Here is a 57,408-nt window from a genome sequence, read left to right as displayed (position 1 = left end):
AGTGCTGTTCGGCCAGGATGCGCTCGAGCGGCACGCGGTCGCCGGGCTTCATCGCCGGCAGCTTGCGGCCTTCATCGTCGTCCTCGGCGCTCTTGTTGTCCTTGCCTTCCTCGTACACGGCGAGGAAGCCGGGCACGACCACGGTGGTGCCGCTGGCGCGGAACACGTGCTCGCTGCCGGCCGAGAGGTCCACGCTGACGGTGTTGAGCGTGGCCGGGATCATCTGGCAGGCGACGGCGCGCTTCCAGATCAGCTCGTACAGCTTGCGCTCGTCATCGGTGAGGAAGCGCGCCACCTGGGCAGGCGTGCGCAGCGCCGAGGTCGGGCGCACGGCTTCGTGGGCTTCCTGGGCGTTCTTGGATTTGGTCTGGTAGGTGTTCGGCTGGTCCGGCAGCGAGCCGATGCCGTAATCGCGCGCGATCACGTCGCGGATCTCGGCCAGCGCGTCCTGCGAGAGGTTCACCGAGTCGGTACGCATGTACGAGATCAGGCCGACGGTGCCTTCTTCCTCACCGATCGCCATGCCTTCGTACAGCTTCTGCGCGACCTGCATGGTCTTGCGCGTGGTGAAGCCGAGCTTGCGCGAGGCTTCCTGCTGCAGCGTGGAGGTGGTGAACGGCGGGGCCGGGCGGCGCTTGCGCTCCTTGCTGACCACGTCGGTGACATGCAGGGCGCCCTGGGCGGCCTGCTGGATGCGCATGCGCGCGGCCTCGGCGGTGTCGCCGTCGGTCACGGTGAACTGTTCGAACTTTTGACCGTCCAGCTTGATCAGGCGCGCATTGAAGTGCTGCGAGGGATGCGCGCACAGCGCATCGATGCTCCAGTACTCGCGGGCGATGAAGGCTTCGATCTCTTCTTCGCGCTCGACGATCATGCGCAGCGCCGGGCTCTGCACGCGGCCGGCGGACAGGCCGCGCTGCACCTTGCGCCACAGCACCGGGGACAGGTTGAAACCGACCAGGTAGTCCAGCGCGCGGCGCGCCTGCTGGGCATCGACCAGGTCGCCGGCGATCTCGCGCGGGTGGCCCATCGCTTCCTTGATGGCGCGCGGGGTGATCTCGGTGAAGACCACGCGCTGCATCGGCTTGTCCTTGACCAGCCCGCGTTCCTTCAGGATTTCCGCGATGTGCCAGCTGATCGCTTCACCCTCGCGATCCGGATCGGTCGCCAGGAAGATGTCGTCGGCGGTTTTGGCCGCCTTGACGATGGCATCGACATGCTTCTCGTTCTTCTCGATGAGGTCGTAGCGCATCGCGAAGTTGTTGTCGGGATCGACCGCGCCTTCCTTGGGCACCAGGTCACGCACATGCCCATACGAGGCCAGGACAGTGAAGTCCTTGCCGAGGTATTTGTTGATCGTCTTGGCCTTGGCGGGCGATTCGACGATGAGCAGGTGCTTGGGCATGGCGTCAGGATTCTATGGGCAGGGCCCCGGGGAGGGCCGCTAGGGTGGAGCAAATGGCCGCATTAGTGAAGCGGCGCGGGCGATATACATAAACCGAACGCCCGGGGGTGGGCCGGGCGTTCAGCTTTCTGCCTATTAGTGGAATCACGCCGGGACCGCTCATGTCAAGCGGCCCGATGTGAGGATGGCTCAGATCAGGACATCGAGGCGATCACGCCGATCATGGCGATCATCACGCCGAACAGGGCCACCACGGCCAGTGCGGCGATGACCAGGATCACGATGGTGACCGTGCCCAGGCCGCGCTGCTGCAGCTCGGGATGCTCGGTGAAGGCCCACTTGTCCACCACCAGGGTGTCGCACATCATGTCGTGCAGCGCCTGCTTGCGCTCGGTGAAGGCGGCCATGATGAAACCGATCATCAGGATCAGGCTGCTGACGATGGTCGCCAGGTAGCGGCAGAAAGCCCGCAGGAAGCTGATCCGCTCGCCATTGCCGCGCACCACCTTGATGCCGACCGCCATCTTGCCCAGCGTGGCCCCGCCGCGCGAGGCGTGGAAGCCGGCGTAGTAACCGATGCTGATGACCAGGCTGAGCAGCATCACCACCAGCGTCAGCGCGACCTGCACGCCTTCGTTGCCCGAGCTGGCGCCCATCACGTTGATGATCATGCTCAGCGGCAGGGTGACCACGGTGAGCAGGATGTAATCGATGAAGTAGGCGGCGTAGCGCTTCCAGAAACCGGCGTAGACCACGTCCTGGCCGTCGACCACGGCCGAACCGGCATAACCGGTGGCCGCGGCAGGCGCGGTATACGGCGAGTAGGTGCCGCCACCGGTGCCCGGCAGCGGCGCGGTGCCGTTGTCGATCGCGGTGTAATCCCCGCGCAGATCGATGCCGTTGCCGAGGTTGCTGGCGGCCGAGGCCAGGTTCTGCAGCTGCAGCTCATCGACGGCCTCGGACAGCGGCGCCCACTGCGCGAACCCCTCGCGCCACACCAGCGTAGCCAGGGTGATGTCACCCCGCTGGAAGCGCTGGCGCATGTCCTCTGCGCCCAGCGGTCCCTGACGTTCCTGGCCATCGGCGAAATACCACTCAGTCATTGCTTCAATCCCCTGTTGGGTGCATCCATGGACATGCGTCCGTTATCAGCCGCGGCATTCCAGCGGCAGGTACTTGTCATCGGGTTCGCCGCTGCATTCCCAGTGCCCGGTGCCGTTGTAGTCCAGCCACAGCAGCTTGCCGTCCAGCGGGGTGCTGCCCGGGACGGTCAGCTCGGCTTCCACGCCGCAGTGGCCGTTGTCGAAGCGACCGATGCGCACCGCACCGATGGCACCGTCGGCATAGCTTTCGGCCGGCTGGAAGCCTTCGTCATCGTTGACCGGGCAGCGCCCGTACTCGTCGTGGAATCCAGCCACCGCAAGCTTGATCGGAGCCAGCGTCACCAGCGCCTCGCTGGTCTTGGAACGCGCGACGTACTCCTGATAGACCGGCAGGGCGATCGCCGCGAGTACCGCGCCGATGATCACGACCAGCACCCCGATTACGCCCGCGATGATGCCCACGATCGCGCAGCCGCTCAGTCCCTTGCGGGGCGGCGGAACGGCGACGGGAGGGTCGGGAGTGGCGGGAACGGCCGGTGTGGCGGGAAGCGCCGGCGGCACGGCGGGGCCGGGCTCCGGGGTTTCCACGGTGTCAGCGACAGGGGGGATGTCCAGGCCGATCTCGGCCGCCACCGTTTCCAGCGGCTGCCACTGGGCCATGCCGTCGCGCCAGACCAGCGTATCCAGCGCGATGCGGCTGGAGCGGTAAAGCGCGATCAGTTCGTCAGCAGGCAGCGGACCGCGCTGCTGACTGTTTCCTTCTGCAAAGAACCACTGGTCCACGGGCCCGCTCCTGAATGCGCAAGGCGCTCAGTGTACGGTCAGTGAAGCGGTTCCGGCTCGTCCACGAACATCTGGGTTTCCATCCAGGCGTACGCGGCCTCGGCCCCGGGCTGGTTGAACAGCACCATCAGCACGACCCACTTGAGGTCGTCCAGGTCCAGTTCGTCCTGGTCCAGCGCCATCGCCCGGTCCAGCACCAGCTCGCGCTGGCTGGCGTCGAGGATGCCGTGCTGCTCCAGGAACATCAGGAAGCCGCGGCCTTCCACGTCGAGCTTGTCCAGCTCGGGGCCATGGAAAATCCGCACCGGGCCATTGACGCGGCCCAGCACGACGGCCGGCCGCTGCTCGGCGAGCGCGTCCAGCCAATCGAAGGCTTTGTTGATCTCGGTGGGGCTGAAGCCAGCCTGGATCAGGCCGTTCTGGAGGGAGTCGCGGTCGCGGATGAGGTCCGCGTCTTCGCTGAAATAGTGTTCGAACAGGTACAGCAGGACATCCAGAATGCTCTCTTTCATTGCCCCTCGGCCTGCGTCAACGACGCTGTGGAGGTGAAGAAACTAGGGTTTTCGACAGTAGCGACCATGGGCGGCCATTACCTTTCCATCCAGTTCCATGACCAGCAGCATGGCCGACAGCTGGGCCGCCGTCAATCCGCTGCGCTGGATCAATGAATCCATACCCGTTGGGTCGTGATCCAGGGCTTTCCACAAGCACTGGTAGTCCGGGTCGGTGTAGGAAGGGGCGCGCTCGGGCGCCGGTCGTGCCTGTTCAGTGGGGGCGTCCAACCGGGTTCGCAAGGCCCCGGCGAGGGTCTGGGCCAGGGCAGCCAGGCCGGCAGTCACCTCGGCCGGTTCCTCGACCAGGGCCGCGCCCTGCCGGATCAGCCGGTGGCAGCCGCGGGCCCGCGGGTTGCGGATCGAGCCGGGCAGGGCGAACACCTCGCGGCCCGCTTCGGCGGCGCAGCGGGCGGTGATCAGCGCGCCCGAGCGCTGGGCGGCCTCGATCACCACGGTGCCGAGGCTGAGCCCGGCGATGATCCGGTTGCGCGCGGGAAAATGCGCCTGGGTCGCCGGCATGCCCGGTGCGTATTCGCTGACCACGGCCCCGATAGCGGCGATCCGTTCATGCAGGGCGGCATGCCGGGGCGGATAGGTCTGGTCCAGGCCGGTGGCGACGACGGCCACGGTCATGCCACCGGTCACCTGCAGCGCGCCGTCATGGGCCTGGGCGTCGACCCCGGTCGCCAGCCCGCTGATGACCGACCAGCCGTCCGCGGCCAGCGCGGTGGCGAAGTCATGCGCGTGCTCGCGACCGCCGGGGGAGGGCGAACGGCTGCCGACCACCGCCACGGCCGGATGCCAGAGCCGCGCCGGGTCGCCGTCGACGAACAGTGCCACCGGCGGCTCCTCGATCTGGGCCAGCAGGGCCGGGTAGTCCGGATCGGTCAGTGCGAGCAGGTGATGGCGGTCATCGACCAGCCAGGCCAGGGCATGCGCCAGATAGCGCTCGTCCGGCAGGGCCAGCCGGGCGCGTTGCGCGGGCGTGCAGCCGGCGGCCCGCCAGGCGGTCGGGCCGGCCCGCAGCGCCGCTGCGGCATCCGGAAACCGGCGCAGCAGGCGCAGGCGGGGCGGCAGCGCACCGCCGGCCAGGACCAGGGTGAGCAGGGCAGTGGACGAGGCCAGGCAGGGAATACGCATCCCTGCAGCGTGCGGCGCAGACGACGACGGCGCCCTAGGGCGCCGTCGAATGGAAGCGTAGGACTCTGCCGCGCTTACTGCTTATCGGGATGCAGTGCCGAATAGCCGACCTTGACCGGCTTGATCCCTTCCATCACCAGCGCGTAGCTGACGTTCTCGAAGGTGCGGAACACCATCGCGTGGGCGGCGTACTCGTCCGGCAGGGTGACCCGGCCGGCGCCGCTGGTCAGCGAATCGTCCATGCGCGACGAGTTCGGGTAGTCCATGCGGTGGGCCACATGGCGGCCCTGGCGCCACAGCGAGAACACCGTGCCGTTGTCGACCCCGTTGGCGCTGCCGGCGGAGATCGCGATCACGTCGCGTGGGCCGCCTGCCGTGAAGGTGTCGGCCACCGCCAGCACGCGGACATCCAGATCGGCGGTCTGCGGGGCGGGCACGTGCGGCACGAACTGCAGGTCGTAGGGGCGGGCCTCGACCGGGACCAGGCGGTCGCCGGCGCGGACTTCACGGCCGTCGACCTGGCCCTGCAGCACCAGCGAGGTCACCTCGACGTTGCCGCTCTGCACACGGCTCACCGTACCGACATTGATCTGGGCCAGTTCGTAGCCCAGCGTCTGGTGGCGCTTGCTCGGCACGATGAAGACCTTCCAGACGTTGCCGCTGCCGGGCGTGGTATCGCCGCGGGCGTTCAGGTCTTCGGTCGGCTTGGGCAGGGCGTACTGCACGGTCGGCCGGACCACGGCGTAGCGCTGGCCGACCTGGGCATTCTCCAGGCCCCGCACGTAGGCGGTCTGGCCGGTGGTGGCGCGCAGGCGGTTGTCTTCCAGATTGACCACGTAGGGCAGCGACTTGACCTCGTCGACCACGCTCAGCTGCTTCAGGAAGGGCTCGACCTGCTCCAGCGGGACGCCGTTGATCGGGGCCTCCTGGCGCGGGCCGGGCTGGGCCACGACGCGGTCCAGATAGGCCAGGCTCAGCACGTCACCCGGGTAGATCAGGTGCGGATTCTTGACCTGCGGGTTGGCCTGCCAGATCTCCGGCCACAGCCAGGGCTTCTGCAGGAAACGCGCCGAGATGTCCCACAGCGTGTCCCCTTTGCGCACGACATAGGTATCCGGGTGCCCGCCATTCATTTCCACGGCGGTAGCATAGGTAGCGACGGTCAGCATCGCTACGGCGACGACCGTACGAGTTCGTTCAAACATAGATGTGGTGCCTGATTCCCCAACAGGTTCGCGCACTATAGTCCAGAAACCGGGGCGCGGGGCAAGCGTTGGCGATAGAATCGCCGTGTACGCCGCTTCGACCGGCGCCCCCTACCGGTATTTGCCATGGCTCTCCTGCCCATTCTCGAATTTCCCGATCCGCGCCTGCGTACCAAGGCCGCGTTGATGGATGCCGCCGACGTGACCACGCCGGCGTTCCAGACCCTGATCGACGACATGTTCCACACCATGTACGACGCCCCGGGCATCGGCCTGGCCGCCAGCCAGGTCGACGTGCACAAGCGTTTCATGGTGATCGACGTCAGTGAGGAGAAGGACACCCCGATGGTGTTCATCAACCCGGAGATCGTCGCCAACGAAGGCGGCCAGGTCTACCAGGAAGGCTGCCTGTCGGTCCCGGGCATCTTTGCCGACGTCACCCGCGCCAACCAGATCACCGTGCGCTACCTGGACCGCCACGGCGTGGCCCAGGAGCTGACCACCGATGGCGTGCTCGCCGTGTGCGTGCAGCACGAGATGGACCACCTGGACGGCAAGCTGTTCATTGATTACCTCTCGCCGCTCAAGCGCGAAATGGTGCGCAAGAAGCTGGCCAAGCAGCGCAAGCACGTTGCCTGAGGTGTCTGCAGAGACCGCCGCGCGGGTTGACCGCGCGACGGTGCCTGTCGCGCGGCGCCGGACATCGGCGCCGTTTTACGTTCTGTTAGTGGGGTCGCCATGAAGATTGTCTTTGCCGGTACGCCGGCGTTCGCCGTGTCCTCGCTGCGTGCCGCAGCCCGCCACCATGAAGTGGTCGCGGTGTATACGCAGCCTGATCGTCCTGCGGGCCGTGGCCGAGGCCTGGCGCCGTCGCCGGTCAAGCTGGAGGCGATCGCACGCGGCATCCCGGTGTTCCAGCCGGACAGCCTGAAGACCCCCGAAGCCCAGCAGCAGCTGCGCGATCTGGCACCGGACCTGATGGTGGTGGTGGCCTATGGCCTGATCCTGCCCAAGGCCGTACTGACCATCCCGACCCACGGCTGCTGGAACGTACATGCCTCGTTGCTGCCGCGCTGGCGCGGTGCCGCGCCGATCCAGCGTGCGATCCAGGCCGGCGACGCCGAGACCGGCGTGTGCCTGATGCAGATGGAAGCGGGGCTGGATACCGGCCCGGTACTGCTGAAGCAGCACATCGCGATCGGCCCCAACGATACCGGCGGCCAGCTGCACGACCGCCTGGCCGCGCTGGGCGAGCAGGTGTTGTCCGATGGCCTGGGCCTGCTGCGTGCCGGCATCAAGCCGATCGCGCAGCCGCAGCCCGAGGCCGGCGTCACCTACGCACACAAGCTGGACAAGGCCGAAGCCCGCCTGGACTGGGCGCAGGACGCCCACGCGCTGGCGCGGACCGTGCGTGCCTTCAATCCCTGGCCGATCGCCGAGGCGATGCTGGCCGGCGAGCGCGTGCGCATCCACGGCGCGATCGCGCTGGATGACAACCAGGGCAAGGCCCCGGGCACGCTGCTGGGCGCGTCGCGCGACGGCATCGACATCGCCTGCGGCCAGGGCGCGCTGCGCCTGCGCGTGCTGCAGCGCGAGGGCGGCAAGGCGATCACGGCCGCCGACTACCTCAATGCCCGTCGCGACCTCGGCGTGGGTGCCTGAGATGACCAACGTGCGCTCCGGCAAGCCTGCAGGCCCCTACACCGCCCATACCGCCCCCGGCGTGCCCACCCGCGTGCTGGCCGCGCGCGTGCTGGCCCAGGTGATCGGCCGTGGCCGCTCGCTCAAGGCCGAACTGGCCACCGCCCTGCCGACCCTGGATGACAGCCGCGACCGCGCGCTGCTCGAGGCGCTGTGCTTTGCGGTGCTGCGTCGTCGCGCCGCCTATGACGCCGCGCTGGCGCAGTGGATGCCGCGGCCGCTGGGCGTGCGTGAGGACGAACTGCGCGCGCTGCTGCTGGTCGGCTTCGCGCAGCTGGATGCGCTGGAGCTGCCGGCGCACGCCGCGCTGTCGGCCACGGTCGACGCCGCGCGTGCGATGGGCCGTGATCGCCAGGCCGGCATGGTCAATGCCCTGCTGCGCCGCGCCCAGCGCGAAGGCATTCCGCCGCTGCCCGCGCGCGATGCCTTCCCACTGTGGATGGCCGAGAAGATCGAGCAGGATTGGCCGGAGGAGGCCGATGCCGTGTTCAGCGCCAGCCTGCAGGCCGCGCCGCTGTGGCTGCGGGTCAACCGCCAGCACAGCAGCCGCGAGGCGATGCTGCAACAGCTGGAGGCGGCAGGTATCGCGGCCGAGCCCTCGAGCGTGGGGGCTGATGCGATCCGTCTGCCGGTGCCCGTCGCCGTGTCCGCGCTGCCCGGCTTCGCCGATGGCGCGCTGTCGGTGCAGGATCTGTCCGCCCAGCAGGTCGCCGATGCGCTGGCGCCGCGCCCGGGCTCGCGGGTGCTGGATGCCTGCGCCGCACCGGGCGGCAAGGCCGCACATCTGCTGGAGCGCGATCCGACCCTGCAGCTGCTGGCGTTGGATATCGATGCGCGCCGGCTCAAGCGCATCAGCGAAACGTTCGTGCGTACCGGCGTCGGCCAGAACGCGAAGGTGCTCGCGGGTGACGCGACGGATCCGGCCAGCTGGTGGGACGGGCAGTTGTTCGACACCATCCTGCTCGATGCGCCCTGTTCGGCCACCGGCATCATCCGCCGGCAGCCGGATGTGCTGGCGCATCGCCGTGCGACCGACATCGAGGCGCTGATGGCCTTGCAGGCCCGCCTGCTGGATGCCTGCTGGACGATGCTTACCCCGGGCGGAACCCTGCTGTATGCGACATGCTCGATCCTGCGCGATGAAAACCAGTTCCAGGTCGAAGCCTTCCTGCAGCGCACCCGGGACGCGGGCTTCCTGCCGCTGGGAGAGGCGTATGGCCACGATTCGTGGGCCGGGCGCCAGCGCCTGCCCGGTGAGGACGGTGCTGACGGCTTCTTCTATGCGCGTCTGCTAAAGAAGGGTTGAACCGAACCCGGCTAGAATCCCGCCCCATGCTTAAAACCCGCGCATCCCGAGAGTTCTGGCTGCTTGCCCTGATGGCCCTGCTCGTTCTGGGGGCCGGCCTGGGCATGCGTGACCCGTGGCCGTCCGACGAGCCCCGCTTCGCGCTGGTGGCCAAGCAGATGGTGGAGAGCGGCGACTGGCTGTTCCCGCATCGCGGCACCGAGCTGTACTCGGACAAGCCGCCGATGCTGATGTGGTCGCAGGCCGCGCTGTACTCGTTGATCGGCGACTGGCGCGTGGCCTTCCTGCTGCCGTCGCTGCTGGCCGCACTGGGCACGCTGGCCTGCGTCCACGACCTGGGCCGGCGCCTGTGGACGCGGCGGGTCGGGCTGTATGCCGCCTGGGCGCTGCTGTTCGCGCTGCACTTTACGTTCCAGTCCAAGAAAGCGCAGATCGATCCACTGGTGGTGTTCTTCATCACCCTGGCCAACTACGGGCTGCTGCGTCACCTGCTGCTTGGGCCGGCCTGGCGCTGGTGGTGGCTGGGCTGGTTCGCCGCCGGGCTGGGCGTGATCACCAAGGGCGTCGGCGTGATCGCGCTGCTGATGATCCTGCCCGCGGCGGTGGCCTCCGTGCTGGGCTGGCCGCGGGTCAAACTGCATATCCGCGACTGGCGCTTCTGGGTCGGGCCGCTGGCCTTCGTGCTGGCGATCGCGCTGTGGCTGGTGCCGATGGTGGTGACCGCGCTGGGCAGCGGTTCGGCCGAGTACCGCGCCTATCTGGACGACATCCTGTTCCGGCAGACCGCCAAGCGCTACGCGCAGTCCTGGGATCACCACCAGCCGTGGTGGTATTTCCTGGGCACGATGCCGTCGATGTGGATTCCGGCCTTCCTGGCGATTCCCTGGGCCATCCCCGCCTGGCGCCGACGCCTGCAGCGCCGCGATGCGCGCTACCTGCTGCCGCTGGTGTGGTGGCTGCTGATCGTGCTGTTCTTCTCGATCCCCAACGGCAAGCGCGACGTCTACATCCTGCCGGCGCTGCCCATGTTCTGCCTGGCGCTGGCACCGCTGCTGCCCGGGCTGCTGCGCAAGCGCGCTTTCCAGTGGCTGCTCGGGGGCTTCGTGGCCCTGCTGGCCGCGGGCCTGCTCGGCATCGGCATCTCGATGCTGCTCGGTCAGCCGGGTTTCGAGCGCAAGCTGATCCTCGACCGCGGCATCGACACTGCGGTGACCTCCGGCCTGGGCTGGGTGGCGGTGGCGCTGGGCTGCTGGGCCGTGCTCACCCTGTGCATCGCCGGCGTCCGCCGCTTCCATCTGGCGGTGGTGGCGACCCTCACCATGGCCTGGGTGGCATTCGGCCTGATCGGCTATCCGCTGTTCAACGACTCCAGCTCGGCACGTGGCCTGATGCAGCAGGTCGGCCAGCGCATCGGCCCGGAGGCGGAACTGGGCCTGGTCGCGTGGAAGGAGCAGAACCTGCTGATGGCCGACCGCGATGCCGCGACGTTCGGGTTCAATCGGCGCTGGGACCGGCAGCTGGTCGATGGTGTCGCCTGGCAGGCGGCCCAGCCGCAGCAGCGCTGGCTGCTGGTGCAGGAAGACGCGCTGCTGGCCTGCGTGGACCGCACCAGCGCCGAACTGGCCGGGGTCGCCAACCGTCGCCGTTGGTGGTTGGTGAGGCCGGGCGATATCCATGGGCCCTGCGTGGCCAGCGCCGAAGAGCAGGCACGCGAACGCGCACTGCACCGGATCGACGGCGATGAGTGAATTCTGCAATGCTGGCCGCCTCCCCGGGCACCTGCCGCAGGTCCGTGGGCGCCGGTCGCGTCCAATGCAATCACGGGCGTGCGTGCCTGGGTGTGGCAATCGAGGTTGGCAATGACGTTCTCCCCTGCATCCGAGCCGGCCCTGCCTGCCTCCCTGCCGCCACTGCAGGGGCGTGCCGGCGTGGCCCATTGGATCGCCACCGTGGGCCTGTTCTGCATGCCCGCCCTGGTGCTGACCCTGCCGCAGAACCTGCTGCCGTACGGCATCCTGTTGCTGCTGAGTACGCTGCTGGCGCCGGACTACTTGTGGCGCGCGCGTGGCCTGGCCGGGCGGCCGGTGAAGGTGCTGGCCTGGCTGGTGGTGGCCGCGATCGCTTTCGCGCTGCTCTCGATCTATCTGTTCGAGCAGGGACTGCGCGATATCGACAACCGCTCGCGGTTCGTGGTGATTCCGTGGATCGCGCTGTGGGTCTGCGCGCTGCGGCCGGACATCCGCTGGTTGTGGGCGGGCGCCCTGGCCGGCCTGCTTGGCACGATGGTGCTGTCGATCCTGCAAGTGGCCGGCGGCGCCCCGCGTGCCGACCTGAGCACCAACGCCATCGTGCTGGCCGACATCGTGCTGGTGCTGATGGTGCTGCTGGTGTTCTGCCGGCCGCACCAGCGCTGGACCTGGGTGATCGTGGGCATGGTCGCCGGCTGTGTGACCATCGTGCTCAGCGGCAGCCGCGGGGTCTGGCTGGCGCTGCTGGCGCTGCTGGTGGTGATGGCGATGAGCCTGCGCTGGCGCACCGGTCGTGCGCGGCTGGGCGTACTGCTGGCGCTGGTGGCGATCGCGGGCACCCTGACCCTGACCATTCCAAGCCTGCGCGAACAGGTCCGGCTGACCGAGCTCAAGCACGACGTCGTGCGGATGGAGCGCGGTGACAGCGATTCCTCCGCCGGCGCGCGGGTGGAGCGCCTGCAGGTGGCCTATGAGACCTTCCTCGACCATCCGCTGACCGGGGTGGGCATCGGCCACTTCGACAGCGCCATGCAGCGCCTGCCGGTGTGCCGGGACGATCCGGGCGAGCAGCGCTGCCACCTGGGGCACGCGCACAACGATCTGGCCGAATGGGCCGCGACCCAGGGCGTCCCCGGCCTGCTGCTGCTGCTGGCCATCTATGGCGTGCCGCTGTGGGTGTTCACCGGCCTGCACCGGCGCAGCGGCGAGCAGACCTTCCGTGGCCCGGCCGCGGCCGGGATCATGGTGGTGGTGACCTACGTGCTGTGCGGGATCACCCAGTCGATGTTCGCGCACCAGATCACCGCCAGCTTCTACGTCACCATCGTCGGGCTGCTGGCCGGCCTGTCGATCGTCCAGGGCCACACGCGCCGCCTGGCGCTGGCCCGGGCTCAGGCCCCGGGCTGATCCCGCGGCGGGTCGGTGACCGGCTGCCCGTTCTGCAGCATCCACAGCATGATGGTCTTCTGGCGCACGTAGTTGGCGCGCACGTAGGCGTAGACCAGCCCGTGCCAGCCATCGCGGAAGCCGCCACGCAGCAGCAGCCCGCGCCAGAACCGCCACGCCGGGGCCAGGATCAGCTTGGGCAGGGTGGCGCGCTTGCCGCGCGCGAACTCGTGCTCGGCCATCATCCGCGCATAGCGCTGGGTCTTGAGCAACTGCTGCTCCAGCGAGCGGTAGGGGTAGTGGATCAGGTCGCCGCGCAGGGTGCCCACTGCGCCATCGACACTGGCCGCCTCATGGATCTCGCGCTTGCCACGCCAGCCGCCGTGGCGGCGGTCGAACAGGCGCAGGACCCGGTCCGGGTAGGCATTGCCATGCTTCAGGAATTTGCCGAAGTACTCGGAAAGCCGTGCGAACCGGTAGCCGTGGTGGCCGGCGAAGCCGTTGGCCCGGGCGTGCAGGATCGCCTCGCGCAGGGCGTCGCTGATGCGCTCGTCGGCATCCAGGCACAGCACCCAGTCATGCGAGGCCTGCGCGACGCAGAACGCCTTCTGGCTGCGGAAGCCATCGAACGACCGCTGCAGCACCCGCGCCCCGGCGGCCGTCGCAATGGAGACCGTGGCATCGGTGGACTGCGAGTCCACGACGACGATCTCGTCGCAGAAGGCCAGCGAGGCTAGGCAGTCGCCGATGCGGTCGGCTTCATTGAACGCGATAATGCAGGCCGAAATGCGAGGCCGTTCAGTGGGAGCGGTCGAGGAGGACATGATGGCCGAGTACCTGCTGTTTGCGACGGAGCGTTATGCGCTGCCCATTCTCGCCCCTCTGGCGCAGGCGTTGCACGCATCCGGTCAATCGGTGTCGGCCTGGTTCGCCGATGGCGCCGCCGGCGCGTCGCTGCCCGGCGTGCCCGATGTCGGGCTGAAAGAGGCGCTGGCCCTGCGCCCGCGCGCGGTGTTCAGCGCGGCCAACTGGGTGCCGCCGTTCATCGCCGGGGCCAAGGTGCAGGTGTTCCATGGCTTCAACGTGCAGAAGCGCGACAGCGCCCGTGGCCACTTCCGGGTGCGCGGCCTGTTCGATCTGTACTGCACCCAGGGCCCGGCCACGACCACGCCGTTCCGCGAGCTGGCCGCGCGCGAGGGTCACTTCGCCGTGGCCGAAACCGGCTGGCCCAAGCTGGATCCGCTGTTCCGCGACGACGGCGGCCTGAGCGCAGGAATGCGCGTGCCTGCACAGGGGCGCCCGGTGATCCTGTTCGGCTCGACCTTCACCGAGCGGCTGAGCGCGGCGCCGCATCTGTATGACGCGATTGCCGCCGACATCGCCCGCGGCGACCACTACTGGCTGCTGACCCTGCACCCCAAGTGCGCGCCCGAGCTGTTCGAGCGCTACCGCGCGCTGGCCGGCGCGCATGCGCGCTTCATCGAGCCGGAGCAGGTGATGGCCGCGCAGCGTGCGGCCGATGTGCTGGTCTCGGACACCTCCTCGATCGTGTCCGAGTTCATCGTGCAGCACAAACCGGTGGTGACCTTCCGCAACCGGGTTCCGCAGCCGCACATGCTCGATTTCGACGATGCCACGCAGCTGCCGGTGATGCTGGCCCAGGCGTTGAATCCCGCCCCGGCATTGATGGCCGAGATCCGTCGCTATGCCGACACCATCCATCCGTTCCGCGATGGGTATTCCTCCGAGCGGGTGATCGCGGCGACCGAGGATTTCCTGTCCGGCGAACTCGGCACGCTCAAGCGCAAGCCCTTCGGCGCGTGGACGCGCGGCCTGCAGATCCGCAGGGATCTCGGCTATTGGGGACCGGCAAGGCGGTAAGGCAGCGGTTGCGATGCCTGCCGGGATGGCGAGGAGCCGGGCAGCGGCCGGCACTACCGGGCAGATCGACGTGGATGCACGTCACCCGGTAGATCCACGCCATGCGTGGATGCTCTCCTACCAGCGCAGGCGGCGCTTCGCCAACGCGCGGCCCAACTGCTCATACACCGCACGCGCCTCCGCTTCCGGCAGGAACTGCAGCACCAGCGGCGTGCCCAGCCCCGCGCCGGCGGTATCCAGCCACACGCTGGCGGTGCCCAGCCGGCGGTCCAGGGGCGATCGGGTCAATCGCAGCGCCTGCAGCTTGTCCAGCTCGGCAAAACGCCACCAGCGCTGCCACCAGCCGCCACGGATGGCCACATAGCGCTCATCCAGGTAATAGCCGATACGCGCCATCTGCCGGTGCGCGCGGAACGCCGACCACGGCAGCCAGGCGAGCACGACAGCGCCCCACGGGCCGAGTTCCCCTACCGCAGCGGCGGCCAGCAGCGGCACGATCAGCAGCGCCGGCAGGCACAGCCGCCACCACTGGCGCTGCTGCACCGGCTGCCACTGTGTGGGCGGCCAGGAAAGGGCGGGCAGCAGATGCTGGATCAGCGCGTCGCAGGCGGGCACGGTGGCCAGCGGCGCCAGTTCGCGCAGGTCGCGGCGTTCGTTCTCGCCGGGGTTGCCGGCGGCGATGTCGATGCGCAGCTGGCGGCGGCCGACCCAGCGCTGCAATGTGCTTTCGCGCAGGGTCCAAGCCTGGATGCGACGCCGTGCCACGCTGGTACGCATGCGCGTGAGCAGGCCGGTGGCCACGGTCAGCCGGCGCTCGCGTTCGCTCAGGGTGAAGCCGTGGTAGCGCAGCAGCGCCAGCACCACCGACAACACCCGCAGCAGCAGCCAGAACACCACCACCATCAGCAGCGCGGCCAGCGCCCAGCCCAGCGTGCTCACATGCAGGTCGCTGGCGTAGCCGAACAGCTGGCGGCCACCGGCTTCGATCGCGTCGGACATGCGTGCGCGCGGAAAGATCTGCAGCACCGCGCCGAGCGCGGCCAGCACCACCACCCAGCCGCGGTTGGAGAGCAGGCCGATGCGCACTACGTCGCCGGTACCCAGCGCCAGCAGCACGTCCTCGGCCGGTTCGGCCGGGGCGGCGGTTTCCGCGCTGCCAGCGGTGTCGGCGGCCTGCACGGTGCCGCGCTGGCGCACCAGCTGTTCCAGTGCCAAGGCCTGCTCCAGCTTGAGCACGCGCATTTCGGCCTCGGGGCGGTGGCCGCCGGCCGATTCGAGCTTGAGCTCGGCCACGCCGAACAAACGGTGCAGCGGGTTCTGGTGGACCACCACGTTGTGGATGCGCGCGAACGGAATCTCGCGCCGGTTGCGCGAGAGCACGCCACTGCGCACGGTGATCGCAGCCGTGCCGATCTGGTAGTGGTAGGTGAGGTACTGCAGGATCGACACCGCCACCAGCACCGCGATCACGATCACCGCGCCGACGTAGGACCACATCTCATCGCGGTCACCGCGCTGTCCGAACACCACCAGCGCGATCAGCGGCACCAGGAACTGGCGCAGCTGCATCAGCAGCACGAACAGCCATGACCAGGCATGCAGCCGCTGTTGCGGGGCGTCGTCGGCCGGCGCCACGGTACTCATAGCGCGTCGTCATCCTGGTCCAGCTGGTAGGCCAGGGTGTCGCGCAGGCGCTCGGCGTCGTCGCTGTCCAGCCCGCCGATGGTCACCGCACTGAAACGGCTGCCGGCGGTATGCACCACCAGCGTGCTGAGCCGCGCGTTGCGCTCGATCGGGCCGCGGCGCAGGTCCAGGTGCTGTACACGCGAGAGCGGCACGCGCGTTTCGTGCTGCCACAGCAGGTCACGGCGCAGGCCCAGGCCATGCGCGTCCAGCCGCCAGCGGGTGCGGCGCTGGCGGCGGAAGCCGATCATCGCGCCGGCCAGCGTGCCCACCACCACCAGTGCAGCCACGCCCCACCAGCGCGCCGGCAGCTCGAACAGCACCCACAGCGCGCCAGGCACGATGCCGAACAGCAGCGCACCGCTGATCGCCCCGCTGACCGCGGCCAGCCAGGCCGAGCGCAGTGGCAATGGCTGCCAGTCCGGCGCCGCGGGAGCAGCGGGCAGGGGCGGCGGCACGGGAGTGTCGAGGAGATCGGACAAGGCAGGGCGCTCGGCAGGAAACAGGCCGGACGCATGCGTGCAGGTGCAACCGTCCGTGGCGCAGACGGTAGCAGGTTGCCGTGGGCTATTGCGCGGCCTGGATCAGCGCGTCGACATCGAGCAGATGGCCGGCGCGTTCGGCCTTGGTGCGCAGGTACTGCTCGTTCTCGGCGGTGATGTCGCCGGTGACCGGCACGCAGTCCACCACGTCGATGCCGGCGTTGCGCAGGCGCTGGGCCTTGGTCGGATTGTTGCTGAGCAGCTGCACGCGGGTCACGCCCAGGCCCTGCAGCATCGCCACGGCGCTGCCGTAGCGGCGCTCATCCGCGCCGAAGCCGAGCTGGGCATCGGCGTCGATCGTGTCCAGGCCATCGTGCTGATACCCGTAGGCGCGCATCTTCGCGGCGATGCCGGTGCCGCGGCCTTCCTGGTCCAGGTACAGCAGCACGCCGCCACCGAGCTCCTTGAGCTTGCGCAGGCCACGCCGCAGCTGGTCGCCGCAGTCGCACTTGAGCGAACCGAACAGATCACCGGTCAGGCAGGAGGAATGCACGCGTACCGGCACCACCGCGGACAGGTCCGGGCTGCCGACGATGATCGCGACCTGGTCGCGCTGGGCCACGCCGCCGCGGAACACCGCGAATTCGGTCATGCCGACCTCGCGCAGCGGCACCGGCGAGCGGGCCACCAGCTCATAGGCGTGCGCGGCCTGTTCGGCGCCCTGGCTCAGGTCGCACAGCGAGACCTGCGCGCAGGCGTCGAAGCGGCGGTCATCGGAGTTCAACAGCACGCCGACCATCGCCGGCAGCAGCAGGCCGAGGCGGGCGATCTCCACCGCGCCATCGTCCAGCGCTTCACCACCGGTCCAGCCCGGCGGCATCGCACCCGGATCGCGCAGGTAGCTGAGCGAGGGCAGGGCATCGAAGTCGATCCCGGCCAGCGGCACGCGGGCGCCACGTTCGGCGCTGACCCCGAGCACGCGGGCACGGGTCGCGGTGAGGAACAGGTAGTGGCGGTCTTCCGCGGCCGTAGCGAAGGCGGTGTAGCTGGTGCGGGTGCTGCTGTCCAGCGCGATGAAGGCCAGGCGCTGGCCGTGGCCATCGTCGATCACCACCGGGCGACCGGCACGCAGCTCGGCCACCGCGCGCTCGCAGCGGATCGCGGCCGGATCGCCGAACGGGGAAGAAACAGCAGAGGACATGGCAGGGGCCGTGGGGGACATCGTGGTTTCCACAGTGGGGACGGATCGCGCCGATTCAATCGCGCCAGGGGCGCGACGCTGCGTCGCAGTCAGTGCGGATGGTCCTCGGTGGCATAGGGATCGGCCTCGCCGCTCTCCGGTGGGCGCAGCGTATAGCGCTTGTAGGTCCACTGATACTGCGCCGGATCGCGCCGGGCGATGCGCTCGATCCCGGCATTGAGGGCGCTGGCGGCGGTGCGCGGGTCCGGATCGGCCACGGCCGGCAGGGTCGGTTCGATGTGGAGGGCGAACTCCATGCCCGGCCCGACCCGCTCGCACCAGCCGTACAGCACGGTCGCGCCGGTGCGCTCGGCCAGACGGTTGACCAGGGTCATGGTCAGCGCCTCCACGCCGAAGAACGGCGCGAACACCCCGTCGCCGGCCTTGGGCTGCTGGTCGGGCAGGATGCCGGTGGCGCCGCCGTCCTTGAGCACCTTTAACAACTGGCGCACCGCCGGGCCCTCTGCGCGCACCTGCTGCACGTTGTCGCCGCCGCGGACCAGCTGCAGGAAGGCATCGCCCACGGCCTCATCCGGGGCCTTGTAGACGATCGCGATCGGCCCGCGCGAGGCCAGCCACTGGTTGAGCAGTTCCCAGTTGCCGTAATGCGGGGCGGCCACGATCACGCCCTTGCCGGCGGCCAGGGCCGCGTCGTACAGCGCCTCGCCGTGGCGCTGGGTCAGCCGGGCGAGGTTGCGTTCGCGGGGCTGGGTCCACAGGCGCAGGGTCTCGATCGCCTGCAGCGCGGTCGAGCGCAGCACGTTGCGGTGCAGGACGGCGCGCTCGGCCTCGCCCATCCCGGGGTAGGCCAGCTCCAGGTTGCGGCGGGTGACGCGGCTCTCGCGGGCATTGAGACGGATCCACAGCCAGGCCAGCACGGAGGCGAAGGCACGCAGCCAGGACCAGGGCAGGCGGGTGAACAGGGCAGCGGCGCGGTAGGCCAGGCGGGCAGTGGTGTGCGGTTTCATCACCGCAAAGTCTAGCCGCTGGCGGCCAGCCTGTCGGCGCGCAGGGGCGTTAAGGTAGTCCGCCTTCAGTTGCGGAGCCCCGTCCATGCTTGTCCTGATCCAGCGCGTCAGCGAAGCCAGCGTCCGTGTCGAGGGGGCCGTCATCGGCCAGATCGGGCCCGGCCTGCTGGCCTTGGTCGGCATGGAGCCGGGCGATACCGAGGCCCAGATCGCCCGGATGGCCGATCGGCTGCTTGGTTATCGTGTCTTTGGCGATGAGACCGGAAAAATGAACCGGTCCCTGCGCGATACCGGCGGCGGACTGCTGCTGGTCAGCCAATTCACCCTGGCGGCCGATACATCCAGCGGGATGCGGCCGGGCTTCAGTACCGCCGCGCCGCCGGCGGAGGCTGAACGCGGATTCAACCGGCTGGTCGACATCTGCAGACAAAAACATGCCCCGGGGGTGGAAACCGGCCAGTTTGGTGCCCATATGGTTGTCAGCCTGGTCAACGATGGTCCCGTGACCTTCCTGCTCAGACCCTAGCCCCCGGGACCACCGCCCGGGAACGCGGGGCGCCGGGCTGGTATAATGCTAGGTTCTATTCCCTCTCCCAGCCGGTGGCGCGAGCACTACATGGCCAACGAACGTCCTGCCCAGCAAAACGACATCAAGCTTCTGATCAGCAAGGGCCTGGAACAGGGCTACCTGACCTACGCCGAAGTCAATGACCATCTGCCCGACGACATCGTCGACCCGGAGCAGATCGAAGATATCATCGGCATGATCAACGGCATGGGCATTGATGTCCATGAAGTTGCGCCCGATGCAGAAACCCTGTTGCTCAACGATGGCAACACCGGCAACCGCGAAGTCGATGACACCGCGGCCGAAGAAGCCGCCGCCGCGCTGAGCGCGCTCGACACCGAAGGTGGCCGCACCACCGACCCGGTGCGCATGTACATGCGCGAAATGGGTACGGTCGAGCTGCTGACCCGCGAAGGCGAAATCGCCATCGCCAAGCGCATCGAAGAAGGTCTGGGCCAGGTCCAGGCCGCACTCGGTACCTTCCCGGTATCGGTGGAATCGCTGCTGGCCGACTACGACGCGCACAAGGAAGGCAAGAAGCGCCTGGCCGAAGTGATCGTCGGCTTCAACGACCTGGTCGAAGAAGTGCCGGCCCCGGTCGTCGCGGAAGACACCAGCGACGATGCCGAGGACGACGCCGACGAGGAAGAAGACGGCGACGACGTCGAGGAAGAAGCCGGCCCGACCGGTCCGGATCCGGAAGAAGTCGCACGCCGCATGCAGGCCCTGAGCGACGCGTACACCGCGTTCAAGAAGGCCGCTGCCAAGGGCGACCGCAAGCCGCTGGCCAAGCTGCGCGACGACATGGCCGCCGTGTTCGTGACCCTGAAGCTGCCGTTGCCGCTGACCGATGTGCTGGTCAAGCAGCTGCGCGACGTCATGGCCTCGATCAAGTCCCACGAACGCCGCGTGCTGAACCTGGCGACCGTGACCGCGCGCATGCCGCGCAAGGACTTCATCCGCTCGTGGGAAGGCAACCAGACCAACCTGGAGTGGGTGGAAGACGCACTGAAGCGCAAGCAGAAGTGGTCCTCGGCCCTGCGTGACGTGAAGGACCAGATCATCTCCGAACAGCAGGCGACGATCGACATCGAGAAGACCACCTGGCTGGAACTGGACGAGCTGAAGGAAATCAGCCGCGCCATGGCCTACGGTGAAGCGCGTGCGCGCAAGGCCAAGAAGGAAATGGTCGAAGCCAACCTGCGCCTGGTCATCTCGATCGCCAAGAAGTACACCAACCGCGGCCTGCAGTTCCTCGATCTGATCCAGGAAGGCAACATCGGCCTGATGAAGGCCGTGGACAAGTTCGAATACCGCCGTGGTTACAAGTTCTCCACGTATGCGACCTGGTGGATCCGCCAGGCCATCACCCGTTCGATCGCCGATCAGGCGCGCACCATCCGTATCCCGGTGCACATGATCGAAACGATCAACAAGTTGAACCGCATTTCCCGCCAGATGCTCCAGCAGTACGGCCGCGAGGCTACGCCGGAGGAGCTGGCCAAGGAAATGGACATGCCGGAAGACAAGATCCGCAAGGTGATGAAGATCGCCAAGGAGCCGATCTCGATGGAAACCCCGATCGGCGACGACGAGGATTCCCATCTGGGCGACTTCATCGAGGACACCAACGTGGAGTCCCCGATCGAGAACACCACCAACATCAACTTGTCTGAAACCGTGCGTGACGTGCTGGCCGGCCTCACCCCGAGGGAAGCCAAGGTGCTGCGCATGCGCTTCGGCATCGACATGAACACCGACCACACCCTCGAGGAAGTCGGCAAGCAGTTCGATGTCACCCGCGAGCGCATCCGCCAGATCGAAGCGAAGGCGCTGCGCAAGCTGCGTCATCCGAGCCGGTCCGAGCAGCTGCGCAGCTTCCTGGATATCGATTGATCGATACCGGCGCATCGCGTTGAAACCCGACAGACCCCGCGCAAGCGGGGTTTGTTTTTTGGGGCGGCAGATGCCGCCGCGCGTGCAGCGGGCAGCAATGCGGATGCGGTAGGATGCGCGTCGCTTTAGACCTGTGGATCGATGGAATGATGATGAAAAAAGGCTTGCTTGTCCTTGCCCTGTGCCCCTTCGCCGCGCTGGCCGCCGAGCCTCAGCAGCCTGCCTGCAACGCAGCTGATTTCTTCCAGACCCAGCCCGACCTCACGGTCGGCCGCGTCGTGGATGAAGGCAACGTGGCCCTGGTCGGTGAGCGCGCTGGCTGCCTGGACACGCCGCAGGACGGCTGCCGCAGCGGCGATGAGGTCGAACCGGGCAGCAGCCTGGTGATCGGCAGCCGCTGGAACGACTACTACTGCGTGCAGGTCCTGCCACCGGGCAAAGCGGTGGTGGGTTGGGCGCCGGAACAGCGTGTCATGAAGACCGGCCACATGGGCGACACCGACTTCAGCAGCTGGCTGGGGCAGTGGGACGGCAGCGCCGGGCGCGTGCTGGAGATACAGGCCAAGGGCGACACGCTGCATCTGCGCATGCTGCCAGCGGGCGGCAAAAGCGAGGGCGCGCTGATCGGCAGCGCCGAGCCGATGGGCGATGAGCTGTTCCTGGGCGAGGAACCCTGCGCAGTGCGGGCCTCGTTGCAGGGGTCGAAGCTGGTCGTCACCGACAACGGGCAGTGCGCGATCGGCGGGGCCAGCCCGGGTGGCGTGTACTCGAGCCGCGCGGCGGCGCAGCGGATGGAGCGGCTGTTCGAGGGGGTGGGGGATCGCTAGATTAATTTGGTGATTTCGTTGCTAGTTTCGTAACTTAATTTCTGCTGTGTTTGTGTTGGTGCTCGGAGTGATGTGATTTCAATCAATAACTTATAGGCGGCATGAGGTTGCGGCTCGCCGAAAATTGGCGTATAGATTCGTAACATAATTCGTATCGACATCCAGACCATGGCCCGTCCCCGTACCGTGCAGCTCCAGACGTTGTTCGACAGCCTGCCAGCTGGCGAGGCGGTATCGGCGGCCGATCTCATCGATCGCCTGGGCGTCACCCGGGCAACCCTGAGCCGTCTGGTCGCCGAGGCCGGGGACCGCGTGGTGCGACTTGGCCGCACCCGCGCCACGGCCTATGCCGTCCGCCAGCAGACCGCCGCGGGCAGCGAGTGGCCGCTGTTCCGTCTGCGCCCGGACGCCACCCTTGAAGAACTGGGTACGGTCGTGGCACTCACGGGCGAGACCTTCCACGTCTCGACCACCGCCGCACGCCCCAATCTGACCCGTTCGCCAGACGAGACCGTGGACGGCCACTTCCCGGGGCTGCCGTGGTATCTGGACGACCTGCGGCCACAGGGCTTCCTCGGGCGTGCGTTCGCGCATCGTCGCGGGCGTGACCTGGGCATCCCCGACGACCTCAATCGCTGGCAACTGGGTGACACCCTGCAGGCGCTGGTGCGTGCAGGCGGCACCGAGATCGGTGATCTCCTGCTGGGCGGCGATGCCGTGCAGATGGCGTTGCGCGCGCTCGATGCGCCCGGCGATCACGTCCTGGCCGCGCAGCGCACACGTCGTTATCCCGAGCGCGCCGCAGCGGCACTGGAAGGCGAAGACGTCGGATCGTCGCCCGGTGGCGAGCAACCGAAGTTCACGGCCACGGTGGAGCATGAGGGAGGGCGCTATGCGGCGCTGGTGAAGTTCGCGCAGCCCACCGCGGGCGAGGCCGCCGAACGCTGGGCGGACCTGCTGGTCTGCGAGCACCTCGCCCTGCAGTGCCTGCGCGACGCGGGCGTGCCGGCAGCGGCGTCCGAGATCCTCCAGACCGACACGCATACGTTTCTGGAGGTGCAGCGCTTCGACCGCACCGTCGACGTGCTCGGCCGGCGTGGCTTCGTCTCGCTGCTGGCGCTGTCCTCGGCCTTCGTCGGTGACGTGACCGTGGACTGGGGGACGGCTGCCGACGCGCTGCTGACGCAGGGCTGGGTCGATCGCGACGCGCAGGCCGCCATGGGCAGGCTGCACGCGTTCGGCCGGCTGATCGGCAACAGCGACATGCATCAGGGCAATCTGGGTTTCCACCTGGTCGATCGCGGCCCGCTGCCGTTGGCGCCCGCGTATGACATGTTGCCGATGTCACTGGCCCCCTCGCGCACAGGGGTGCTGCGTGCGGCTACGCCGCTCGCCCCCATCGCGCCGGAGCGCAGCGGTCAGCTCGCGCACCTGCACTGGGCAGTGCCGCTGGCGGTGGACTACTGGCAGCGTGTGGCGGGTTCGGCGCTGCTGCGCTCGGGCGTGCTGCGTGAGCTGGCTGCGGAGAATGCGCGTCGGGTGCAGGAAATGGGGCGGCGGTTCGGCTGATGTGAGGGTTGCAGTGGAAAGCGCCTGCGGGCCTCCACTACACTGTGCGGCCGCAAGGGCCTATAGCTCAACGGTTAGAGCAGAGGACTCATAATCCTTTGGTTCCAGGTTCGAATCCTGGTGGGCCCACCAAAGAAATCAGGCACTTGGGGTTTCCCCGAAGTGGCTGATAAGAGCTGGCGGAACAATGACCGGAAAAATCAGCGGCGTCGTGGCGGTTTCACGACGGGCAGAGCGTGGTCGTAGCGCCCTGTCGTCGGCGGCGACTGATGGCCCGCCGCGTCCTGCTTGTCGCCGCGGTTGCCCACTGTGTCCGTGACGCCGTGATGCTTCAGCCGAATGCAGGGAGAAGCGGTCCTGTATTTCGATGACAGCTTCGCGAAGCGCCATCGTGATGAAGCGCTGCCACGCGCTTTCGAACGATGACTTTTGCCATCGGATTCCATATCGTCGGAGGCAGTAGTAGCGGTAAGACAACCGCGCTGCGCGTCGCTGCCAGCGTCGTGGGCCCGCCCGAGTACGCGCGAGAATGGCGCAGCACGGCCAACGGGCTGGAAGGTGTGGCGGTGCTACACAACGATGCCACGCTCTTCTTGGATGAGCTGGCGCAGTCGATCCAAAGCAGGCCGGTGATGCCGCCTATCTGCTTGCCAACGGCAACGGCAAGAGCCGGGCCAATCGGGCGGGCGATGCTAGGGCCACCGCACGCTGGCGGGTGATGATCCTGTCGGCGGGCGAGGTCGGCTTGGCACAGCACATGGCTGAAGTCGGCAAGCAGGCCCGTGCTGGGCAGTCAGTGCGTCTGGCTGACGTACCAGCGGAGGCAGAAGCCGGTCATGGCGTCTTTGAGCGCCTGCACGATGCCAGCGATGGTGCAGGCTTGTCGGCAATCCTCAAGGATGCCGCCGCACGCACTTACGGCGCGCCGTGGCCGCTGTGGCTGGAGTACCTGACCCATACCGACAGCCCAGTACTCACAGCGCAGCTGCGCGAGTCCACCGACCGCTTCCTGGCCACCCACGTTCCCGATGATGCATCGGGGGAGGTGCGCCGCGTCGCTGAGCGCTTTGCCATCGCAGCCTTTGCCGGGGAGTTGGCCAGCAGCTGCCGCCACAAGCTCACCGGCTGGCCGAAGGGGGAAGCCACCTCCAGCGTAGCGGTGTGCTTCCAAGCGTGGCTGAGGCGCCGTGGCGGCTCTGGCAGCGCCGATACCGATGCCCTGTTGTCCCGCATCCGTGCCTTCTTTGAAGCGCATGGCGAGAGCCGGCTGGAAGCCTATCGCGCACCCCAAGCCGGGCTGCCGGTGCGTGATCGCGCGGGCTTCAAGCGGTTCGATGAGGTGGGCGTCACCGAGTACATGGTGCTTCCTGAAGCGTTCAACCGAGAGCTATGCGCAGGCTTCGACGCACGGCTGGCGGCGCGCGCGTTGGTGGACGCCGGGTGGCTCAAGCCGGGCACCGACGGCCGGGCGTCCACGGTTGTGCGTATCCCGGGTCTGGGCGCGGTACGCCTGTTTGTCTTCGACTCGCGCAAGGTCCACGACAGCGCGCTTTAACCCAACAGCAACAACCGGCCGCGAGCACAGTGCTCGCGCGCCATTCAACCAATCCCAATGGAGAATTCAGATGAGAGAACCAAGCCGCTATAACGTCGCACAACGAGGCCGAGCAGAGCATCGAGCCACGACAGCCGGTCGTGGCGGACAGCGAGCGGCGTGCACGGTTGAGAGATCTGGCCAAGGAGCTGGGCGAGGCCGTCCAGGTCAAGCGCAGCGCGGTGGGCAAGATCGAGACCATGCAGCGTGCACGTCAAGCAGCGCAGGCCGATGCGGATGCTGCGCGCGAGAAGTGGCGGCAAAAGCTGCGCGACGGGGATGGCACACTCACGCGCGAAGTCCAGAAGCTGCGCGTGGCCGAGCGGTCCGCGCTCTCGCTGGCAGAAGAGTACGGCGCGTTTGAGGCGGAGATCGCCAAAGACCTCCCGCGCATCGAGTTAGAGACTGCGGACGTGGCGTCAAGATGCATCAGCCTAACCAGCGCAGTGATCCAAGACGCCGCCGAGCAGCTGTACGACCAGACGCTCATGAAAGTGATCGACAGTCTGGCACTGGCATTCGTGCTGTTCTGCAAAGCAGAGAATGCCGGCGTTCCGTCCGGTCAGAAGAGCACCGTCGACGAGCTGGCCGGCCAGTTCTTCTGGCGCATCAACCGGCACATCTGTAAGCGATTGGATGACGCACCCGTGAGCGAAAAGGTGGACGCCTACTTGGCGCTCCCGCAGTTCGACTTACGAGGCGTGGATATGGACGTCGTACACAGCCCCGCGCGTCGCGAAATGCTGAAAAGACAAATCGGCTCCAAGATTGCAGTCTAAACTCTGGGCCACGGGGCTGATCATGCCCTTGATTGCTTGCCCGCGCACAGCGCGGGCAAGCTTCTACGTCCGGGCCGCGTCATGTCACGACCCTATAGCATTGCAACGTCGACATGCGGACGATAGCGAGCATCAGAGAACACCTTGAGCGCAGCTTTGTCAAAATCAGGACGGACTGTCACGATCAGTGTCTCTCCGTCTTGCGGCGCGCCTTCGCGCCAGGAGGTACCCCGAGAGCCTTGCGAATGGCCCCCGTAATGCCAAGTACGGAATGTAGCCAAGCAGAACGGCGATGACGAATGACTCCATCGGATACAGGAGGCTTCCGAACACTCTGTACTGATAGATGAGGTCCATACATACACCGATCAGTAGTATCCGCGAAGTTGCGATGATGCCTTCGCGCCAAACGGCACGGCGCGCGATGGTTTCGCTATGAATAAGCCGATGCAAGTAGGGCGCGCGTCCAATCTTGCCATCGCGAAATCCGTCAACTGCGGCGGTTACCACGGCCATGCTTGGTTGTAGAAAAAAGCGAAACATAAGCGGCCCATCGGTCCGCTCCAACAGATCGGTTCCGAAACGAACGGCGATCTCTAGGACTGATGACATGAGGAACGCTCCTTAGGCCCAGTTTCAGCTTGGCACCACGGGCCTTGGCACGCATCGAGTCAACTACTGGCTAATGCACAGTAGTTGTACTGGCGTGCGGCGGCACCGCCGCCTTGCGCAGCTGCAGAGCCGTTAGCGAACCGGGCTGTCCCCCTGCAGATGAGGGCTACACCAGGGCCTTCGATGTTGAAAGCACCGCAGGGATGCGATGATTCGCGTCCGGTGAAACTCGTACCCCTCTGGGCAGTCCGCTGCCGTCGATCTTCCCGCTCTAGCTGGGATCGCGCTTATCTCAGTAGAAGTACCGAGATCGACCAAGTAGAACTTCGGCGGTAGAGAACACCGGCGGCATCCACAATCCGAGTAACAATCGGCGTTGTGCCGAAGTCTCCGGAGCTGCTGGATGGACACCACGAACAAGCCGAATATCATCATGATCATGGCCGATGATGTAGGCATCTGGAACATCAGTGCCTACCACAGGGGCATGATGGGTGGCAGTACGCCGAACATCGACAGACTGGCTGCCGAAGGAGCGTTGTTCACGGACTATTACGGACAGCAGTCGTGCACAGCAGGCCGCGCGGCGTTCATCACCGGTCAGACCCCGTTCCGTACCGGGCTACTGAAAGTTGGCCTGCCAGCAGCGAAGCAGGGCCTGCAGGACTCCGATCCGACCATCGCCGAGATCCTGAAGCCGCTAGGATATGCGACAGCGCAGATCGGGAAGAATCACCTGGGCGACCGCAACGAGTATCTGCCCACGGTGCATGGCTTCGACGAGTTCCACGGGATTCTTTATCACTTGAACGCGATGCAAGAGCCCTACGATCCTGAGTATCCGAAGGATGCGAGCTTCCGCGAGAAGTTCGGGCCGCGCAACATCATTCACAGCGTGGCAGCCGACGAGGACGATGCCACTGAGGATGCGCGTTGGGGGCGCGTCGGCAGGCAGAAGATTGCCGATGCAGGGCCTTTACCTCCGCATCCTGGCATGGATGATTCTGCGGAGGTGAGCATGGAGGACATCGATGCCGACCTGGTGAAGCGTTCGTGCAATTTCATCGAGCGCTCGGTAACCGAGGGCCAGCCGTTCTTCCTCTGGCATAACTCGACGCGGTGCCATTCCTGGACGCATCTGTCCAAAGAGTGGGACGGCAAGACCGGATTCGGCCTCTTTGCCGATGCCATGGCCGAGCTCGATTGGATCGTTGGCGAATTGTTGGCCAAGCTGGATGCGCTCGGTGTCGCCGATAACACGGTGGTGCTGTTCACAAGCGACAATGGCGCCGAAATTTTCAGCTGGCCTGACGGGGGCAACCATCCGTTCCGGGGAGAGAAAGGCACAGTGTACGAGGGAGGATTCCGGGTGCCAATGCTGGCCCGCTGGCCCGGAGTGATTCCGTCTGGAGTCATCATCAATGACATCATGTCCGCCGAAGACTGGATGCCGACGCTGGTTGCTGCCGCCGGCGAGCCAGAGCTTAAAGAGAAGCTGTTGGATGGGTATCAGGCAGGAACCAAGACCTTCAGGAATCACCTTGACGGCTACAACTTCAAGCCGTTCTTCGAAGGCAAGGTGACGCAGAGTCCGCGCCGGGAGTTCTTCTACTTCAGCGACAACGCCGATCTCATGGCGGTGCGCTACAACCAGTGGAAGATCACCTTCAAAACCATCGTAGGAAACCTCTTCAGCGGCAAGGAGGATTCGACCAACGTGCCGCTGGTAACCAACCTGCGTGTTGACCCGTGGGAGCGGTACCAGACTGAGTCCACGTCCTATGGCCAATGGTGGGGTGAAAAATTGTGGGTAATGATGCCGGCGACAGGCGTCGTCGGCGCGTTTCTCGCCACCTTTAAGGACTACCCACCCAGCCAGGTATCCGGGTCGCTCAGCGTGGACAAGGCTCTGCGAGCGTTAGAAGAAGGAGGAAGAAAAAACTGAGGATTACCAAGACACCGATAGATCTTGGATGCGAAGCACCTGACGGCCCGCTATCGGCCTGGGATTCAGCCGGTTGACGTGTTGTGGCCATCGATTCTGACGTTGGTTCGACACGACATTGAGTCGAACTTGCTGGTCGGTATGTTGTCGGTGCCGATCATGTGGCTAAAGGCAGACAGCACGCCACGGGTCTACTTGCAGTCTAACGTGTAACCGCTGTTACCGACTGTTACCAATGGGGGTGGTAAGTGATGTGGCCGTAAGTGACTGAAATCACTGTTGTGTGTCTGGGTTGTTACCAGTGTTACCGGTGTTACCGGCAAACCCGGTGAGGCTACAACTTTCAGTAGTAATGACGCTGAAAAGTCACCGGAGCCTCGCCTAGGGCCGTGGGGGAGATGCGTGTCGCTGCAGTATTCGAAGTGCGTTCACGCCAATAACAGCGTTACCAAAGAGCCGTTACATGGCCTTAGCTCATAGCGTTCTTGAAACACACCTTATGTTGAAACTCGCATCTTGGACGCTATCGGACACTTCCTGCCGTCGCCGTCTCGGCACTCCCTTCTGACGCGATTACATCTTAGAAGGCAGGTCCCTGAGACATGCGCGTAGGCGCAGGGTTTCGCAGTGCTTCAACCAATGCCCCTATTGCCGCGATAGCTCGCAGCTGCCTGCATATGGGTGCACTGCAGGGGTGCAGGAAAACCAGCATATGAAGTGCGCAGGCGTGGCGGGGAGACAAGTGCGCGCGCTCGGGGAAGCAACGTGGCAGACTCGATCAGGCGACATTTCTCGTTGGGCACATTCGACGTATGAAAAAGCCGCCCATGGGGCGGCCCGTTTCAGTGTCCGGTCCTTCTGTACTGATCAATCCTTGTCTTGATGTGACTTGCCCATGTCCTTGCGAGTTAGCCCAAGGCTTAGCCCTGCAGGTAGCTCCGAAGCGGAGGCAATGAGCATTGGTGTGCTCGCGATGATCCGCCCGTTGTCGAGAACAGCATATGACGGGAACCACCTAAGTGCCTTGGCGTCGATCTCGTACACCAGCTTGGATGCTGGCATTCCTCGCTGTGCCAGGAGGGTGACTAACCTTGCAGCTTGAGCAGCGGCCTGAGAGAGACCCTCTTGGGCGGCATAATTCAGTGACACGTCATTGCCGCGAATCAGGAAAGTGACCTGGCATCCCTGCTGGTGACTTTCAAAGCACAGCAACGGTGCCTTGCGCTCACGTGCACTTTCAATGGCCTTCTTCAGCCACGTGTACGTAGCAGCATAGACAGCCTTCCCTACCTCAGTGCCAAACGCCTTCGCTGCTGGATTCCATACAAGCAGGGCGAAGGGTAGTCCGATTCGAATGAGTTCATGCCATGCATCGCTGGAATTGTGAGATAGCGGAGTGCGAACGATAGGGAGCGGAGCGTCCTGGGCGATTTCGTCCACCCAAGCCTCAGATACGTCTCGAGGATCGCTGGCGATCTGAATCCATGCCTCTTCGGTTGGTTCAGGCAGGTTGCTCAACTGCGAAGCCGCGACGTCATTCAGCCCGAGCTCGGCGAACGTCAGTATTCGATCACGGGTGTAGTGGCCGAGAATGGCTGCTACGAATCGTTCACCAGTCGGGGCTTGGAATAGGGCGGCTTCAAGGACGTTGCCGACGGGGCGGCCTGGATCATGACCATGAAGTATTGGGAGCGGTTCCCGCGCCAGCACCCGGAGCATCGTTTCAGGTTCTGCTTCAACCAGAAGCGATCCGTCCTCAGCGCGAGCATCTGTCCAGACTACCCCCGCAACGAGCTCCCCGTAATTGCCACCCTTGAGCCGGGTGATAGCATCTTGCGCCCACAACTGGGCCTCAATCGTATCGTTCAAAAGCTGCGCCACGGCGTATACCCTCGACAGGGTTGGTGAAAAATTCCAGCCTAGGATAGCGCTAGGGCAGAACCTGCACGTGGCAGCCAAGGGAACTATGCGCGCAGCCACGCTCCTAGGTCGTTTCGTCTATCGCGGTAGCCCTGGCGCAGTTCTACAGCATACGAAAGATTGGTAGGGTGGAAGAATGAGCTATCTAGTCGTCTCAGTTGTTGCATTAGCGATCCTCGCTCTCCTCGGTGCTGCGTTTGTTTGGGGCCTTAGCGCTGCCTGTTCCCTCGTTGCCTCGTTTTTCACGCCAGCAACTGGGAGGACCAATCCTCGCCGCTCTGCGGGATCCTGACTTCGCTATCCGCTGCGGTCGATTGTAGGCGGTAACTATGGCGGTAAGTGCCACTGTAGAAGTTCAGGTGAGCTAGTAATGGCAATGCTTTTGGGCTCTAGTGTGGGTGATGGTGGGCCCACCATCACAATCAAGTGGTTAGCGCGATTGTGTCGATGGTGATGGAGCCACGATCCGTGGCTGGTACCCGTCTGGTGCCCGTTCGAAACACCCTTCCGATGACCTCTGATCTTCCCCTCCGGTACGCATGATTGGGCGCGATTTTGCGCAAAAAACCCGTGTCAGGATATCGCTCAGATACCAGTGCGTGCCCCCGCTGACAAGCATCGAAGGGGGGACCTCATCACGCGATATATGCAGCTCTTCTTGAAGCTGGCTATGGCCCCAATCTGGTCGATCTTGCACAGCGCGACTAACTGCTTGGCGGTGATCACTTTGAGCAGCACGTTGAGATTTCCTGCGGTGATGAGTTCAACGGTAATCGGTAACTCCTATCAGTCCCCGAGACCGCGACCTGTACGATCGCTGCGATGAAGAACCTGTCCGCCAGGTTTACGCACGCCGAGTTGCGAGGCACTGCACTCAACTATGCGGCGGTCTTTCGCGAGCAGGCGGACATTCACGACCTCATCGCCGGACCGTGTGCCACGGCGCGGCAGCGCCGCAGGGTGGCGTCTGCTCTCGGTAGAGACCGGATCATGGCAGAGCTGTTAAAAGTGCTGGCGCAGCCGAACGGTGTGCTTAACGACGTGAATAACCAATTGATCGGATGGTCCGCGAACAATGACCTCATGATGTGGAGGGTGACCGGATCGAACCCAGCTGGCGCGAGCAAGGCTCACGGGCTGTTTTGGATCGACAACAGCGGCAACATTCACTTCGGCGGCAGCTAGTCGGCCGACATCCTGCGCAATGCGGTGCGCGCCAGCACCATGCACGCGATCGGCGCCGAACTGATAAGCACCCTCTTCAAGAACAACGGCGGCGCCCGTACGGGGAATCAATGCGCAGTGGGGCTTCAAATCCAACGACGGCCCGGTGCTCTTCCACTACGAACACATAGACTGGAACCGTGAGACCGGCATCCTCAACAGCCGAGAGTACGAGCGTACGATTCGAGTAGATATCGCAGGCCTGATCAACCAAAGCTACTCAATAAATGCTCCGGTTACTTGCCTTGGCGTGATGCTGATGTCGATGATAAAGGCGGCCACGGATCCGGTTCATGCTGCCAGCCAGATAGAGGGGCCCCGGGGAGCGCGCTTCTTGCGCCCTAAGCCACGCGCTAAACGGTTCCATAGAGTAGTGATCTACCGACGAGAATATCTGCTGGGGATACGAGATCTCAGTCCCATCCTTGGAATCGAAAGGTTGCACCGGTAAGTCCAGGGTGATAATCATTCAGTGGGGCGACATGGAGATCGCCTATACATGGACGCTTAATGAAAAAGGAAAATTCCAAGCTCTTGGCTTGGTCTGCCGCCTTTCTGGCATGCACATCACTGCCGGCTGCAGCAGATATCGGAACATTGAGTAGGGCAAATTGTTTAGGGTTCATCAACGAATCTGTTACTTATGACCGCCCTCAGCTTCGAAATTTCTACGGTGCAGCGGTGAGCGACCACCAGCCGCTAGGAGAGCTCATCTCCAGGCATATGGTGCGAAGCCCCGGCCAGCTGTTCTCGTGGAGGCATTACGCGGGCGACACCAACGATAGCGAGGTTATGAAAGTGACCGGCCACCACAGCTGGAGCCTCATGGATGAGAACTTCAACCTCATCGACTACGGGACCCGCGAAACCTCCACAGTTGACTGCAGCCTTACAGAGTGGTGACCGACATGAAAAGCAAAGTGGCCGCACTGGCCCTCGCGTGTATTGCTGCACCGGTATTTGCACAAACGATAGCGCCGCCGCAGCCCCCTGAAGCACTACAACGTGACTTGGCAGCTTGGACTCACTCACTGGCCGAACAGCAGGCTACCGAGAGCAGAATAGCCGCTGCAAATCGATCACCAGCGGTGCAAGGTCAAGTGGAGATCATTTCGCTGGCTGAGTTGGACGCCCCGGCGTCCATCAAAGAAAACATGGTTGAAGGGATCAAGAAAAGAAGTCGTGGAACGTTGGATGTTTCGGCTGGCACGATCCCTTCAACCTCTGAGGTGATTGCAGGCCTGAGTCCTGTGCGAAGAAGCGATTCGGAGCTCAAGCGCCGCCTGTCCTATGCGCCCGCAGATATCTCCCGCACCCCCATTGGCGCGGCAGAGTTGCTCAGCACCGAGCCGAATGGAACGGTGAGTGGTGATCGCTCCACGGGCGTGTCGTGTGTTTATCGGGTCCCCAACGTTGGCTTGGTCATCCTGTCCGAGGACGATTACCTGGCCTCAAGGACGAAGCACACCCTGATTCGGGAAACCCTGAATACCCAGGTTAACGGTGTCCCTGCCAGGTCTTACGCGGCCCGATCCAAGGACGGCAAAGGAAAGGCGGAGCTGCGATGGATCACGTCGAATAGAGCTTATGTATTGACGTTGCTCAGTGACGACGGCGCACACATTGAGGAAGGCGAGGAGATGCTCATGCAGATCGCCAAGGGAATAGCTGGATAGTGTGAATCGCGTGGGTACCTCCCATCCCATGACTTCTGCCACTCCATCATGACTACAGCTGTAGTTACGCTGTCTCCGTTTCCGGAGGAATGCGCATGCGCTTGAAATCGTGGTGGATGGCACTGAGCTGCCTGGTGTGCTGCAACGCGTTCGCTGCCAGCGGTGGGCTGGAGCACGCTCTGGCCAGTCTGAAAGCCAAGGCGGAAACGTCGCGCTCCGATGCGATGCTGATACAGCGCGATGGAAAGACGCTGCTGGAGACCCGGAGCACCGCTGCAGCGCAGCCCATCGAACTGATGTCGGCAACCAAGTCGGTCGTGGCACTGTCCATCGGGTTGTTGCTGCAAAGCGGCGCGCTGGAATCGCTGGATCAACCGGTGAGCGCGATCTATCCAGAGTGGGCACAGGGGCGCAAGCGCGACATCACGGTGCGGATGCTGCTCAACCACACCTCCGGCCTGCAGAATGTTCCCAACGCAGGCATCGAACTGGAAGGTGCGCCGGATCTGGTCAAGCTGGCATTGGCGGCTGAACTCTCAACGGATCCCGGGTCGACGTTCTCCTACAACAACAAGGCGACCAACCTCCTCGCCGGCATCGTCGAGCGCGTTTCGGGAAAGACGATGGATCGCGTCGTGGAGAGTGGCCTGTTCCAGCCACTGGGCATCACGGACTACACGTGGCGCAGGGATGATGCAGGCACACCGATCGGCATGGCCGGCCTGGCATTGTCCGCCGCCGACCTGGCCAAGCTGGGCCGATTGATCCTGGACAAGGGTGTCGCGCCGGACGGGCGTCGGCTGCTGGGAGAAGCGTTCGTCGCTGAACTCGTCGCCGAAAGCGCCCGCTCGAAGGAGGTGGGGCTGCTGTGGTGGAGAATTCCTGCGTGGGAGCGGTTTACGCTGAAGCCGGACGCGGCGTCGGTTCTGTCGCGCAACGGCGTCGATGCGGGCGTGGCGGCCGGGCTGTTGAAGGCGGTCAGTCGCGGGTTTGCCGGCAAGGGCGAGCTGTTCGCGTTTTTCGGGGAAAGCCTGGGGCCCAGGTGGGCTGACGCGTACGGCCGCGAGATCACCAGCCGCGGCATCAAGCTCACGGACCTGTTCGATCAGGTGCGCGGACCGGTCGCCGCTTACGCTGCGATGGGTTACATGGGCCAGTACCTGGTCGTGGTGCCAGAGACTTCCCTGGTCGGCGTCCGCCAGATCGCGCGAAAGGAGGGCCACGATTTCGCCGTGGACGACTACGCAACGTTTGCCGCTGACCTGCTGGCCTTGTCCAAGGCACTGTAAAACGTTCGAGCGCTTCTCCCCTGCAGGCGCGGCGTGCGCTTACAGCAACAGCAGCGCGGCGATCAGGGCGGGCGGCATCACCAGGATGCCGAGGCGCAGGAAGCTCAGCGGACTGACGTGCTCGCCTTCGCGCCGAAGGGCGACCAGCCAGAGCATGGTCGCGAGCGACCCGGTCACCGACAGGTTCGGACCCAGGTCGACACCAATCAACAGCGCGGCTCTGACCTGGGCCGGCACGTCCGCCAGCTGGCCCACCGAGCCGGCCACCAGGCCGATCGGCAGGTTGTTGGCCAGGTTGCTCAGCACCGCCGCCGCAACGCCCGCCGCCCAGCCCGCCTCGGTGGGCGATTTTCGCGCCAGATCCTCGAGTGTTTGGGCGGCCATCTGGATCACGCCCGTCTGTGCCACGGCTTCCACCAGGACGAACAGCCCGGCGACCAGCGGCAGCACACCCCAGGACACGTGCCGCAGCATCGGCAGCGGGCTGCGGCGCTGACGCAGGCAGATGAGGGCCAGCGTGGCCGCGCCGGCGCAGAACGTGGTGAGCCCAAGCGGTCCCTTCATGGCCGAGGTGACCAGCAGGACACTGCCGGTAACGCCGACCCCGATCGCGCACAGGCGTCCCCCCTCGGACAAGGCCGGCTGCTGCGCCAGTGCGGCCAGCGGTCGGGCGATCTGGCGCCGATGGGCCAGGCGCAGCACCAGGTACGTCATGCCGATCGCGGCCAGCGAGGGCAGCGTGAACTGCCGCAGCCATTCCGGCAGGGAGGGCATGTGACTGCCGAAGACGACCAGGTTGGCCGGATTGGAAATGGGCAGCACGAAGCTGGCGGCATTGGCGACGAACGCGCAGACGAACAGGTACGGCAGCGGATCGGCGCGGGCTGCCTTGCAGGCGGCATACACCGCCGGCGTCAGCACGACCGCCGTGGCGTCATTGGAGAGGAAGATCGTCACCACCGTGCCGACCAGGAACACCAGGTCGAACAGCCGGCGCCCCGAGCCCTTGGCGTGACCCACCGCATACGCGGCCAGCCAGTCGAACAGTCCCTCCTGCCGCGCCAGCTCGGCCAGGACCATCATGCCGATCAGGAACAGGTAGACATCGGTTCCCTCCGCCACCGCGGCGATGGCGGTGCCGAACGGCAACAGGCCGGCGACCGTCAGCAGCACGGCCGTGCCCAGTGCCCACGCATACTCCGGCACCCGCCAGGGGCGAAACAGGATGCCGCAGGTGGCAACGGCGGTTGCCATCCAGATGATCATGGACGTGGGGGAAATCTGCATCGATTGCTCAGCGGGTGCTCAAGGGCCGGCGTCGGAGGGCATTGTCGTTGAACGAGTGGCCACGGCGCGAGGCGGACGGGGAAAGCCGCATCATAACCAGCGGACTGTGCATGAGGCGGCGGGCCCGCGGATTCAGGCGCGGCACGCGGCAAACAGGTCCAGATCACGCTGGTAGACCTGGCTGCGGATATCGAACAGCCCCAGCAGGGAGTGGTAAACGTTGTCGTGACTGTACGCCGTGCCCTCGGCACGGTTTCGCAGGCAGGCGAGGTTGAGGTTTGCATGGTGCGCGAACGCGGGCGAGAACCACATCACCAGCGGGACGCGGGTCTGCTCCTGAGGCGCAATGAGGTACGGCGTGCCGTGCAGGTACATGCCGCGCTCGCCAAGCGACTCGCCATGATCGGAGACGTAGATCATCGCCACGTCCCGCTGCTCCGAATAGCCCTGCAGCAGGTCAATGGTTTTGCCCAGCATGCGGTCGGTGTAGACCAGCGTGTTGTCGTACGTATTGGTCAGCGCCGCGTTGGTGCACTTCTGGATCTGGTTGCTGTCGCAGGTTGGCGTGAAGACGTTGCCGTCGGCAGGGTAACGCTCGAAGTAGGTTGGGCCGTGGCTGCCCAGCTGGTGGAGCACGATCAGGCCGTCCCCCTGCATGGCGTCGATGCGCGCGTCCAGCTGATGCAGCAGCACTTCGTCGTAGCAGGTGCCGTCCTTGTTGACACACTGCCCGGCCACCTTGAAGGCCGGCATGTCGTCGGTGGGCACGCGCTCGCACACGCCTTTGCAGCCGCCATTGTTGTTGTTGCGCCAGAGGATGTTCACACCGGTGCGCTTCAGGATATCCAGGAGATTCTCTTCCGTCGCCGCACGTACGTCATCGTACTGGGTGCGTGTCATTCTGGAGAACATGCAGGGCAGGGAGATGGCCGTGGCCGTGCCGCAGGATGAGACGTTCTTGAAGGCGATGATGTCGCTGCGCTTTGACAGCACGGGATTGGTGGCGCGCGGGTAGCCGTTGAGCTGGAAGTTCTGCGCACGCGCGGTTTCGCCCACCACGGCAATCACCAGCCTGGGACGCCTGCCCTGGATCGACGGCGGGCGGGTGGCATCCTCGGCGACGGGCTGCAGCGGTCGTGACACCGCGATGTACTTCCGCTTGAGATAGCCGTTGGCATGGCGCACGAAGTTGACCGGCAGTACCTGATCCCTGAGCTCGCGGTTGTTGCGCAGCAGGGAGGCATAGTCCTTGTAGAACACCATGGATATCACGGCCAGGATCGCCAGGGTCGCGAGCAGGTTGATCAGCATCCAGGAGGCGGTCTGCAGCACGCACCCGCTGCGGATGCGCAGCGACACCATCGCGGCGGCTGGCAGCACGCCCAGAAGCACGATGGTGAGCAGCAGGGGAACGGAGAAGTAAGACCCGAGCTCGGCCTGGTTGGTCTCGAAGACGTTCTGCACCATGCTGCGGTCGATCAGCACGTTGTAGTGCAGCATGAAGTACGTGCTTGCGGCGCTGATGATCACCAGCAGCGCCAGCAACGGCTTGCGCAGGTAGGGCAGCGCAAGCACCGGCATGAGCAGCAGGTTGAACAGGCAGAAGAAGAAGACCGGCAGGCTCAGGAAGAACAGTGCGCCGCGCACGCTGTCGAACTCGGTATGCCTCCATAGCGCCTGCCACAGTGCAACGTTGCCGACCGTGGTGAAGAACAGTGCGACTATCCATGTCAGCTGCACCGGGTTGAGTCGCACGAACATAAGACGCTGAAACACGCGCATTCTTCCAATGAATGAAAAGTGCGCTCAGTATCAGAATGTGTTTATCAGGAAGTTGTCAGGTGCACTGCCTGGTGCTTTTCCGCGCTCTATCCGAGCAGGATGACCGCCCATACGGCGCCCACCATCAACAACGCCGTAGCCTGAGCCGTGCTGCCCATGTCCTTCGCATTCTTTGACAGCGGGTGAAGTTCAAGCGAGATGCGATCAACAACGGCTTCAATGGCGGAGTTGAGCAGTTCCACGATCAGGCTGATGAAGCTGACGGCCAACATCAGCGCCCGCTCCACCGGGCTGACGTCGAGCACAAACGTGCCTCCCATCAGAACGCCATGCAGAACCAGCAGCTGTCGAAAAGCGGCTTCGCCTCGCACGGTCGCGAGGAAGCCGTCCCGCGAGTGGATCACCGTGTGGACAATCCGGTTGAATCCGGTCCTGCCGTGTCGATACTTTCCGGCTCCGTCCGGGTCTGACCAGTGCATCTGCATCTCCTGCGTGGATTGATGGGTGCACAGGATCGGAGGGGCGGCGTCAGGAAGCTGTCAGGAGCGGGTGCGAAAGGGCCTGGTTGCCGAAGCCAGGGCGCGCCTAGGGTTGCTGGTCATGCGTGCCGGACATGTCCAGCGTAAAGCGGCAACCGTTCTCCGAACTCTCCACGGCCATGCGCCAGCCCAGGTGGTCCACGATCCGTTGCACGATCGACAGGCCAAGCCCTTCCCCGCTCTGGCGCAGGCTGGGCGCGAAGCGCTGGAACTGCTGGGGATCCATGCTGGGTGGCAGGCCCGGACCGGTGTCGAGGATGGACAGCGTGGCGTCCCGCACGGTGATGCGGATTTCGCCTTTGTCGGTGTACTGGCAGGCATTGCGCAGCAGGTTCCAGAGCACGCTGCGCGCCAGTTCGGCGTTGGTGTGGATGCAGGGGTCCTGCGCTGCATCCAGCAGCAGGACGACTGGCTTGCCCGCCAGCCAGGGCTGGCAGCGCGTCATGCATTCCTCGATCAACGGGCGCAGCGGGACGTCTTCCTTGGCAAGGCGCTGTGGGTCACGCGAGAGCAGCAGCAGGCAGGACAGCTGGCGCTGCATCTCCTGCGTGGTGCGGACGATCCGCTCGCCGCTCGCTCGCAGGTGGCTGTCCTCGGGCAGCTGGTGAACGATGGTCTCGGCCGCACCGGAAATGATGGCCAGGGGCGTGCGCAGTTCATGACTGGCATCCCCCACGAAGCATCGTTCACGCTGCAGGTACTGCTCCGCCTCGTCGCTGTGCTGTGCGAAGGCGCGCGCCAGCACCCCGATCTCGTCGCGCGCGTCCTGGAAGGGGAACGGCGTCTGCCCGCGCTGCACCGCATCGGCCAGCCGGGTGATGGGGGCGATGACGCGCGCTGCCGTCAGTCGCCCGATCCAGAACGCGCAGAGGATGCACAACAGCATGACCACGAGCGCATAGCCATCGATCACGTGCTCCAGATACTGGTACCGCTCGGCATCCTGGCGGAGGTAATAGCGCTGGCCGCCGAGGTCGAACACCAGCAGATGCCAGACGTCGGGCGGGTCGGCGCTGTAATAGCCCGGTGTATACGGGCGCAGGGCATCGGGCACGTTTCGCGCACCAAAGAGCTCGCTGCCCGGAGACAGCGTCGGTGGCGCGCCATCGGCAATATCGGCCTGCAGGCGATCCATCTCGTCGTGCAGGCTTCTCGAAATGACGTAGGCCCGGAGCTCGTCATAATCCAACTGCTCGGCGGCGACCACGAAGCCCATGACGGCCACCATCAGCAGCACGAACGACACGGTGATACGTGTTCTGAGCGTCATCTGGCGGTAGATCGCGTTCATGACGGCAACTGCCCTCCTCGGGTCGTCATTCCGGGACAGACGTCGTTTGCGCACTCAGGCGCCATCCGATGCCGTGCACCGTCTCGATGAGCGGATACGTGAAGCTCTTGTCCGCATGCTGCCGAAGCTCGTGGATATGCGTCCGCAACGCACCGCTTTCCGGCGGATGGTCGCCCCACAGCAGGTATTCCATTTCCTGCTTCCTGACCACGCCGGGCGCGGCGCGCATCAGGCACAGCAACAGCTTATGGGTGCTGGGGGTCAGCGTAATGGTCTGGCCCTGCCGCCACGCCTGCGGTGCACGGGTGTCCACCCGCAGGTCCTGCCAGGTCAGCGTGCCTTGGACGCTGCGGCCCTGGGCACGGCGCACCAGCGCCTGGATGCGTGCATCGAGCTCTATCAACGAGAAGGGTTTGACCAGGTAATCGTCCGCGCCCAGTGCAAAGCCCTGCACGCGGTCATCCACCGGATCGCGCGCGGTCAGCATGATCACCGGGACGGGATTCTGGAATTCCTGACGAAGTTTGTGGCAGAGCGTCATGCCGTCCAGCCGCGGCAGCATCAGATCCAGCAGGATCGCGTCGTAGTCATTCCCGGTTGCCAGGCGCAGGCCCGCAGCGCCATCGCGTGCATCGTCGAGCACATAGCCCAGCGGCTCCAGGAATGCGTACAGGTTGGCCACCAACTCGGGGTTATCCTCGATGATGAGCAGGCGTGTCATGGTGCAGTCGGATCGGGGGGCATGGGGGAACTGTGCAGCATCGTCGCGATGTCAGGTGCCGGCACGAACTCATTTGCGCGCCCGACCTTGTGCTTCTCGAGCAATCCTGCGTCCACCAGGGCGGCCAAGTCGCCCAATGCGGTCGGGTACGAGATCTGATGGGCGGATTGGTGGGTCGCCACTGTGTAGCCACGGTCCGGGTCCTTGATGGCATTGGCCAGGATCGCCCGCTGCCGGTGATTGAGCTCGATGCCAGCGACCTGTGCCTTGCGCAGTACCCGGCGTGCGGCCCTGTCCTGCTCGCTCTTGCTGAGGATGTAGCGGTGCAGCGCGGTGATCGACTGTTCAATCACATCCAGTTGCTGCGCAACGAAGTACGTCATGTCAACGTCGTCATGCTCGGTGTACAGGTACGCGCGCATGTAGTTGCCGGGTGATTTTCTGAGCACGCTGGAGATGGAGAGATACTCCGTCAGCCAGTATCCTGCGTTCATCATTGCCCAGTAGAAGAGAACGCGTGCGGTGCGTCCGTTTCCATCGCAGAAGGGATGGTCATATCCGATCTGGAAGTGGATCGCGATGGCGCGGATGACCGGATGCACGAACGGCTCGTCGTCCTGGCTGTTGGCGAAGTCGCACAGACGTTGCAGGCGTTCGCGTGCTTCCCGTGCCGGTGGCGGCGTGTGCAGCACGGTGTCCGAACCGCGGTCGAGGAACAGGACGTTGTCATCTTGAGACCGCAACCGACCGCAGTCCTCTTCGGACTCGAGTGTGCCGGCAGTGAGTATGGCATGCAGTTCGAGAATCTCATCGACGGTGAACGGGCGTTTGCCGCGCTCACGGATCGTCTTCATGGTGATGTAGTTGTTGTAGATCATCCGCTCGCTTTGGTCACGGGGTTGCCGTCCCGTGCTGAGCATTTCCTTGGCAACGATGCGCGTGGTCGCAGCGCCCTCGAGCTGTGAGGACGTCATGGACTCCTCGATCAACGAGCGCATGAGGAAACGACCCTGCCCGCCTGAGCGTTCCATGCCCTGGATTGCACCGGCGGCCTCGCGGTCGATGAAGTGAAGGCGCTTCTGGAGGGTGTCGGTAATGGACACCGAGAAATTAACCGCATGCTTGTCGAGCAGGGGCAGGTTGCGTTTCAGTCCCAGTCTGGCCAACTTGATACTGGCCCACCAGGTGCGCGAGGTCAGTCCCTCCGGCGGGGTCTTGTGCCGGAGCCTGTCCCAATGGATGTACTCCCCATTGACCTCGGCAGAGGTTTTCCCCGACATGATGATCCCGAGGAACCCGGGGTGTTGGGCGGCTTCTTCCAGGATTTCGTTCAGCTTCGGGGGGTCTACAGGAATCTTCATGGCTGCGAACTATAAAGTTTGCCTAAGTTTTATACCAAACTAGGGTTCGGGACAAAGCAGGGCCTGCGACCGCTCTAGTCAGCTGGGTGGTGATGCCTATTCAGGTTCAATCGGGCGCGGCCAGAAGTGACAGGGCCACCCAACGCCTGGCGGCCGCTCCACACTGGGGAGGAACCACGGCGAGACAGAACAATCACGCGAGGCAATGGTCGGCGGCTGATCTGCCGGTGATCTCCAATGCAGGGCGGGGATGACCGTGCTGCTGCCGTAGTAGCGCCCTGCACACCGGATTCATCGCAGCAGTGACGGCGCCTGGTCGATCCGCCACGCGCCATTCAACGCCAGCACCACCGCGAACTTCCCGCACAGCAGTACTTCGGCTTCATTGGTGTCGCGTATGTGGCGGTCAGCGCCCGGCAGCATCAGCACCTCCACCTCGCCGATGAAGTCATGCCGCTCGTGATGCCGGGCGCGCACCATCACGCGATACGGTCCACGCACCGTGCGCACTGCCGGCCGCCTGCCTGCGGTCTGTGCGGCCTTGACGAGATCGATCACATTCCCGCGTGGCATGCGCCAGCTGATCCGCTCGGGTTGACCGAACCACACCAGCGCGTTCACCTCGCGGGTGTGCAGGGCGCGCGTGGGTGGCGTGCGGCGCAATGCCCCCGCCGCCCTTTCGCTGCGCAGGGCGATCCACACCATGTTGCCCACCACGAACAGCAGGCCGGCCAGCAGGTACACGAACACCAACCCGAACCACGGTGAGTTGTGGGGGATGCCGAACAACATGGCCAGGAAGACGAGCAGCATCACCCACCTGATCCACTCGCTTTTGCTGTTTTCGTCCGACATGCCTGGCTTCCTTGAGGTATCCCCGCCGCACACACCGGGCGCGCAATTCTGCCATCCGGTGGACAGCATTGGCTGTCGCGATCGGCCCGGTTGGCCCCCTGCCATCCGGCACGCGGCCAGCCCAGCATCTGCCTGTTAGAAAGGCTGCCACGGACTTCTCTGGTGGTGATGCATGAAGCAACGCGTGTTGTCGGCCTGCCTGATGGCCCTGATCCCGGTCTGCGCCCAGGCGCAGATCGACCTGGCGAACCTGGACAAGGACATGGTCGGTCCACGCACCGAGGTCCTCGTGTTGGGCAGCGTCCACCTGAGCGAGCACGAACCCTTTGCTCCCAAGGCACTGGACCCGCTGCTGGACAGATTGGCGGCGTTCAAGCCCGGCTACATCACCATCGAAGCCATCAGTGGCGAACAGTGCGACCTGGCCAAGCGCCATGCCGCGGTGTACGGCGATGACTACTGCGCCAGTACGGACACCGCGAAGACGGCCACGGGATTGGACGTGCCCGCCGCGATCGTGGAGGTCAACAGGACGCTCGCAACCTGGCCGGCGTCGCCCACGCCCGCGCAGCGTCGCCAACTGGCCGCCCTGTTCCTTGCCGCTGGCGAACGCGCATCTGCGTACGTGCAGTGGCTGCAGCTGCCCGTGCCGGAGCGACGGGCAGGCGATGGGTTGGACAGTACCCTGGTCGAGCTGCTCAAGAAGATCGAAACACGCAAGAACGAGAGCTACCAGATCGCCGCGGTCCTGGCGGCGCGACTTGGCCTGCAGCGCGTGTACGCGGTCGACGACCATACCGGTGACAATCACCAGATCGCGGACCGCAAGGCCTTCGGGGCTGCGCTCCAGCAGGCATGGAGCGGGTATGGCCCTGCGTTCGATGCCATGACGGCGCGCGAGGCGGGCTTCATCGCGTCCAACAACCTGCTCTCGCTGTATCGCAGCGTCAACGATCCCGCGGCGCTGCAGGTGCTCGCCGAGTCCAACGTGCGCCCGACACTGGCCGCGGTGTCACCGCAGCACTACCCCCAGATCTGGGTGCAGGGCTGGGAAATCCGCAATCTGCGCATGGTCGCCAACATTCTCGAGGTCGTGCGTGACCACCCGGGCTCCCGCGTCCTCTCCATTGTCGGCGCGTCGCACAAGCCGTGGTTCGATGGCTGGCTGGGGCAGGTCTCGGGGGTGGATATCGTGGATGCACAGGACGTGCTCAAGGAATAGAGTCTCGGAACCGCGCCAGCCGTGGAAGACCTTCCGCTTTGTTATTCCGGTGCCACCGGCTCGGTCTCGAACCGCTCGCCGAACCCCGTGATCATCGGTCGGGCCTTCGCGATGGCCGCCTGGACGGACGGCAATGCCAGCGAGGCGCGGTGCAGTTCCGGGCTGTCCCAGACCTCGGTGATCCAGATCGCGTCCGGGGCCGTGGGGTCGCGCGCCACCACGTAGCTGTGGCAGCCGGGCATCGCGATGGTGCCCTCGAGCAGGATCGCGATGACTGCATCGCGCTGGCCGGGCGCGGTCAACATCTTGCCGATCAAACCGTACATGAAGGTACCTGGAAGGAGGACAGGCACGCATCGTGGGCGCACGCCGCGTGAAGGGTCAACCGCCCGGGCCGGTTTGAGGCCGCCCGGGGACTGCGCTATCCTGCGCGCCGCTTCCGCTGCCCCGGCAGGACCCTTGTGATGACGCCACCCTGATACCGCGTTGATGACGCGCCGGCCAGTGCGCTGGCTCAGGGAGTGCCTTGTCCTCATCACACAACGCGCCGTGCGCATCGCCGGTGCGTGGAGTCTGTCCATGTCTGTGTCCTATCCGCTGCGCCAGCAATGGCTTGGCAATATCCGCGGTGATCTGCTGTCCGGCGCCGTCGTGGCCCTCGCGCTGATTCCCGAGGCGATCGCCTTCTCCATCATCGCCGGGGTCGACCCCAAGGTCGGCCTGTACGCGTCGTTCTGCATCGCGGTGGTCACCGCCATCGCCGGTGGACGGCCGGGCATGATTTCCGCGGCCACCGGCGCGATGGCGCTGGTGATGGTCGACCTGGTCCGCGATCACGGCCTGCAGTACCTGCTGGCCGCCACGATCCTGGCCGGGCTGCTGCAGATCGTCGCGGGCGCGCTGAAACTCGGCGCCCTGATGCGCTTCGTCTCGCGCTCGGTGATCACCGGCTTCGTCAACGCGCTGGCGATCCTGATCTTCCTGGCGCAGCTGCCCGAACTGATCGGGATGCCGTGGACGGTGTATGCCGTGTGCGCGGCGGGCCTGGCGATCATCTACCTGCTGCCGCTGCTGACCCGGGCGGTGCCCTCGCCGCTGGTGGCGATCGTGGTGCTGACCGCGCTCTCGATCTGGGTCGGGCTGGACATCCGCACCGTCGGTGACATGGGCGCGCTGCCCGACAGCCTGCCCACCTTCCTGCTGCCGGACGTGCCGCTTACCTGGGCGACCCTGCGCATCCTGCTGCCGGTCTCGGCCACGCTGGCGGTGGTGGGGCTGCTGGAGTCGATGATGACCGCGCAGATCGTGGAAGACATGACCGACACGCCGAGCCAGCGCAACCGCGAGTGCGCCGGGCAGGGCCTGGCCAACATCACCGCCGGGCTGTTCGGCGGCATGGGCGGCTGCGCGATGATCGGGCAGTCGGTGATCAACGTGTCTTCCGGCGGTCGCGGGCGGCTGTCGTGCCTGGTGGCCGGCGTGCTGTTGCTGCTGCTGGTGGTATACGGCGCGGACTGGGTCCGGCAGATCCCGATGGCCGCGCTGGTCGCGGTGATGATCATGGTCAGCATCGGCACCTTCCACTGGCGCTCGTTCGCCGAGTTCCGGCTGCACCCGAAAAGCTCCTCGGTGGTGATGCTGGGTACGGTGATCGTCACCGTCGCCACGCATGACCTGGCCAAGGGCGTGCTCACCGGGGTGCTGCTGTCGGCCCTGTTCTTCGCCCGCAAGGTGGGCCGGATGCTGGACATCCAGGATGCCGTGACCGCCGAGGGCACGCGTGTCTACACGGTGAGTGGCCAGGTGTTCTTCGCCTCGGCCGGGCAGTTCGCCGCGGCCTTCGATCTGCTGCACGTGCCCGAGCGCGTGGAGATCGATCTGACCCATGCGCACTTCTGGGATCTCAGTGCGGTCGGTGCGCTGGAGCGGGTGACCGGCAAGCTGCGCGCGCGCGGGGCCCACGTGGAGGTGATCGGACTCAATGCGGCCAGCCAGACGCTGGTGGAGCGGCTGGGGCGTGGCGAGCGCGGCGCGGGCGTTCACTGAACACGGTCAGGAAGCCGCGCTAAACATCGCGCGCATTGCGCCGTTATCCAGCTGAGTCCCTTCTCTGGGCCGGCGCCGTCACGGTGCGGGCAGGCGGCATCTCCACAGGGCAGGGCGGTGGCACCGTGGCGTACGACGCGGTGACCCCCAGCACAGGACCAGCGCAGCCGGGAGTGGCGGCGGGCTGCCTGTGCCGATCCGACGTTGCATCGAACCCTGCTGGCCGCGCCGTGATGACACCGCGCGCGTGCCGGCCCGCAATGGACTGCGTGTTTCCGTGGCGGCGCGTGACTGCGTCCGCCGGTATGCCCTTTTTCCGGAACCGCCCCCATGCCCGTGTCCCGCCCCACCGCGTCCAAGCGCCCCGGCAGCATCGCCAACCGACTGATGCTGGGTACCGCGTTGATCGCCATGCTCTGCTTCGGTGTCACCGCCGCCATCAGCTACCGCGAAGCCAGTGCCTCGCTGGTCGACGCTTCACGCCACACCATGCAGAGCGAGGCCCAGGCCGAAGCGCTGCGGGTGAGCGGTGATCTGTCCAGCGCCTTCGCCACCAGCCAGGCGCTCGCGCAGAACCTGCTGGTCCAGCGCGCCGCGGGCACGCTCTCCCGGGTGACGGTGGCCGCGGTCATCCGCCAGCAGGTGCAGGTGCACCCGGAATGGGTGGGCTTCGGCACGTTGTGGGAGCCGGAGGCTTTCGATGGCAAGGATGCCGAGTTCGTCGGTGCCGAGGCGCACGACGACACCGGCCGGTTCATGAGCTACTGGGCCTGGCACGAGGGGGCCCCGATGCAGGATGCGCTGAAGGGGTACGACGTGCCCGGCGATGGCGACTGGTACCTCAAGCCGAAGGCGCTCAAGCGGCAGACGGTGGCCGAACCCTACACCTACGAGATCGCCGGGCAGAAGGTGCTGATGACCACGCTGTCCACCCCGGTGGTCGACGATGGCACGTTCCTCGGCGTGGTGACGGTGGACTTCGCGCTGGCCGCCCTGCAGAAGCACCTGGCCGCATTGCGCCCGATGGGCGAAGGGCATGTGGAACTGATCTCGCCCGGCGGCATCGTGCTGGCCGCGAAGGATCCGAGCGAGATCGGCAAGCGTCGCGAGGATGCGCTGACCACCCAGGTGCTGGCAGCAGTGAAGGCCGACAAGACCTTCGACGCCTTCGAACCGGATGCCGCGGGCGATGTGAAAACCTACGTGCCGCTGCGCATCGGCGGCAGCGAAGAGCACTTCGCACTCGGCGTGATCGTGCCGCATGCGCTGATCACCGCGCAGGCGCGCGCGCTTCTGTGGATCATCCTCGCCGTGGGCCTGGGCGCCGCCCTGGTGCTCAGTGGCAGCGTGTACGTGTTGCTGCGCCGGCAGGCGATCCGCCCGCTGGCCGACGCTGTCCGTCTCTCGGCCGACGTGGCCGAGGGCCGCCTGGATACGCCGTTGCCGCGGGCGCGCAACGATGAGGTGGGCCGCCTGCTGGAATCGATGCAGCGCATGCGCGGCCAGCTGCGCGCGGTGATGGCCGCACAGGGCGAGATGGCCCAGCGCCACGAGGCGGGCGAACTGAGCTACCGCATGGACACGCAGGCCTTCCCGGGCGAGTACGGCAAGATGGTGGAGGACACCAACCAGCTGGTCGGGGCCAACATCGCGGTGACCCGCCGCCTGGTCGAGGTGATGCAGCGCTATGCGGTCGGTGACCTGAGCCCGGACATGGATCGCCTGCCCGGCGAACAGGCGGCCTTCACCGCCGCGATGGATACCACCAAGGCCAACCTGCGTGCGATCAACACCCAGATCGGGGAACTGGCCGGTGCGGCGGCGGTGGGCGATTTCAGCCAGCGTGGCGACGTGGTGCGTTTCGACCATGACTTCCGCGCGATGGTCGAGAACCTCAACACGATGATGCAGGTCAGCGATGACAATCTGCAGCAGATCTCCGCGCTGCTGCGCGCGATCGCGGCGGGCGACCTCACCGCGCGCATGCAGGGCGATTTCCATGGCGTGTTCGCGCGGATGCGGGACGATGCCAATACCACCGTGACGCAGCTGACCGACATCGTCGGCCGCATTCAGCAGGCGACCGGCAGCATCAATCTGGCCGCCGGCGAGATCGCCGCGGGCAACAGCGATCTGTCGCGCCGTACCGAACAGCAGGCAGCCAGCCTGGAGGAGACCGCGGCGTCGATGGAGGAGCTCACCTCCACCGTGCGCCAGAACGCGGACCATGCAGTGCAGGCGAACCAGCTCGCTGCCGGCGCCGCCGACGTGGCCTCGCAGGGCGGTGTGGTGGTCGGCCAGGTCGTGACCACGATGGCCGGCATCGAGGCCTCGTCCAAGCGCATCGCCGAGATCATCTCTGTGATCGACGGCATTGCGTTCCAGACCAACATCCTGGCGTTGAATGCCGCCGTCGAAGCGGCGCGCGCTGGAGAGCAGGGCCGCGGCTTCGCGGTGGTGGCCACGGAAGTGCGCGCGCTGGCGCAGCGCTCGGCGGGAGCGGCCAAGGAGATCAAGACCCTGATCGACGACTCGGTCACCCAGGTCAGCGCGGGCTCGGCGCTGGTGCACACCGCCGGCCGCACGATGGAAGAGATCGTCACCGGCGTGCGCCGGGTCAACGACATCATGGCCGAGATTTCGGCGGCCTCGAAGGAACAGTCCGCCGGCATCGAGCAGGTCAACCAGACCATCACCCAGATGGACGAGACCACGCAGCAGAATGCGGCACTGGTCGAGGAAGCCACGGCGGCGGCGCGCGCGATGGAAGAGCAGGCGCAGCAGCTGGGTACTGCCGTGGCGATCTTCCGCCTGCAGTCCAGTGCTGGTCCGGCCAGTGCATCGGCACGCCGCGCCGCGCCGGCCCGCAGCACCGCGCGGATGCCGGCAGCGGCCGTGGCCGGGGACGACTGGCAGACCTTCTGATCCATCCCGGCGTGCCGCATGCAGCGGCACGCCGGGACGTCCTGCTCACCGGGAGCCCATTGTCATGCGTGGGTCATCGGTGGGCGGCCGGCGGCCCTGCGCGGGGCTGTCGAATGATCCGCGATCACGGCTGCCGCGCTGCTGGCCTCACAGGGAACCAGCGACGTCCCAACCGCAGCGCCAGATGGACCAGTACGATCAGCACCGGCACTTCCACCAGCGGCCCGATCACAGCGGCGAAGGCGACCGGCGAACCCAGCCCGAAGGCGGCGATGGCCACCGCAATGGCCAGCTCGAAATTGTTGCCGGTGGCGGTGAATGCGATCGCGGTGGTGCGCGGGTAGTCGCGTGCGATCCAGCGGCCCATGAAGAAGCTCAGCAGGAACTGCACGAAGAAGTAGATCGTCAACGGGATCGCGATCCGCACCGCGTCGAGCGGAATGCGCACGATGTCACCGCCCTTGAGGCTGAACATCGCCACGATGGTGAACAGCAGCGCGATCAGCGTGATCGGGCTGATGGCCGGCAGGAAGCGCGTTTCGTACCACGCGGCACCCCGCAGTTTCAGCAGCCAGCGGCGCCCGAGATAGCCCGCCGCGAACGGAATCCCCAGATACACCAGCACCGCGCCGGCGATGGTCCACGTGCTGACATCGATCACGCTGCGCTGCAGCCCGAACAGCGGCGGCAGCACGGTCAGGAACACCCACGCATAGACGCTGAAGAACGCGATCTGGAACAGCGAATTGAACGCGACCAGCCCGGCCACGTACTGGTTGTCGCCGCGCGCCAACTGGTTCCAGACCAGCACCATGGCGATGCACCGGGCCAGGCCGATCAGGATCAGTCCGGTCATGTACTCCGGCCGGTCGTGCAGGAACAGCGCGGCCAGCGCGAACATCAGCACCGGTCCCACCACCCAGTTCTGCAGCAGCGACAACGCCAGCACGCGCTTGTCGGCGAAGACGCCGGGCAACGCCTCGTACTTCACCTTGGCCAGGGGCGGGTACATCATCAGGATCAGGCCGGCGGCGATCGGCAGGTTGGTGCCGCCGATCGTCATGGCATCCAGCGCGGCGGGCAGGCCGTCGAACAGGGTGCCCAAGGCCACGCCAAGCGCCATCGCCGCGAAGATCCACAGGGTCAGCCAACGGTCCAGAAAGGACAGGCGGGAAGGGGAGGACGTCGTCATTGCCACGGGCCCGGTCACGGTGTCAGCGCGGTGGTGTGCACTGGCCGGCCGGACCGCAGTCCGCCTCGCCGGCGCAGCAGTTTTCGGTCAGGTAGCCGATCAGGCCGTTCATCGCCTCGAAGTCGGCGCGGTAGCAGATGCTGCGGCCGCGGGGCTCGGCGCTGACCAGCCCAGCCGCGCTCAGTTCCTTGAGGTGGAAGGACAGGGTGGCACCGGGCAGCCCCAGTTCGGTGGCGATCTCGCCGGCCAACCGGCCGCCATGCCCGGCCTGCACCAGCAGGCGGAAGACGCTGAGGCGGGTGGCGTGGCCGAGGGCGGCGAGGGCGCGGGTTGCGTTGTTATGTTCCATGTTTCTAGAATAGTGGAACAATAATTCGGGAGCAACCTCATGTCGCGTGTTCCTTATCTGATCCTTGGCCACGCCGATCCCGCCGTGGGAGACCGCGCATGAAGGCCGTCATCTATCACAACCCGGCCTGCGCGACCTCGCGCAACGTGCTCGCGCTGATCCGCCATGCCGGCGTCGAACCTGAGGTGGTGGAGTACCTGCAAACGCCGCCGGATCGTGCGCGGCTGGTCGAACTGATTGCCGCCGCTGGCCTGCAGGTGCGCGATGCGCTGCGGCAGAAAGGCACGCCGTATGCCGAGCTCGGCCTGGACGATCCAGCGCTGGCGGATGCGCAGCTGCTCGATGCGATGCTGGCCCATCCGATCCTGATCAACCGGCCGTTCGTGCAGACCGCACTGGGGGTGCGTCTGGCGCGGCCGTCGGAGATCGTTCTGGAGATTCTGCCGCCGGTCCACGCCCCGTTCTGCAAAGAGGATGGCGAGGTGGTGATCGACGCCGGAGGCCGACGCCCCCCGCCGCGCTGAAGCAGCACACGCGGCCGCCGCGCCGCCGTCCCACGAAAAAGCCCGGTCAGTGACCGGGCTTCTGTGCTTCACGCCTGCGCGTTGCTTACCAGCGCATGCCGGCGAAGGGGTTCCAGCTGGTGTCGCCCTTCACTTTTTCCAGGTAGTACGAATAGTTGGTGGTCATCCCGATCAGGACCGACCAGGCCATGCCGATCGCCCGGCCGACCACGTCCGGCAGGAACGCCAGGATCACCATCAGCACGAGGGTGATGCCCAGAATGGTGAGCGCCTTGCGCCACATACCCAGGATCAGCAGGTAGATCCAGCTGAAGAACAGCGCGAAGAAGTTGAAGTTGATCTTGATCCTCTGGCCGAACGTCAACGTCTTGAATGCGGCCTTGAACGCCGGCGAATTGGGAGCGCCGTGCTGTTCGAAGAAGTTGAAGCGGAACTGCCACTTGGGGCTGTAGGGGGAAGCAGTATTGGAATCCATATCCGAATCATGTGTTGAAAACGATTACATGATACCGACAAGCTATTGATAAGCGCCAATATTTCGACGCTTCCCAGGACCTCTGGCAAGGACTGCGGGCACCGTCACACATTCGTCCCGAATTTCCGCTAGGGTGCGCAATCCGCGCGGCCGGAAGCCCCGCGGGTCATGAGAAGTCAACGAGATGCCAGGCCAATGTCCATTGATGTGATGTCCCCCGAGCGCCCTGAAGCAGGGCCGCAGATCACCCCGTGTCCGGTCGCCACCCAGGCACAGCACCTGCTCGCCCAGCTGCAGTTCTCGCAGGTGAGCGCGCGTGCGCTCGCCCGCCCGCCGGTCGCCACCGATCTGGCCGTTGCCGCCACCCTCGCCTGAGCTGACCCGGCGCCTGTCGCCTGTCCCATCGTCAACGAAGCCCCGTCGCTGGAGCGCTTCGCCGGTTCGAAAACTGCGCAGCAGTGGCGCTCTCCTGTTCCGGCGGAGCCCCTTGGGAGTGCTGGCGTGGCGGTTCCGCGTCCCCCGCGTCGGTTGCAAGCTGAATGGGGAGATGCCCACGGCACAGGGCCTGCGGGCCGATCGTCGTTCAGGGGCTCCCGGTTGTCTCGATCCAAAAGCTGAATGCGGAGAAATCGACGCGCGGCCCTTCGCGCGCACCTTACATTTCGCGCCATAGACTGAGCCGCATTTTTCGTCTCAAGTCGGTTTGGAGAGTTCGTGGGTTCCGGTAGTCACAGACAACAGCTGCGTGCCGGGCTCCGGCCAGCGCCGACAGGACGCATGCGTGCCCTCGCGCACGCCGGGCTCAGAACGCCCCTTTCCACACTTGGTACCCCCGGCCTGGCACGCCCTGCACAGGGACACCGCGCATGAGTACCCAGACCCTGAACGCCCCGCTGGATGCCGGCCGGGCGACGTTGCCGGCCGAGTCGCCGTTGCCGATGCCCGAGCAGTCGCTGCGCGACGGGCAGCTGCAGGTCCCGCGCCAGCGCACCTCGCCGCGGATGATCGGGCTGCGCCGCTTCTATATCCTGGGCGGCACCGCGGCGATGACCATCGCTGCCAGCCGGATGATGTGGAAGGTGCTGGCCGTCAACGGCATCAGCGTGCTCGAGGCGTGCCTGCTGGTGCTGTTCGTCGGCCTGTTCGCGTGGATCGCACTGTCCTTTGCCGGCGCCGTGGCCGGCTTCCTGACCGCCGTGTTCGACCGCGGTTACAAGCTGGGCATCGATCCGGACGCGCCGCTGCCGACCGTGCACACGCGCACCGCGCTGCTGATGCCCACCTACAACGAAGATCCGCGGCGCCTGCTGGCCGGTCTGCAGGCCATCTATGAGTCGGTCGCCGAGACCGGGCAGCTGGCGAACTTCGATTTCTACGTGCTCAGCGATACCCGCCGCGATGACGTCGGGCAGGCCGAGGAAGAAGCCTTCCACGCGCTGTGCGATGCGGTCGGCGGCCATGACCGCATTTTCTACCGTCGCCGCGGCGACAACAGCGGGCGCAAGGCCGGCAACATCGCCGATTGGGTCCGCCGGTTCGGCGGCGCCTACCCGCAGATGCTGATCCTGGACGCCGACAGCCTGATGACCGGCGACACCATCGTGCGCCTGGTGGCCGGCATGGAGCACAACCCCGACGTCGGCCTGATCCAGACCCTGCCGGCCGTGGTCGGCGGCCGTACGCTCTTCGCCCGCATGCAGCAGTTCGGCGGGCGCGTGTACGGCCCGGTGATCGGCCGCGGCGTGGCCTGGTGGCATGGCGCGGAGAGCAACTACTGGGGCCACAACGCGATCATCCGCACCCAGGCCTTCGCCGAACAGGCCGGCCTGCCGTTGCTGCCGGGCAAGGAACCGTTTGGTGGGCATGTGCTCAGCCACGATTTCGTCGAGGCGGCGCTGATGCGCCGTGGCGGCTGGGCCACCCACATGGTGCCGTACCTCAAAGGCAGCTATGAGGAAGGTCCGCCGACCCTGACCGATCTGCTGGTGCGCGACCGCCGCTGGTGCCAGGGCAACCTGCAGCACGCCAAGGTGGTGGGCTCCAAGGGCCTGCACTGGGTCAGCCGCATGCACATGCTGGTCGGCATCGGCCATTACTTCACCGCGCCGATGTGGGCGATGCTGATGCTGGTCGGCATCGCGATCCCGCTGTTCCAGGGCGGCATCGACCTCAACGAAGTGCTGCATCTCTCGCCCGGCGTGTACTGGCGCCACCAGGACGAGACCCAGGTGATCCGCATGTTCGCGATCACCATGGTGGTGCTGCTCTCGCCCAAAGTGCTGGGCTATCTGGCAATGCTGCTGGAGCCGGTCGAACGTCGCGGCTGCGGTGGCACGATACGCGCCTTCATTTCGATGCTGCTGGAGACCATCCTCGCCGCGTTGATGGCGCCGGTGGTGATGTATGTGCAGTCGCGCGGCGTGGCCGAAGTGCTGGCCGGCAAGGACTCGGGCTGGGACGCGCAGCAGCGTGACGATGGCGGCGTGTCCTGGCTCGCGCTGGCGCGCGGTTATGGCGGACTGAGCGTGTTCGGTCTGTTCATGGGCGCGCTGGCCTACGCGGTCTCGCCCTCGCTGGCCGCGTGGATGGCGCCGGTGGTGATCGGCATGGTGCTGGCGATTCCGGTGGTGGGCTTCACCTCCTCGCGCACTGCGGGCGTCTGGATGCACCGGCTGGGCCTGATGGAAATCCCCGAAGAATCGGCACCGCCGAAGGTGCTGGTGCGCGCGGCCGAGCTGCGCCGCGCGGCCGCCGAGGCGCATCCGCACGGCTGAGCGGTATGTCGCCGCGACCGATGCCCCATTGGCACGGGGCGCGGTCATAATGCGGCTTGAACGTACTGGAGCCGCCTGATGCTGGATACCGTGGAAAACGAAACCGGCGCCGACCCGCAGTGGTCGGTGCTGTGGCTGCATGGCCTGGGTGCCGATGGCCATGACTTCGCCCCGATCGTGCCCGAACTGGTGCGCCCGCACTGGCCGGCGATCCGCTTCGTGTTCCCGCATGCGCCGGTGCAGCCGATCACGATCAACAACGGCGTGCCGATGCGTGCCTGGTACGATATCGTCAGCATGGACTTCCGCTCGCGCGCGGACAGCGCCGGCGTGGAGGCCTCGATCGTCGCGCTGGAACTGCTGATCGAGCGCGAGATCGCGCGCGGCATCCCGGCCGAGCGCATCCTGCTGGCCGGTTTCTCGCAGGGCGGGGCGGTGATCCTCAGCGCGCTGCTGCGTCGCACGCGCCCGCTGGCCGGGCTGATCGCGCTGTCGACCTACCTGCCGGATCCGGCCAAGGCGGCCGCCGCGCGGGTGGCCGATGCGATCAGCGTGCCGGTGTTCATGGCCCACGGCACCCAGGATCCGGTGATTCCGGTGGCGATCGCCGAGCACACCGCACAGACCCTGGGCGCGCTCGGCCTGCCGGTGGAATGGCACACCTATACGATGGCCCACCAGGTCTGCGCCGAGGAACTGCACGCGCTGGGCGAATGGCTCGAGGCGCGCTTCGCCGCCTGATCCCATGAGCGACCCGCGCCAGCAGTCCTGGTTGCCCGAGCTGTGCCGCCTGCCGAGGCTGGCGGCGATGCTCGGGCTGGCCGAGCTGGTCGTGGTGGTGGTCGCGCTCGCACCGGATGGCAGCCGCCATTGGACTCCGACGGATTTCCTCTCGGCCAGCGGGTTCGCGCTGTGGCTGGCGCTGGCGGTCACGGTCTGCCTGTGCAGCGTGCGTGCGATGCTCTCGCGCCTGCCCGAAGTGCCGGGCATGGTGCTGGTGGTGCTGATGACCGGCCTGATCGCCGCTGCCTGTGCGGCGATCGTGCACGCGCTGTACGGTGTGCTCGGTGGCAGCAGCTTCGCCCAGACCGTCGGTTTCTGGCGGTTCACGCTCGGCAGCGCGGCGATGACCGCGCTGATTTCCGCGCTGGCGCTGCGCTACTTCTACGTCAGCGATCGCGGCAGCGCGCAGATGCTGGCCAATGCGCAGGCGCAGGCCGATGCACTGCAGGCGCGCATCCGCCCGCACTTTCTGTTCAACAGCATGAACCTGATCGCCAGCCTGCTGCGCCGCGATCCGGACGTGGCCGAGCGCGCGGTGCTCGACCTGTCCGATCTGTTCCGCGCGGCGCTGGGCGCGGGCGAGGGCGATTCCACCCTGCAGGCCGAGTGCGAACTGGCCGAACGCTACCTCTCGATCGAATCGCTGCGCCTGGGCGAACGCCTGAAGGTGATCTGGCTGCGCGACGAACCGTTGCCGTGGTCGTTGCCGATGCCGCGGCTGGTGCTGCAGCCGCTGGTCGAGAACGCGGTGCTGCACGGCATCTCGCGGGTACCGGCCGGCGGCACCATCGTGCTGGCGTTGTCGAGCGATGGCACCAGCCTGCGCATCCGCGTGCGCAACCCGGCGCCGGACCCGGCCACGCGCGGGCTGCCGCTGCTGCAGGGCGCGGGCCACGCACAGCGCAACATCGCCCATCGCCTGGCCTGGCGCTTCGGCCCGGCCGCGCGGATGACGGGGGCGTGGGCCGACGGCTACTATGCTTGCGAAATCACGGTCCCGGTCCAGTGAGGAAACTGTCTTGAAGGTGGTGATCGCCGACGACGAACCGCTGGCCCGCGAGCGCCTGCGCTCCCTGCTCGCCGACCAGGCCGGGATCGAGGTCGTGGCCGAGGCCGAGAACGGCGAACAGGCGCTGCATGCCTGTGCCGAACTGCAACCGGACCTGGTGTTGCTTGATATCGCCATGCCCGGCCTGGACGGGCTGGAGGCCGCGCGTCACCTGGCGACCTTCGAGCCGCGCCCGGCGGTGGTGTTCTGCACCGCCTACGACGCGCATGCGCTCTCCGCGTTCGAGGCCGCCGCCATCGACTACCTGATGAAGCCGGTGCGCCCCGAGCGCCTGGCCGCGGCACTGGAGCGCGCGCGGACCTTCCTGGCCGGCCGCAGCGGACCGGCGGCGGCCGCCAGCCAGCAGGCCCGCACGCTGCTGTGCGCGCGCCTGCGCGGCAGCCTGCGGCTGATTCCGGTCGAGGACATCCACTATCTCCAGGCCGAGGAGAAGTACGTGGTGGTGCACCATGCCCGCGGCGAAGACCTGCTGGAAGAATCGCTGAAGTCGCTGGAAGAGGAATTCGGCAACCGCTTCGTGCGCATCCACCGCAATTGCCTGGTCGCCCGCCACGAGCTGGTCGAGCTGCGACGAAATGGCGCAGGCCAGGTCCAGGCCGTGCTGCGGCACGGGCACGCGCCGCTGGAAGTCAGCCGCCGCTGCGTGGCCAGCCTGAAGCAGGAACTCAAGCACCTGTAATCCGGAGGCCGCACGCCATTGGTCGATCCGCCCCTGTGCGTCGATAATGGCGCCATGAAGACCCTGCGCATCGCCACCCGAAAGAGCCCGCTTGCCCTCTGGCAGAGCGAATACGTCGCCGACCGCCTGCGCCAGGCCCATCCCGGGCTGGACGTGGTGCTGGTGCCGATGAGCACGCGCGGCGACGAGGTGCTGGACCGCTCGCTGGCCGCGATCGGCGGCAAGGGCCTGTTCCTCAAGGAACTGGAGCTGGCGATGCTGCGTGGCGAGGCGGACTGCGCCGTGCACTCGCTCAAGGATGTGCCGATGGAACTGGATGCGCCCTTCGCGTTGCCGGCGATGCTGACCCGCCACGACGCGGCCGACGGGTTCATTTCCAATCTGTACGCCTCGCTGGAGGCACTGCCGATCGGCGCGCGCGTGGGGACGTCATCGCTGCGCCGGCAGGCCCAGCTGCGCGCGCTGCGTCCTGATCTGGAGCTGTCGGACCTGCGCGGCAACGTCAACACGCGCCTGGCCAAGCTGGACAACGGCGGTTACGACGCGATCGTACTGGCGGTGGCGGGGCTGGAGCGGTTGGGCCTGGGCAACCGCATCGTCGCGCGGCTGGCCGCGCCGGCGTGGCTGCCGGCGCCGGCGCAGGGCGCGGTGACCGTCGAATGCAATGGCGAGGATGCGCAGGTGATGGCGCTGTTCGCTCCGCTGGACGATGCCGATACGCGTGCCTGCGTGGAGGCCGAGCGCGCCATGAACCGCGCGCTGCACGGCAGCTGCCATGTGCCGGTGGCCGGGTTTGCGCAGTGGGAAGGCGAGAATCTGTTCCTGCAGGGGCTGGTCGGCGGTGTCGCCGACGGTCGCCTGGTGCGCGCGGAAGCGCGCGGGCCGGCCAGTGATCCGGAAGGCCTGGGCCAGCGCGTGGCGCGCGGCCTGCTCGATGCCGGTGCCGGCGAACTGCTGGCGGTGTAGTGGGCGGGGGGGGGGGGGGGGCGCCCCGCCCGGGGGGCGCCCCCCCGGGCGGCGCCCGCCCGCCCCCCCCACACAACCCCCGCG

General features: G+C 66.1%; 50 protein-coding genes, 1 tRNA gene and 1 pseudogene (1 of these 52 only partly in view). 29 read left to right on the top strand and 23 right to left on the bottom strand.

Annotation, left to right across the window (positions count from 1 at the left end):
• From ABE424_RS09670 to ABE424_RS09645, 6 genes are all read right to left on the bottom strand, one after another.
• Positions 1–1,405: the 5' portion of a DNA topoisomerase I gene (locus ABE424_RS09670; protein ID WP_346490719.1), read on the bottom strand. 1,103 nt of this gene lie to the left of the window's left edge; the window shows 1,405 of its 2,508 coding nt (coding positions 1–1,405); it begins with the start codon at positions 1,403–1,405; the stop codon falls past the left edge of the window.
• Positions 1,406–1,599: 194 nt separating this feature from the next.
• Positions 1,600–2,508 (bottom strand): RDD family protein, encoded by a 909-nt coding sequence (locus ABE424_RS09665; protein ID WP_346490720.1) that lies wholly within the window; start codon positions 2,506–2,508, stop codon positions 1,600–1,602.
• A gap of 45 nt (positions 2,509–2,553) precedes the next feature.
• A complete protein-coding gene (locus tag ABE424_RS09660) occupies positions 2,554–3,291 on the bottom strand; it encodes a GYF domain-containing protein (protein WP_346490721.1) in 738 nt (245 codons plus the stop codon).
• 38 nt (positions 3,292–3,329) lie between these two features.
• Complete coding sequence (locus ABE424_RS09655) at positions 3,330–3,803, bottom strand: DUF494 family protein (protein WP_088433666.1); 474 nt, start codon at positions 3,801–3,803, stop codon at positions 3,330–3,332.
• A 42-nt stretch (positions 3,804–3,845) separates the two neighbouring features.
• Positions 3,846–4,985, bottom strand: a complete 1,140-nt coding sequence (gene dprA / locus ABE424_RS09650) for a DNA-processing protein DprA (protein ID WP_346490722.1) — start codon at positions 4,983–4,985, stop codon at positions 3,846–3,848.
• A 74-nt stretch (positions 4,986–5,059) separates the two neighbouring features.
• Positions 5,060–6,190, bottom strand: coding sequence for a LysM peptidoglycan-binding domain-containing protein (locus tag ABE424_RS09645; RefSeq protein ID WP_346490723.1), 1,131 nt, complete (start codon positions 6,188–6,190; stop codon positions 5,060–5,062).
• A gap of 126 nt (positions 6,191–6,316) precedes the next feature.
• Here ABE424_RS09645 and def point away from each other — a divergent pair, with 126 nt between their 5' ends.
• The 5 genes from def (at position 6,317) to ABE424_RS09620 (ending at position 12,352) form a co-directional block, all read left to right on the top strand.
• The gene (def, locus tag ABE424_RS09640; RefSeq protein ID WP_176988070.1) at positions 6,317–6,829 is read left to right on the top strand and encodes a peptide deformylase; all 513 of its coding nucleotides are present in this window, start codon (positions 6,317–6,319) and stop codon (positions 6,827–6,829) included.
• Between the two features lie 99 nt (positions 6,830–6,928).
• Positions 6,929–7,852, top strand: a complete 924-nt coding sequence (gene fmt, locus ABE424_RS09635) for a methionyl-tRNA formyltransferase (RefSeq protein WP_179459935.1) — start codon at positions 6,929–6,931, stop codon at positions 7,850–7,852.
• Position 7,853: 1 nt separating this feature from the next.
• The gene (gene rsmB / locus ABE424_RS09630) at positions 7,854–9,197 is read left to right on the top strand and encodes a 16S rRNA (cytosine(967)-C(5))-methyltransferase RsmB (protein WP_346490724.1); all 1,344 of its coding nucleotides are present in this window, start codon (positions 7,854–7,856) and stop codon (positions 9,195–9,197) included.
• Positions 9,198–9,223: 26 nt separating this feature from the next.
• The gene (locus ABE424_RS09625; RefSeq protein WP_179459937.1) at positions 9,224–10,945 is read left to right on the top strand and encodes a glycosyltransferase family 39 protein; all 1,722 of its coding nucleotides are present in this window, start codon (positions 9,224–9,226) and stop codon (positions 10,943–10,945) included.
• A 111-nt stretch (positions 10,946–11,056) separates the two neighbouring features.
• On the top strand, positions 11,057–12,352 hold the full coding sequence (locus ABE424_RS09620) for an O-antigen ligase (RefSeq protein WP_346490725.1): 1,296 nt from the start codon (positions 11,057–11,059) through the stop codon (positions 12,350–12,352).
• On the opposite strand, the gene ABE424_RS09615 is transcribed toward ABE424_RS09620, so the two are convergent.
• Positions 12,337–13,155 carry a glycosyltransferase family 2 protein gene (locus ABE424_RS09615; protein WP_319210983.1) on the bottom strand — a complete coding sequence of 273 codons (819 nt, stop codon included), beginning with the start codon at positions 13,153–13,155 and terminating at the stop codon, positions 12,337–12,339. The genes ABE424_RS09620 and ABE424_RS09615 overlap by 16 nt on opposite strands.
• Between ABE424_RS09615 and ABE424_RS09610 the strand changes: the two genes are divergently transcribed.
• Positions 13,154–14,212, top strand: coding sequence for a CDP-glycerol glycerophosphotransferase family protein (locus ABE424_RS09610; protein WP_346490760.1), 1,059 nt, complete (start codon positions 13,154–13,156; stop codon positions 14,210–14,212). The genes ABE424_RS09615 and ABE424_RS09610 overlap by 2 nt on opposite strands.
• 117 nt (positions 14,213–14,329) lie before the next feature.
• Here ABE424_RS09610 and ABE424_RS09605 read toward each other — a convergent pair whose 3' ends face one another.
• The 4 genes from ABE424_RS09605 to ABE424_RS09590 all read right to left on the bottom strand — a co-directional run bounded on the left by ABE424_RS09605 (position 14,330) and on the right by ABE424_RS09590 (position 18,585).
• Positions 14,330–15,856 carry a PH domain-containing protein gene (locus ABE424_RS09605; protein ID WP_346490726.1) on the bottom strand — a complete coding sequence of 509 codons (1,527 nt, stop codon included), beginning with the start codon at positions 15,854–15,856 and terminating at the stop codon, positions 14,330–14,332.
• Entirely contained in the window at positions 15,853–16,353 is a 501-nt protein-coding gene (locus ABE424_RS09600) for a PH domain-containing protein (protein WP_346490761.1), read from the bottom strand. Before ABE424_RS09600 ends, ABE424_RS09605 begins: the two co-directional genes overlap by 4 nt.
• A 109-nt stretch (positions 16,354–16,462) precedes the next feature.
• Complete coding sequence (gene ribA, locus ABE424_RS09595; protein ID WP_346490727.1) at positions 16,463–17,578, bottom strand: GTP cyclohydrolase II RibA; 1,116 nt, start codon at positions 17,576–17,578, stop codon at positions 16,463–16,465.
• An 89-nt stretch (positions 17,579–17,667) separates the two neighbouring features.
• Entirely contained in the window at positions 17,668–18,585 is a 918-nt protein-coding gene (locus tag ABE424_RS09590) for a lauroyl acyltransferase (RefSeq protein ID WP_346490728.1), read from the bottom strand.
• 85 nt (positions 18,586–18,670) lie between these two features.
• Here ABE424_RS09590 and dtd point away from each other — a divergent pair, with 85 nt between their 5' ends.
• The 9 genes and pseudogenes from dtd to ABE424_RS09545 all read left to right on the top strand — a co-directional run bounded on the left by dtd (position 18,671) and on the right by ABE424_RS09545 (position 28,375).
• The gene (gene dtd, locus ABE424_RS09585) at positions 18,671–19,111 is read left to right on the top strand and encodes a D-aminoacyl-tRNA deacylase (protein WP_346477788.1); all 441 of its coding nucleotides are present in this window, start codon (positions 18,671–18,673) and stop codon (positions 19,109–19,111) included.
• A 90-nt stretch (positions 19,112–19,201) separates the two neighbouring features.
• Positions 19,202–21,049, top strand: a complete 1,848-nt coding sequence (gene rpoD, locus ABE424_RS09580; RefSeq protein ID WP_176988080.1) for an RNA polymerase sigma factor RpoD — start codon at positions 19,202–19,204, stop codon at positions 21,047–21,049.
• Between the two features lie 152 nt (positions 21,050–21,201).
• On the top strand, positions 21,202–21,876 hold the full coding sequence (locus ABE424_RS09575; RefSeq protein WP_346490729.1) for a hypothetical protein: 675 nt from the start codon (positions 21,202–21,204) through the stop codon (positions 21,874–21,876).
• A gap of 168 nt (positions 21,877–22,044) precedes the next feature.
• The gene (gene yjjJ / locus ABE424_RS09570; protein WP_346490730.1) at positions 22,045–23,445 is read left to right on the top strand and encodes a type II toxin-antitoxin system HipA family toxin YjjJ; all 1,401 of its coding nucleotides are present in this window, start codon (positions 22,045–22,047) and stop codon (positions 23,443–23,445) included.
• A 56-nt stretch (positions 23,446–23,501) separates the two neighbouring features.
• Positions 23,502–23,577, top strand: a tRNA-Ile gene (locus ABE424_RS09565).
• A gap of 290 nt (positions 23,578–23,867) precedes the next feature.
• Positions 23,868–23,996, top strand: a pseudogene (locus tag ABE424_RS09560) (DUF927 domain-containing protein); the annotation flags it as partial.
• A 167-nt stretch (positions 23,997–24,163) separates the two neighbouring features.
• On the top strand, positions 24,164–25,000 hold the full coding sequence (locus ABE424_RS09555) for a hypothetical protein (protein ID WP_346490763.1): 837 nt from the start codon (positions 24,164–24,166) through the stop codon (positions 24,998–25,000).
• A gap of 140 nt (positions 25,001–25,140) precedes the next feature.
• A complete protein-coding gene (locus tag ABE424_RS09550) occupies positions 25,141–25,818 on the top strand; it encodes a hypothetical protein (protein WP_346490731.1) in 678 nt (225 codons plus the stop codon).
• Positions 25,819–26,833: 1,015 nt separating this feature from the next.
• Complete coding sequence (locus tag ABE424_RS09545) at positions 26,834–28,375, top strand: arylsulfatase (RefSeq protein WP_346490732.1); 1,542 nt, start codon at positions 26,834–26,836, stop codon at positions 28,373–28,375.
• An 867-nt stretch (positions 28,376–29,242) separates the two neighbouring features.
• On the opposite strand, the gene ABE424_RS09540 is transcribed toward ABE424_RS09545, so the two are convergent.
• Positions 29,243–30,256 (bottom strand): hypothetical protein, encoded by a 1,014-nt coding sequence (locus tag ABE424_RS09540; RefSeq protein ID WP_346490733.1) that lies wholly within the window; start codon positions 30,254–30,256, stop codon positions 29,243–29,245.
• Between the two features lie 861 nt (positions 30,257–31,117).
• Here ABE424_RS09540 and ABE424_RS09535 point away from each other — a divergent pair.
• The 4 genes from ABE424_RS09535 to ABE424_RS09520 all read left to right on the top strand — a co-directional run bounded on the left by ABE424_RS09535 (position 31,118) and on the right by ABE424_RS09520 (position 34,484).
• Entirely contained in the window at positions 31,118–31,480 is a 363-nt protein-coding gene (locus ABE424_RS09535; protein WP_346490734.1) for a hypothetical protein, read from the top strand.
• Between the two features lie 549 nt (positions 31,481–32,029).
• Complete coding sequence (locus tag ABE424_RS09530) at positions 32,030–32,422, top strand: hypothetical protein (RefSeq protein WP_346490735.1); 393 nt, start codon at positions 32,030–32,032, stop codon at positions 32,420–32,422.
• Positions 32,423–32,427: 5 nt separating this feature from the next.
• Complete coding sequence (locus ABE424_RS09525; protein ID WP_346490736.1) at positions 32,428–33,195, top strand: hypothetical protein; 768 nt, start codon at positions 32,428–32,430, stop codon at positions 33,193–33,195.
• Between the two features lie 95 nt (positions 33,196–33,290).
• Positions 33,291–34,484 carry a serine hydrolase domain-containing protein gene (locus ABE424_RS09520; protein WP_346490737.1) on the top strand — a complete coding sequence of 398 codons (1,194 nt, stop codon included), beginning with the start codon at positions 33,291–33,293 and terminating at the stop codon, positions 34,482–34,484.
• Between the two features lie 39 nt (positions 34,485–34,523).
• Here the strand turns inward: ABE424_RS09520 and ABE424_RS09515 are convergent, their stop codons facing one another.
• From ABE424_RS09515 to ABE424_RS09485, 7 genes are all read right to left on the bottom strand, one after another.
• Positions 34,524–35,771 carry an arsenic transporter gene (locus tag ABE424_RS09515; RefSeq protein WP_346490738.1) on the bottom strand — a complete coding sequence of 416 codons (1,248 nt, stop codon included), beginning with the start codon at positions 35,769–35,771 and terminating at the stop codon, positions 34,524–34,526.
• Positions 35,772–35,903: 132 nt separating this feature from the next.
• Positions 35,904–37,553: a phosphoethanolamine--lipid A transferase gene (locus ABE424_RS09510; RefSeq protein WP_346490739.1), complete on the bottom strand. Its 1,650-nt coding sequence runs from the start codon at positions 37,551–37,553 to the stop codon at positions 35,904–35,906.
• Between the two features lie 86 nt (positions 37,554–37,639).
• On the bottom strand, positions 37,640–38,032 hold the full coding sequence (locus ABE424_RS09505) for a diacylglycerol kinase (RefSeq protein WP_346490740.1): 393 nt from the start codon (positions 38,030–38,032) through the stop codon (positions 37,640–37,642).
• 106 nt (positions 38,033–38,138) lie between these two features.
• Positions 38,139–39,383 carry an ATP-binding protein gene (locus tag ABE424_RS09500; protein ID WP_346490741.1) on the bottom strand — a complete coding sequence of 415 codons (1,245 nt, stop codon included), beginning with the start codon at positions 39,381–39,383 and terminating at the stop codon, positions 38,139–38,141.
• A 25-nt stretch (positions 39,384–39,408) separates the two neighbouring features.
• Positions 39,409–40,104: a response regulator transcription factor gene (locus ABE424_RS09495; protein WP_346490742.1), complete on the bottom strand. Its 696-nt coding sequence runs from the start codon at positions 40,102–40,104 to the stop codon at positions 39,409–39,411.
• Positions 40,101–41,465, bottom strand: a complete 1,365-nt coding sequence (locus tag ABE424_RS09490; protein WP_346490743.1) for a Fic family protein — start codon at positions 41,463–41,465, stop codon at positions 40,101–40,103. The genes ABE424_RS09495 and ABE424_RS09490 overlap by 4 nt, the downstream gene beginning before the upstream one ends.
• Before the next feature lie 291 nt (positions 41,466–41,756).
• On the bottom strand, positions 41,757–42,320 hold the full coding sequence (locus ABE424_RS09485) for a hypothetical protein (RefSeq protein ID WP_346490744.1): 564 nt from the start codon (positions 42,318–42,320) through the stop codon (positions 41,757–41,759).
• Positions 42,321–42,492: 172 nt separating this feature from the next.
• Here ABE424_RS09485 and ABE424_RS09480 point away from each other — a divergent pair, with 172 nt between their 5' ends.
• On the top strand, positions 42,493–43,542 hold the full coding sequence (locus tag ABE424_RS09480) for a DUF5694 domain-containing protein (RefSeq protein WP_346490745.1): 1,050 nt from the start codon (positions 42,493–42,495) through the stop codon (positions 43,540–43,542).
• A 41-nt stretch (positions 43,543–43,583) separates the two neighbouring features.
• On the opposite strand, the gene ABE424_RS09475 is transcribed toward ABE424_RS09480, so the two are convergent.
• The gene (locus ABE424_RS09475) at positions 43,584–43,868 is read right to left on the bottom strand and encodes a putative quinol monooxygenase (protein ID WP_346490746.1); all 285 of its coding nucleotides are present in this window, start codon (positions 43,866–43,868) and stop codon (positions 43,584–43,586) included.
• Between the two features lie 253 nt (positions 43,869–44,121).
• Between ABE424_RS09475 and ABE424_RS09470 the strand changes: the two genes are divergently transcribed.
• On the top strand, positions 44,122–45,588 hold the full coding sequence (locus ABE424_RS09470; protein ID WP_346490747.1) for a SulP family inorganic anion transporter: 1,467 nt from the start codon (positions 44,122–44,124) through the stop codon (positions 45,586–45,588).
• 330 nt (positions 45,589–45,918) lie between these two features.
• Positions 45,919–48,513, top strand: coding sequence for a methyl-accepting chemotaxis protein (locus ABE424_RS09465; RefSeq protein WP_346490748.1), 2,595 nt, complete (start codon positions 45,919–45,921; stop codon positions 48,511–48,513).
• Between the two features lie 124 nt (positions 48,514–48,637).
• Here the strand turns inward: ABE424_RS09465 and arsB are convergent, their stop codons facing one another.
• Both arsB and ABE424_RS09455 read right to left on the bottom strand, forming a co-directional pair.
• Positions 48,638–49,705 (bottom strand): ACR3 family arsenite efflux transporter, encoded by a 1,068-nt coding sequence (gene arsB / locus ABE424_RS09460; RefSeq protein WP_346489100.1) that lies wholly within the window; start codon positions 49,703–49,705, stop codon positions 48,638–48,640.
• Positions 49,706–49,727: 22 nt separating this feature from the next.
• A complete protein-coding gene (locus ABE424_RS09455) occupies positions 49,728–50,054 on the bottom strand; it encodes a metalloregulator ArsR/SmtB family transcription factor (RefSeq protein WP_346490749.1) in 327 nt (108 codons plus the stop codon).
• A 98-nt stretch (positions 50,055–50,152) separates the two neighbouring features.
• On the opposite strand from ABE424_RS09455, the gene arsC reads away from it, so the two are divergent.
• Entirely contained in the window at positions 50,153–50,578 is a 426-nt protein-coding gene (gene arsC, locus ABE424_RS09450) for an arsenate reductase (glutaredoxin) (RefSeq protein ID WP_346490750.1), read from the top strand.
• Positions 50,579–50,663: 85 nt separating this feature from the next.
• On the opposite strand, the gene ABE424_RS09445 is transcribed toward arsC, so the two are convergent.
• Entirely contained in the window at positions 50,664–51,053 is a 390-nt protein-coding gene (locus ABE424_RS09445; RefSeq protein WP_176988098.1) for a DUF2628 domain-containing protein, read from the bottom strand.
• Positions 51,054–51,248: 195 nt separating this feature from the next.
• Between ABE424_RS09445 and ABE424_RS09440 the strand changes: the two genes are divergently transcribed.
• From ABE424_RS09440 to hemC, 6 genes are all read left to right on the top strand, one after another.
• Positions 51,249–51,428 (top strand): hypothetical protein, encoded by a 180-nt coding sequence (locus ABE424_RS09440; RefSeq protein WP_176988099.1) that lies wholly within the window; start codon positions 51,249–51,251, stop codon positions 51,426–51,428.
• Positions 51,429–51,919: 491 nt separating this feature from the next.
• A complete protein-coding gene (mdoH, locus tag ABE424_RS09435) occupies positions 51,920–53,827 on the top strand; it encodes a glucans biosynthesis glucosyltransferase MdoH (protein WP_346490751.1) in 1,908 nt (635 codons plus the stop codon).
• Positions 53,828–53,902: 75 nt separating this feature from the next.
• Positions 53,903–54,568: an alpha/beta hydrolase gene (locus ABE424_RS09430; RefSeq protein ID WP_346490762.1), complete on the top strand. Its 666-nt coding sequence runs from the start codon at positions 53,903–53,905 to the stop codon at positions 54,566–54,568.
• A 4-nt stretch (positions 54,569–54,572) separates the two neighbouring features.
• Positions 54,573–55,619, top strand: coding sequence for a histidine kinase (locus tag ABE424_RS09425; protein WP_346477766.1), 1,047 nt, complete (start codon positions 54,573–54,575; stop codon positions 55,617–55,619).
• A 10-nt stretch (positions 55,620–55,629) separates the two neighbouring features.
• On the top strand, positions 55,630–56,358 hold the full coding sequence (locus tag ABE424_RS09420) for a LytTR family DNA-binding domain-containing protein (protein ID WP_176988102.1): 729 nt from the start codon (positions 55,630–55,632) through the stop codon (positions 56,356–56,358).
• 54 nt (positions 56,359–56,412) lie between these two features.
• Complete coding sequence (gene hemC / locus ABE424_RS09415) at positions 56,413–57,324, top strand: hydroxymethylbilane synthase (protein WP_346490752.1); 912 nt, start codon at positions 56,413–56,415, stop codon at positions 57,322–57,324.
• The last annotated feature ends 84 nt before the right edge of the window (positions 57,325–57,408 follow it).

The organism is Stenotrophomonas sp. TWI1149 (assembly GCF_039673155.1).
GTDB classification, from domain to species: domain Bacteria; phylum Pseudomonadota; class Gammaproteobacteria; order Xanthomonadales; family Xanthomonadaceae; genus Stenotrophomonas; species Stenotrophomonas maltophilia_AA.
Note: the sequence above shows the minus strand (reverse complement) of the source record. Positions and strands in the feature narration are given on the sequence as shown.

Bases quoted from the DNA above. Each gene is read 5' to 3' on its own strand.
- ABE424_RS09525 (WP_346490736.1), top strand. From the start codon at position 32,428: ATGAAAAGCAAAGTGGCCGCACTGGCCCTCGCGTGTATTGCTGCACCG.
- ABE424_RS09475 (WP_346490746.1), bottom strand. From the start codon at position 43,868: ATGTACGGTTTGATCGGCAAGATGTTGACCGCGCCCGGCCAGCGCGAT.
- arsC (WP_346490750.1), top strand. From the start codon at position 50,153: ATGAAGGCCGTCATCTATCACAACCCGGCCTGCGCGACCTCGCGCAAC.
- ABE424_RS09615 (WP_319210983.1), bottom strand. From the start codon at position 13,155: ATGTCCTCCTCGACCGCTCCCACTGAACGGCCTCGCATTTCGGCCTGC.
- ribA (WP_346490727.1), bottom strand. From the start codon at position 17,578: ATGTCCTCTGCTGTTTCTTCCCCGTTCGGCGATCCGGCCGCGATCCGC.
- ABE424_RS09455 (WP_346490749.1), bottom strand. From the start codon at position 50,054: ATGGAACATAACAACGCAACCCGCGCCCTCGCCGCCCTCGGCCACGCC.
- dtd (WP_346477788.1), top strand. From the start codon at position 18,671: ATGCTTGTCCTGATCCAGCGCGTCAGCGAAGCCAGCGTCCGTGTCGAG.
- ABE424_RS09530 (WP_346490735.1), top strand. From the start codon at position 32,030: ATGAAAAAGGAAAATTCCAAGCTCTTGGCTTGGTCTGCCGCCTTTCTG.
- def (WP_176988070.1), top strand. From the start codon at position 6,317: ATGGCTCTCCTGCCCATTCTCGAATTTCCCGATCCGCGCCTGCGTACC.
- mdoH (WP_346490751.1), top strand. From the start codon at position 51,920: ATGAGTACCCAGACCCTGAACGCCCCGCTGGATGCCGGCCGGGCGACG.
- ABE424_RS09490 (WP_346490743.1), bottom strand. From the start codon at position 41,465: ATGAAGATTCCTGTAGACCCCCCGAAGCTGAACGAAATCCTGGAAGAA.
- ABE424_RS09625 (WP_179459937.1), top strand. From the start codon at position 9,224: ATGCTTAAAACCCGCGCATCCCGAGAGTTCTGGCTGCTTGCCCTGATG.
- ABE424_RS09480 (WP_346490745.1), top strand. From the start codon at position 42,493: ATGAAGCAACGCGTGTTGTCGGCCTGCCTGATGGCCCTGATCCCGGTC.
- ABE424_RS09440 (WP_176988099.1), top strand. From the start codon at position 51,249: ATGTCCATTGATGTGATGTCCCCCGAGCGCCCTGAAGCAGGGCCGCAG.
- ABE424_RS09510 (WP_346490739.1), bottom strand. From the start codon at position 37,553: ATGCGCGTGTTTCAGCGTCTTATGTTCGTGCGACTCAACCCGGTGCAG.
- ABE424_RS09500 (WP_346490741.1), bottom strand. From the start codon at position 39,383: ATGAACGCGATCTACCGCCAGATGACGCTCAGAACACGTATCACCGTG.
- ABE424_RS09665 (WP_346490720.1), bottom strand. From the start codon at position 2,508: ATGACTGAGTGGTATTTCGCCGATGGCCAGGAACGTCAGGGACCGCTG.
- ABE424_RS09515 (WP_346490738.1), bottom strand. From the start codon at position 35,771: ATGCAGATTTCCCCCACGTCCATGATCATCTGGATGGCAACCGCCGTT.
- rpoD (WP_176988080.1), top strand. From the start codon at position 19,202: ATGGCCAACGAACGTCCTGCCCAGCAAAACGACATCAAGCTTCTGATC.
- ABE424_RS09470 (WP_346490747.1), top strand. From the start codon at position 44,122: ATGTCTGTGTCCTATCCGCTGCGCCAGCAATGGCTTGGCAATATCCGC.
- dprA (WP_346490722.1), bottom strand. From the start codon at position 4,985: ATGCGTATTCCCTGCCTGGCCTCGTCCACTGCCCTGCTCACCCTGGTC.
- ABE424_RS09605 (WP_346490726.1), bottom strand. From the start codon at position 15,856: ATGAGTACCGTGGCGCCGGCCGACGACGCCCCGCAACAGCGGCTGCAT.
- ABE424_RS09505 (WP_346490740.1), bottom strand. From the start codon at position 38,032: ATGCACTGGTCAGACCCGGACGGAGCCGGAAAGTATCGACACGGCAGG.
- ABE424_RS09495 (WP_346490742.1), bottom strand. From the start codon at position 40,104: ATGACACGCCTGCTCATCATCGAGGATAACCCCGAGTTGGTGGCCAAC.
- fmt (WP_179459935.1), top strand. From the start codon at position 6,929: ATGAAGATTGTCTTTGCCGGTACGCCGGCGTTCGCCGTGTCCTCGCTG.
- yjjJ (WP_346490730.1), top strand. From the start codon at position 22,045: ATGGCCCGTCCCCGTACCGTGCAGCTCCAGACGTTGTTCGACAGCCTG.
- ABE424_RS09575 (WP_346490729.1), top strand. From the start codon at position 21,202: ATGAAAAAAGGCTTGCTTGTCCTTGCCCTGTGCCCCTTCGCCGCGCTG.
- ABE424_RS09425 (WP_346477766.1), top strand. From the start codon at position 54,573: ATGAGCGACCCGCGCCAGCAGTCCTGGTTGCCCGAGCTGTGCCGCCTG.
- ABE424_RS09445 (WP_176988098.1), bottom strand. From the start codon at position 51,053: ATGGATTCCAATACTGCTTCCCCCTACAGCCCCAAGTGGCAGTTCCGC.
- hemC (WP_346490752.1), top strand. From the start codon at position 56,413: ATGAAGACCCTGCGCATCGCCACCCGAAAGAGCCCGCTTGCCCTCTGG.
- ABE424_RS09545 (WP_346490732.1), top strand. From the start codon at position 26,834: ATGGACACCACGAACAAGCCGAATATCATCATGATCATGGCCGATGAT.
- ABE424_RS09620 (WP_346490725.1), top strand. From the start codon at position 11,057: ATGACGTTCTCCCCTGCATCCGAGCCGGCCCTGCCTGCCTCCCTGCCG.
- ABE424_RS09485 (WP_346490744.1), bottom strand. From the start codon at position 42,320: ATGTCGGACGAAAACAGCAAAAGCGAGTGGATCAGGTGGGTGATGCTG.
- arsB (WP_346489100.1), bottom strand. From the start codon at position 49,705: ATGACGACGTCCTCCCCTTCCCGCCTGTCCTTTCTGGACCGTTGGCTG.
- ABE424_RS09520 (WP_346490737.1), top strand. From the start codon at position 33,291: ATGCGCTTGAAATCGTGGTGGATGGCACTGAGCTGCCTGGTGTGCTGC.
- ABE424_RS09590 (WP_346490728.1), bottom strand. From the start codon at position 18,585: ATGAAACCGCACACCACTGCCCGCCTGGCCTACCGCGCCGCTGCCCTG.
- ABE424_RS09465 (WP_346490748.1), top strand. From the start codon at position 45,919: ATGCCCGTGTCCCGCCCCACCGCGTCCAAGCGCCCCGGCAGCATCGCC.
- ABE424_RS09535 (WP_346490734.1), top strand. From the start codon at position 31,118: ATGAAGAACCTGTCCGCCAGGTTTACGCACGCCGAGTTGCGAGGCACT.
- ABE424_RS09645 (WP_346490723.1), bottom strand. From the start codon at position 6,190: ATGTTTGAACGAACTCGTACGGTCGTCGCCGTAGCGATGCTGACCGTC.
- ABE424_RS09555 (WP_346490763.1), top strand. From the start codon at position 24,164: ATGATCCTGTCGGCGGGCGAGGTCGGCTTGGCACAGCACATGGCTGAA.
- ABE424_RS09610 (WP_346490760.1), top strand. From the start codon at position 13,154: ATGATGGCCGAGTACCTGCTGTTTGCGACGGAGCGTTATGCGCTGCCC.
- ABE424_RS09655 (WP_088433666.1), bottom strand. From the start codon at position 3,803: ATGAAAGAGAGCATTCTGGATGTCCTGCTGTACCTGTTCGAACACTAT.
- rsmB (WP_346490724.1), top strand. From the start codon at position 7,854: ATGACCAACGTGCGCTCCGGCAAGCCTGCAGGCCCCTACACCGCCCAT.